Here is a 54,414-nt window from a genome sequence, read left to right on the forward strand (position 1 = left end):
AAAATAGAACATAAATTTATTATTATTTGATTCTATTAAAATTTATTAAAACAAGGCCGTCTGAAAAATGTTTTTCAGACGGCCTTTCTTTTCAAACAACAAAATCCGACGGCTTAAAACAGCCCGTGAATCACGCCGTTTTCATCCACGTCGATTTTCTCCGCTGCGGGCACTTTGGGCAGGCCGGGCATTTTCATCATGTTGCCGCACAGGGCAACGATAAAGCCGGCGCCGGCGGATACGGTGATGCCGCGCACATGGATGGTGAAGCCTTCGGGTTTGCCCAAAAGTTTGGCATCGTCGCTGAGCGAATATTGGGTTTTCGCCATGCACACGGGCAGGTTGTTGAAGCCGAGTTTTTCGAGCGAGGCAATTTCGGCGGCGGCTTCGGCGCTGAATTCGACATCGGCGGCACCGTAGATTTTCTGTGCAACGGTGCGGATTTTCTCTTTAACCGGCAGTTCGGCATCGTAGGCAAACTGAAACCGGTTGGGCTGGGTTTCAACGGCGCTTACCACTTTGTGCGCCAAGTCTTCTCCGCCTGCGCCGCCTTTGCCCCACACTTCGGTGAGCGACACTTCCACGCCTTCTTTCGCGCAGGCCGTCTGAATCATTTGCAGCTCGGCATCGGTGTCGGACACGAAGCGGTTGAGCGCCACCACCACCGGCAGGCCGAACACATTTTTCAGATTGGCTATGTGTTTGAGCAGGTTGGGCAAGCCTTTTTCCAGCGCACTCAGGTTTTCTTCGCCCAGCTTGGCGCGTTCGGCGCCGCCGTTGTATTTGAGCGCGCGCACGGTGGCGACGACCACGGCAGCATCAGGTTTCAGGCCGGCAAGGCGGCATTTGATATCGCAGAATTTTTCTGCGCCCAAGTCGGCGCCGAAACCGGCTTCGGTTACGGTGTAGTCGCCGAGATGGCGGGCGGCGCGGGTGGCAATCACCGAATTGCAGCCGTGGGCGATGTTGGCGAAGGGGCCGCCGTGCACCAGCGCGGGCGTGCCTTCGATGGTTTGCACGAGGTTGGGTTTGACCGCGTCTTTCAGCAAAGCGGCCATCGCGCCGTGGGCTTTGATGTCGCGGGCGTAAACGGGGCTGCCGTCTTTGGCGTAGGCAATCAGGATGTTGCCCAAGCGTTGTTTGAGGTCGGCCAAATCTTTGGCGAGGCAGAACACGGCCATCACTTCGGAAGCAACGGTAATGTCGAAACCGTCGGGGCGCATCACGCCGTCAACCGGCTTGCCCATGCCGCCGATGATGTTGCGCAACTGGCGGTCGTTCATATCGACCGCGCGCCGCCACAGCACGCGCTTGGGGTCGATGTTCAGTTCGTTGCCCTGATAAATGTGGTTGTCGAGCATGGCGGCCAACAGGTTATTGGCCGCACCGATGGCGTGGAAGTCGCCGGTGAAGTGCAGGTTGATGTCTTCCATCGGCAGCACTTGCGCGTAGCCGCCGCCCGCCGCGCCGCCTTTCACGCCGAACACGGGGCCGAGCGAAGGCTCGCGCAGGGCGATAACGGTTTGTTTGCCGATGCGGTTGAGCGCGTCGGCCAAGCCTATGGTTACGGTGGTTTTGCCCTCGCCGGCCGGCGTGGGGTTGATGGCGGTAACCAACACCAGCCTGCCCTGTTTGGGCGGTAGGGCGGCGATGTCGGCGGGGTTGACTTTGGCTTTGTAATGGCCGTACGGCTCGATTTGCCCGGGCTTCAGGCCGATTTTGGCGGCGATTTCGGTTATCGGGCGCATGGTGGCGGATTGGGCGATTTCGGCATCGGTTTTGTAGCTCATGGCGCTTTCCTGCAAACAATGAAAATAGGCGGTATTATAGGCGCAACGGGAAAATAATGCCCGGGTGCAGGTCAAATTTTCAGACGGCCTGAAGCCTTTGTAAAATACCTTAATGCCGTCTGAAAACGTTTTCCAATTTTTTCGTAAAGGGTGTGCAATGGCTTATCCGTGGTTTTACTGGGCGCTGGCGTCGGCTTTTTTCGCCGCACTCACGGCAATTTTCGCCAAAGCGGGCTTGCAGGGCATCGATTCGGATTTCGCCACGTTTATCCGCACGCTGGTTATCATCGCCGCGCTGGCGGCTTTTTTGAGCTACACGGGCAAATGGCAGGGCGTGGCGGGCTTTACGGGCAGAAACTGGCTGTTTCTGATTCTCTCCGGCTTGGCCACCGGCGCATCGTGGCTGGCTTATTTCAAGGCTTTGCAGTTGGGCAACGCTTCGCAGGTGGCGCCGGTGGACAAATTCAGCCTAGTGCTGGTGGCGCTGATGGCGGTGGTGTTTCTCGACGAGCGCCCTTCCGCACAGGAATGGCTGGGCTTGGGGCTGGTAACGGCGGGCGTGCTGGTGCTGGCGCTGAAACGCTGAAACGGTCTGAGACCTTTGCAAAACCTCCAGATGTGGATGCAGTTCAAGGCGTAGCAGCGCAACGAGCGTAGACATAACATGAAGTTAGGCAAGCGAGTGAGCAGCACACAACGCAGAAATGTGCCGCAGATGGGGGTTTTGCAAAGGTCTCGGTCTGCCGAAACCGCGCTACCCGCAGCCTTTTCCCGTATAATCGGGGCCGTCTGAAAACCGATTGCTCCGCCGTGTCTGCAACTTTCGATCTGAATATTTTTCTGAAAAACCTGCCCAACCTGCCGGGCGTGTACCGCATGCTCGATAAAAACGGGCAGGTGCTGTATGTGGGCAAAGCCGTCAACCTGAAGCGGCGCGTGTCGAGCTATTTCCAAAAAAACGACCACTCGCCGCGCATCACGCTGATGGTGAAGCAGGTGCATACCGTCGAAACCACCGTTACCCGCTCCGAAGCCGAAGCGCTGATTCTCGAAAACAACCTGATCAAAGCCTTATCGCCCAAATACAATATCCTCTTCCGCGACGACAAATCCTACCCCTACCTCATGCTCAGCGGCCACGCCTTCCCGCAAATGGCCTATTACCGCGGCACGCTCAAAAAGCCCAACCAATATTTCGGCCCCTACCCCAACGGCTACGCCGTGCGCGACAGCATACAGGTGTTGCAGAAAGTGTTCCGCCTGCGCACCTGCGAAGACAGCGTGTTCGAACACCGCGACCGCGCCTGCCTGCTCTACCAAATCCGCCGCTGCTCCGGCCCCTGCGCCGGTCACATCAGCCAAGAAGACTACCAAGCCAGCGTGCGCGAAGCCGTAACCTTTCTCAACGGCAAAACCGGCGAACTCACCCAAGTGCTGCACCACAAAATGCAGCAGGCCGCCGAGCGGCTCGACTTTGAAGAAGCCGCCCGCTACCGCGACCAAATTCAGGCACTCGGCCTCGTGCAGAGCCAACAGTTTATCGACAGCAAAAACCCCAACAACCCCAACGACATCGACCTGTTGGCGCTGGCCGTGGACGGCGGCAGCGTGTGCGTTCATTGGGTGAGCATACGCGGCGGGCGGCATGTGGGCGACAAAAGCTTCTTCCCCGACGTGCGCCACGACCCCGAGCCAAACGGCCAAGATTATGCCGAAGCCTTTGTCGCACAACACTATTTAGGCAAAAGCAAGCCCGACATCATCATCAGCAACTTCCCCCTGTCAGAAGTGCTTCAGACGGCCTTAAACCAAGAACACGGCAAACAGATCCAATTCGTTACCAAAACCATAGGCGAGCGCAAAGTGTGGATGAAAATGGCCGAACAAAATGCCCGCCTCGCCATCGCCCAACACCGCCTGCAACACAGCAGCCAGCAACACCGCATCGAAGAGTTGGCGCGCGTGCTGGACATGGAAGCCGGCGGCCTGCAACGCCTCGAATGCTTCGACATCAGCCACACCCAAGGCGAAGCCACCGTCGCCTCCTGCGTGGTGTACGACGAACAAAACATCCAACCCTCGCAATACCGCCGCTACAACATCACCGGCGCCAAAGCAGGCGACGACTACGCCGCCATGCGCGAAGTGCTCACCCGCCGCTACGGCAAAATGGCCGAAGCCCAAGCCAACGGCGAAACCGTCCGCTGGCCCGACGCCGTGCTCATCGACGGCGGCAAAGGCCAAATCGGCGTGGCCGTAGAAGTATGGGAAGAGCTGGGCCTGACCATTCCGCTGGTGGGCATCGCCAAAGGCCCCGAGCGCAAAGCCGGCATGGAAGAACTCATCCTGCCCTTTTCCAACCGCACCTTCCGCCTGCCGCCCCACAGCCCCGCCCTGCACCTGCTGCAAACCGTGCGCGACGAATCACACCGCTTCGCCATCACCGGCCACCGCAAAAAACGCGACAAAGCCCGCATCACCTCGTCGCTCAGCGATATCCCCGGCATCGGCAGTAAACGCCGCCAAGCCCTGCTCACCCACTTCGGCGGCCTGCGCGGTGTAACCGCCGCCAGCGTGGAAGACTTGGCGCAGGTAGAAGGCATCAGCCGCGCACTGGCCGAAAAGATTTACGACAGCCTGCATTAGGGTCTGTCGTCAGAAGGCTGCCGAAGATTCGTTTGCCTACCCGTTTTCAGGCGGCCTCTAAAGATTTGAGCGAGGGTTTTAAGGCCGTCTGAAATGCTTGAATCTCGTCATTTCCGCGCAGCAGACTTATATAGCTGATAACGATAATTGGATGTTTCAGACGGCCTCAACGAATTTTGCAAAAGCCTTCACCCATGAAATTTACCAAACTACAACACTTTGTTAAAAATAATTAACAAAACTGCCACGCCATACACACTTCCCCACTAAACCGTCCGCAAATTCGTTATAATCCGCCGCTTAAGCCAACCATAAACCACTCTGCCACATACATCTTTTTTCAGACGGCCTGTCTCAAGCCCAAGGCCGTCTGAAAACCAAAAGAAAGCCCCTGCTATGCCGTGGAACCTTCCCATCTTCCTCACATGGATGCGCGTATTGCTGATACCGGTGTTCACCGTCCTGTTCTACCTGCCCGGCGGCTGGATAGACCCGCAAACCGTCAACTGGACGGCCGCCGTGATTTTCGCCGCCGCCGCCGTAACCGACTGGTTCGACGGCTTTCTCGCCCGCCTGTGGAAGCAAACCTCGGATTTCGGCGCCTTTCTCGACCCCGTGGCCGATAAACTCATGGTTGCCGTCGCCCTTTTGCTGCTGGTCAGCCTCAACCGCACCTACGTTATTTTCGCCATGATCATCATCGGCCGGGAAATCACCATATCCGCCCTGCGCGAATGGATGGCCCAAATGGGCAAACGCGGCAGCGTGGCCGTGGCCACCATCGGCAAGCTCAAAACCACCGCCCAAATGGCCGCCATCCTGCTGCTTTTGGTCGGCCTCAAAGACTTTCACGGCTTCGATTTGATATTAATCGGCAACATTCTGATGTTTATCGCCTCCGTGCTCACCATCTGGTCGATGTTCTACTACCTCAAAATGGCGTGGAAAGAATTTCAAAACCCCGCGCAGCAATAAATTTTAAAAAACTATTGACACTGTTTTCACACACACTATAATAGCGTTCTCTTCGCCGCAGCACACAGCAGCGGCAACACCCAAGCGGGAATAGCTCAGTTGGTAGAGCGCAACCTTGCCAAGGTTGAGGTCGCGAGTTCGAGACTCGTTTCCCGCTCCACAGTTTCATTGCAAATGTAATCCGATGCGGGAATAGCTCAGTTGGTAGAGCGCAACCTTGCCAAGGTTGAGGTCGCGAGTTCGAGACTCGTTTCCCGCTCCAACCGCTTACATTTGAACCGCGCGGGAATAGCTCAGTTGGTAGAGCGCAACCTTGCCAAGGTTGAGGTCGCGAGTTCGAGACTCGTTTCCCGCTCCAAAATACCAAGCCGTTTACACCACTTAAACGGCTTGTAAAGTTTCAGGCGGAATGGCAGAGTGGTTATGCAGCGGCCTGCAAAGCCGTGTACGCCGGTTCGATTCCGACTTCCGCCTCCAACATCAAACCCTCCACGGCGGGGTGGCAGAGTGTTTATGCGATAAGGGGTGCAACCCTTATACAGGCCGGTTAAAATCCGCGCCCCCGCCTCCAAGTTCCATGTCTTCGGGTTTAAGTGCAACTGCGATTCGAGGATACCGCCCGGGTGGTGAAATAGGTAGACACAACGGACTTAAAATCCGTCGACCCTAAACAGGTCGTGCCGGTTCGATTCCGGCTCCGGGCACCACAATCCGCATTTTTGCGGATATTTTTTTGCCTCCTGCCCCTACCCTATCACGATATTCTTGATAAATATTTTCCAAAACTTTTGTCGAGCCTACAAAAGCCCAGATCCCGCATTTCCCATATTCAAATTTGGTGTATGATTAAGTGTCTTTCAGACGGCTCCATTCAGGCCGTCTGAAAAGCAAAATCCCGACACAGGCATTAATCAGCAATTAATCAAATCAAGAAAAACACAGGAGAAAAAAGATGGCCAACCACGTTGCCCAAATCAAAATCCCCGCTGTTTACTACCGCGGCGGCACATCCAAAGGTATTTTTTTCAAACGCAGCGACCTGCCCGAGGCCGCACAGGAACCCGGCGCAGCACGCGATAAAATCCTGCTGCGCGTTATCGGCAGCCCCGACCCCTACGGCAAGCAGATCGACGGCCTCGGCAACGCCTCCTCCTCCACCAGCAAAGCGGTAATCATCGACAAAAGCAGCCGCGAAGGCCACGATGTTGATTATTTGTTCGGCCAAGTTGCCATCGACAAACCGTTTGTTGATTGGAGCGGCAACTGCGGCAACCTCACCGCCGCCGTCGGCGCGTTTGCCGTCAGCCAAGGTTTGATCGATCCTGCCAAAATACCGCAAAACGGCATCTGCACCGTGCATATTTGGCAGAAAAACATCGGCAAAACCATCGTTGCCCACATTCCGATCACCAACGGCGAAGTACAGGAAACCGGCGATTTCGAGCTGGACGGCGTAACCTTTCCCGCCGCCGAGGTGCAAATCGAATTTCTCGATCCCGCCGACGGCGAAGGCGATATGTTCCCCACCGGCAATCTGGTGGACGAACTGGACGTGCCCGGTATAGGCCGTCTGAAAGCCACGCTGATCAATTCAGGCATCCCCACCATTTTCGTGAACGCCGCTGATATCGGCTACACCGGCACCGAGCTGCAAGACGATGTGAACAACGATGCCGCCGCGCTGGAAAAACTGGAAACCCTGCGCGCATACGGCGCCTTGAAAATGGGTTTGATTAAAGACCTTTCCGAAGCCGCCACCCGCCAGCACACCCCGAAAATCGCTTGGGTGGCCGCGCCGAAAGATTATGTTTCATCCAGCGGCAAAACAGTTAAGGCCGCCGATATCGATGTTTTGGTGCGCGCCATGAGCATGGGCAAACTGCACCACGCCATGATGGGCACCGCCTCGGTAGCCATCGCTACCGCCGCCGCCATTCCCGGCACCTTGGTGAATCTGGCCGCCGGCGGCGGCGAGCGCAACCAAGTGGTATTCGGCCACCCTTCCGGCACCCTGCGCGTGGGCGCAGCCGCCGAAATGCAAAATGGTAAATGGACAGCCACCAAAGCCTCAATGGGTCGCAGCGCACGCATCATTATGGAAGGCTTTGTGCGCGTGCCGGGTGATTGCTTCTAAACCCGATTTACGTCAAAATCCAACTGTTTAACATTAACACGCTTTCACCCTACCCCACTTTAAGCCATATCCGGTATTTTTGAGCAGAGACAGTTTCCAGTTGATTTCGTCTCACAAAGATTCCAGGCCGTCTGAAAAACTCTTTCAGACGGCCTGAAATCTTTATATAACTACTGTTAGCGGATTAACTTACACTGTATAGCCAATCAACTTAAGAAAAGTACACGCATCATACTCGGGCTTAACCCGAGTATGACGAAATTATTGCTAAGTTAAGTGGTTAAACTATATAGATCAAGCCAAAAGCTGCACGGCCCAGAAACTTAAAAATCCGGCGAAAAACACCAACACCGAATAATTTTTCTCCTGCACCTCGTGCGCTTCGATCAGCAATTCTTCTGTTACCAAATACAGCAAAGCCGCCGCGCTGGCTGCTAATACGGCACCCATCACGTCATGCGATGCGCCGCTTAACAACCAATTGCCCAGCGCGGCAAACACAAACACCACCACGCCCAACAGTGTGGTTAAAATAACCATATGCCAGCATGCGACCTTTGCAAAACTCCGCATCAAACTAACAACCGAAACTACAAAGTATAGTTTCAGTTGTTTTCGTCGTCGGCTTTTACCCGCAATCCCCTTTTTCGCCTCGGATGGCCTAATGATTAAGCAATCCGCTGCCTTTGGTGCACTAAGCCTGTTGGCGGCCTTAAACAGGTTCAAATGCATCGCTTTCAGATGACTTTGCGCTGCCACTTTCACAAACTGAAATAGCTTGCCCGAGCATAACGGAACTTGCAGTGTAAGATGCCAAAGCTTTGTTCCGCCACATAACGGGGTTTTCGACAGCTGTTTGTTGCGCAGTTTCTCTTCCGCGCTTAAGGATTTGCCCTAATGTGTGCCTTACGCACGATACCCTAAAAAATCAACCAAAATGCCTATTAAGTCTATACTTTCAAGCTCAAGGTATTTATACACGACTGCGGTTTGCCTCAGCCAATAACGCCAGCAATTCTTCGGTCTTGTCCCAACCGATGCAGGCGTCGGTAATGCTTTGGCCGTAAGTTTCGGGCTTATCCTGACGGCCTTCCACCAAATGGCTTTCCACCATCACACCCATAATATTGTTTTCGCCGTTGCGGATTTGCTGCGCCACGTCTTCAGCCACCTCCATTTGGCGTTTGTAGTCTTTACGGCTGTTGGCATGGCTGAAGTCTACCATCAGTTTGGGCGACACGCCGGCTTTTTCGAGCTGGGCGGCGGCGTCTTTCACATGCTCGGTGCTGTAATTCGGCTCTTTGCCGCCGCGTAGAATCACATGGCAATCCGGATTACCGCTGGTATGCACGATAGCGGAATGGCCGGTTTTAGTAACCGACAAAAAGTGGTGCGGATGCGAAGCCGCGCCGATGGCATCGATGGCGATTTTCAGGTTGCCGTCGGTGCCGTTCTTAAAGCCGACGGGGCACGACAAACCGCTGGCCAGCTCACGGTGCACCTGGCTTTCGGTGGTGCGCGCGCCGATGGCACCCCATGAAATCAAATCAGCATAGTATTGCGGCGTAATCATGTCGAGAAACTCGGTAGAGGCAGGCATGCCCATATCGTTCAGTGTAAGCAGCAGCTTGCGGGCTTGACGCAGGCCGAAATTGATGTCGAACGTACCGTCTAAATGCGGATCGTTAATCAGCCCTTTCCAGCCCACGGTAGTGCGCGGTTTTTCAAAATACACGCGCATCACAATCAACAATTCTTTTTCGTATTTTTTGCGCAGCGGTAGCAAACGTTCGGCGTATTCGAGCGCGGCTTTGGGGTCGTGAATCGAACAGGGGCCGATAATCACCAGCAGGCGGTTGTCTTCACCGTGAACTAACTTGGCAACTTCTTGGCGGGTTTGGTAAACCAAATCGGCGGCAGCTTCACTAATAGGCAGCTCGTAAAGATGGGCAATCGGCGGCAGCAGTTCTTTAACTTCTTTGATTTTAACGTCGTCTGTTTGGTGGCGTGGCGGAGTCATGATTGTTCTTTTCTATATAAATGAATCAGGCTGCAAAGATTAGCGGCTCATACGGGCTATGGCAAGCATAAAAACCTTTTTTTAGCTATTTTATTGTGTAAATCTATGATTTTTGTTTTTATGAGAATTTAAATTTTTCAATTTAACAAATACTGGAATTTTATATCAATTAAATAAATATTAAAATTTCCCAGCCAACATATATCCGATGCATTCGGGTATCTGAACCAGGGCTTTCACCCGTCTGTCTTGGAACGAAGTCTTTGCCAAGTTTGCTTAGGCCGTTTGAAAATAATTAGCACGGCAGAATTGCGAAGCTAATGACGGGACTTAAGCATTTCAGACGGCCTTAAGGTATTTTGGCAAAGGTCTCATTTTGTCTGATGCCCTTTTGAATTTGCAAAGGTCTATAGCCAATCAACTACCAACTTAAGAAAAATTACACACGCAATACCCGGACCAAAAGCCCGAGCATGACAAACCGTTACCAAGCGATTGATTTAACTATAAAATATAGAAACTTAATCACAGAAGAAACACCCAAAAGAAAAACCTAAACAATTATATTGTTTAGGTTTAGGAAATTTGGCTCCCCGACCTGGGCTCGAACCAGGGACCTGCGGATTAACAGTCCGTCGCTCTACCGACTGAGCTATCGGGGAAAATTTAAAGAATTAAATTATACTTGCTTTAGTAAAACTCTGTCAAACATTTTCATTAAGCAAGCCTACCGCTGTGAACAATATTTTATCCGAAACCTTATTCAGACATGTTGGATTCACTTAACTTTCACTACGGAGTAGCCGAACCTTAGCTTGAAGAAAACGGTGTTACAAGCCGCTAAAGCGGTAACGGAATCACTTTCGTATGTATGCTGTCTCGTATCAAATGAGTGAATTCACTTCTTAAAACATAGATTCCAACGGTAAAAACCCAGCGCAACCAAACAACAGGCGGATTGCAACAAAGCCGGCGTTTTCTTACAAAATATCGGCAATGTGCTTAGCCGCGCGTTTGGCATCCAGCAGAATCAGGCCCAATTTCCCGCTTTCCCGAGCCATCAAAGCCAAAACCGCATTGCTGCCTGCTTGGCTCAGCAAAACATAACCGTTCGAACCTTTCACCATTACCTGATCAAGTTCGCCGCAAGCCAGTTCGTGCACGGCGCGGTTTCCCAAGGCAAGCAAAGTGGCAGACATAGCTCCCACACGATCTGCATTCAGGTTGCTGGGCAGCAAGGTAGCAATCGGCAAGCCGTCGGTTGAAATTACCGCAGAGGCGGTAATATCGGTAGATGTATTGTTCAAATCACTTAACACAGAAATCAATAATTGTTCACGCATTTTTTTATCCTATCTCACTAAAGTGGACAGGCCGTCTGAAAATCAGCCTGCCGGGTGAATGTTTACAGTATTGGTTTAATGCCGCCCGTAACGGTTATGCAATACTTTCACCAAAGTAACGAACTCTTCTTTATTCAAATCGGGCAGGCCGCCAATAACCAAAATCAGTTTGCTCATGCCGATATAGAGGGGGAAGAAAGTTAATTCGCTTTGGCCGGAAGGGTCGCAAATACCCCACGCGCTGTGGTGGATATGCAGGTTGTTCTTAATCAACAGCTGGTGTTTGTCAACAACGGCTGCAATTTCACCGGCCAGAATACCCACTTCTTCCGCCGCTTCGTGATGGAAGCCGGCATTGGCAAAATACAAACCGTTTTCATCTGCCAACAAGGCCTTACCTGAATTCGACAGCTTAGCCAACAACTCCGGCAACTCTTCATCTGTCAGGTTGGTATCTTCGCTGCCGACATTTTCGTCGCCGTATAAAAATTCCAAGCGTTGAAGGCGGTATAACAAGTTTAACGCACTATCGATATCGCTGGTGTCTGCCCAAGCCAAAAGTTTTTCGCTGCTGATGGTTTCGGCAGGATTCGCCCGCAATAAACCGTATAGCAGCGTCCGGCTGGCGCTGGGCGTATCTCCCGAAACCGCATAATATGCACCGGCCGGAGTGATTTTAGGGTACAAATTCGATTGTAAAGAAAGTGTGGATTCCATCTTATACCTCTAATCCCGGGTCAATTGAAAAGAGCATTGCACTAACCAATTGTTTGACATCGTCTTCTCGGCGTGCATCGATTTCAAATACCGGTACATTAAAATTATTCTGTGCCAAATATTTTTGATATACATCCACCCCCGGCAAGGAACGGATATCCATTTTGGTAACGCCTACAACCAGCGGAGCGGTTTTCAGCAATTCACGGAAAGCATCCAAGAAAAACTGCAAGTCTTTCAAAGGATTGGTTCGCGTGTTATCCAACAGCAAGATCAAGCCCATGCTCCCTTGGCTCAAAATCTCCCACATAAAGTTGAAGCGCTCTTGCCCCGGCGTGCCGTATAAGTGGACTTTGGTTTCTTCGTCCAAACGGATAACGCCGTAATCCATAGCAACCGTTGTATAGCCTTTGCGTACCAAGGTCATATCGGAAGCATCGGCATCGGTTTGTACCGGCGGTTCGTCGGACAATGCGGAGATAGCCGTTGTTTTACCCACACCTACGGGGCCGGTAAAAATAATTTTATTCTCTTTCATTTATAACCCCTTAAATTATTTCTTGCCGATAAGTTTGCGCATCAGGCGCTGCAACAGGCTGCGCGGCTGCTCGGCAGACGGGCTGACCGCTTTTTGGGCGTCTTTGCTCATTTGGTTGTCAGGAACTTCGCCGCCTACTTTCATGCTTTCTGCAGATACATTGGCCGGTTTGTCTTGATTGGTGAATTCGGCATCGGTAGCCAAAAAGCCGGTAACGTAGGTTGCAGCCAGATAGTTGAGAATATCCGGCATTTCCAAGGGCATAACTTTATAAAGAATGTTCAGGTTAACTGATGTTTTGGTCAAAAATGCCGATAGCCGCATAGACTCCGGCACCGGGGCCAAACGGGTCAAATTGGGCCAGCGTTTGAGTGTGAATACGGTTTGCGGCGTCATCGGATAAATCAGGCGGCCTTGTGCCGTCCAGATAGCCATTTGCCACAGGCACGACATAATCGTTACTTTGGCTTTTTCTTTCCACTGGGGATTATCAGGCACCGCTTTGCAAACTACCGCAAGATTGTCGTCTTTGCTCAGCTTTTCAAGTTCGGTTGCACTCACCGTCAGCAATACGCGCTGGATACTGGGAAACACAATCAATACAGGCTTGCCTTCATGCAAAACAGCGATATCCTGACTGCCTTGACTGGCAAATCTTAAAGCACCCAGCAAGCCTTTTTGCGGGTTGAAACGGTGGATGGTTGCCTTGCGTGCACCATCCGCTCCTACGCCGCCCGAATTTTCCTGCTGTTTCTGCTCGGAGAATTCAAAAATCCCACCGCCTTGCGACAAACTTCTCAAAATCGGGAACAAGGTATCGAATTTAATCGGTTTGGCCAGATAGGGCGTGGTCACGTTGGGTTCTTTCGCCGAAAACATGGCCACCGGAACATTGGGATAGGCTTCTTTTGCTTCTTTCCAACTGGCAATACCCTGCTCGGTATCGGTATCCACCAAAACCAAATCCGGCTGTTCTGCCGATTCGGCAGTAACGATTTCATAATTGGTGGTGTTGTGCATTTTAAATGCCATACGGAAAACGGCTTCTTGTTGCTCGCCCATCTCTTGCAGCATGATCCGTACGGTTTTTACTTTCGGTAACAGGTTGTCCATTATCGGCACTCTTTAAAAAAGTATTTACTATTTAGACTGTTGATTCACTCGGCGTAACAACCGGCTCATCGCCAAAACAACTTCCTCAGGCAGGCTTGCCACACGCTCGCGGAGCAGGCGCAAGAATTGTTCCAAACGGGACCAATCTTCTGCACGCTCGTAAAGGTCGAACAGCATGACATACAGCTGGGATTCTTGCGGATATTGCAATACTGCCTGCTCCAAAGTACCGATGGCCTGATCCAATTGGCCGTACATCAGCAAAGATTCCACTTCTTTGATTGCCTCTTCGGCCGGTGAGGAATTTGCGCTGATAAGCGAATCGTCTTTTTGCACCAAATCACGGTACTTGGATTTCAGTTGCAGGGAAGTTGGTTGTAAATAACCTCTTGCCAGTCCGATTTCACGAACTTTCTGTTCAGACGGCCCCTTTTCCAAATCGTCGAATACCTCGTGGTATCCCAAGCTGTAACCCCAGCCCAGCATACGCTCTTTTACCTGACGACCGTATTGCCCTAATGTGTAATACAATTTCCACAAGTGTTTTGCAAACTGATTGACTTCTTCGTTTTGATAATCGAGCTTCAACGCGTCGATAATCAGACTTGCGGGTTTAGCCGATTTTTGAATGGCTTTGTTATATTGGCGCAGAGCGGTTTCGTAATCCACTTTACCCCTTAGAATCTTGGCGCTCTTTTCCGGCTTCACAAAACCGATAACCGCGCCCATTTCTTCTTCCGTTACGCTGTCCAAATCGGTATTGCGGCCGATAACGATCGGTACGCGGGTGTCTGCGCCTGTTTCGCCGGCATGGCCTGCGTTAGCGGTATTGATGGTTAAAGTGGGTGCGGATACTGCGGATTGGATTTCGTCCAAGCCGGTTTTTTCACCGATTTGGCGCGATACTTCCTGCATGCTCCAACCCAAACGGCGTTCTGCCATAACGCGTAATTGCAGGTGCGTAGAATTGGCAACCAAGCCTGCTTTTACATATTCGGCCACGCTTTCTTCAGGCAGAACGTTACCGTGCCGCTCCAGCGTGTCGGCTAACAGATCAATGTCGCCGGTACGCAGGCTCAAGCCGACCAATTCGTGCACGAGTTTTTCGGGCGCACCGTCGGTCAGCCCGTTCAGATAACCGGCCAAAGAGGCTGCCGCTTTGCTTTCGTAGCCGAACTGTTTGTAAACCTGATATTCCGTCAGCGGATCGACTTCTTGGGCGGATACGGCTGCGGTTGATGCTTCGGTTTGGCCTGCGCTGTCCCACCCCCAATCGTTGCTTTCGGTTTCCGACACTGATTGGGAAACCTGGCTCATCCAATCTCCGCCGTCCGAAGCATGTTCCCCGCTTTCCGTGCGACGGCTGGATTCAGACGGCCTGCCTGGTTTTTGCTTTTTTGCGCCGCCCGTGCTTTGTTTGTAGCGAACAAACAATAAAACGAGCAAAGCCGAAAGCATTACTATGATTAAAAGTGAATAATCCAAGGATATCTCCCGATACGTGTTGCAGCCCGAACAAATTAATTCAAAACGGATTTCGGATTAAAAGCGGGCATACATAAAGTAATACTGTCCCCTCAAGTGCATTATGATAACATGATTTAACCGATTATTACATCAAAACGTATCGGCACGTCATTAATGTGGGTATTAATGCAACTCAAACCAAGCTATCGATTCCACATGCGCTGTTTGGGCGAACATATTCATCACGCCTGCCGCTTTGAAGCGGTAGCCCTTGCCGGTTAATACAGCGGCATCTCTGGCCAACGTAGACGGATTGCAAGATACATAAACTATCCTTTTCGGTAAATAGGGTGCGTGTAAAGCCTGTACAACGGCATAAGCGCCGCTGCGGGGCGGATCGAGCAGCATTTTATCGAAATGCCCCCATTGTGCTACTGTGGCGGGCGTGGTTTCAAACAGGTCTGCCTGCCGGAACACTGCATGGCGGCAACCGTTTGACGCTGCATTCTCACAGGCGCGGCTTACTAAATAATCCGCCCCTTCCAAGCCGACAACTGTCGCACCGCTTTTTGCAATGGGCAGGGTAAAATTGCCCAGCCCGCAAAACAAATCGGCCACGCGCTCGTTGGGCCGTACATCAAGCAGCCTTAAGGCGCGCCCCACCATCAGCGCGTTCATTTCGGCGTTGATTTGGGTGAAATCGCCGGGGCGGAAAGGCATTTCCACATCAAATTCGGGCAGGCGGTAAGCCAGCTCCGGCGCGCTTTCGGGGCAAAGCGGATAAGCGGCTTTATTGCCGTGCTGTATCCATATCTGCCATTTTCTACCGCTTTGGTTAAGGCCGTCTGAAAACCGTTCGAGCAGTTCGCAGGCGGCTTTGTTCGGCATTTCCTGCATACAGACATTCAAAACCGTCAGCTGTTCCCCGACGGCACATTCTATATAGTTAACCCGCCCGTTTATCTTAACAAAATCCTGCATCAGCCGGTTCAGGCCGGGCAGTATGCCGGAAACATGATCGGGCAGCACGGGACAGCATTCTACCGCCACCACATCATGGCTTTGCCTTGCCTGAAAACCCACGCCGATACGCCCTTGTTTATCGGCGGCCACGCTGAAGCGCACCCTGTGCCGGTATGCCCATGCGCTGCCGTAAACCGGCGGCAGGATTTGCTCGGGAAATATTTTGCCTATCCGTAACAGTTGCTCTTCTAATATTCTCTGTTTAAAGGCAATTTGCGCACCGTGCGAAGCGTGTTGCAATACGCAGCCGCCACATGTGTCGAAATAACAACACTTGGGTGCAACCCGTTCTTCAGACGGCCTGATAATGTTTGTTGCCACCGCTTCGTCAAACTGTTTTTTGCTGCGGGTAACTCGGAACGCCACCTGCTCGGTCGGCAGTGCACCTTTAATAAAAACCGTTTTGCCGTTTACGCGGGCAACGCCCCTGCCCTCGTAATCTAGCGAAAACACGTCGGCCGTATTATTTAATTCAATTATTTGTTTCATTTTTGAGCCGTAAAATGCGGGATAAAATACCGTTGCCCGGTATACCCTTACCCGAAAACAGTGTATTTTCTCACAAAAATCTGCGGATTACGGTATGATTCGTGCAAGTTTTACCCCTTGAATCATAACAACACAGCTACCTAACGATGAAAAAAATCAGTTTCGGCTTCATTGCCGCATCTTTCTGCGCTGCCGCTGCAGCCAACACACCGGTTCCCGACCACCAGCCTATGTCGGCAGGACAACACGTTGTCATCAACATTCCCCAGCAACGCTTGTTTCTTTATACCGACGGCAAACTGACCAAAGTTTACCCCGTAGCCGTAGGCAAAGCGGCTACGCAAACGAATTTGGGCGAGCACAAAATCGGTGCGAAAGCTTTCAACCCCACCTGGCATATTCCCAAAAGCATCCAAAAAGAGCGTAACGACGGCGTGAAAACCGTTCCGCCCGGCCCGAGCAATCCGCTGGGGCCGGTATTTGTGCGCATGGGCGACCCCAAGCTCGGCTTGGGCATTCACGGCACCAACGCCCCTGCCAGCGTGCCCGGGGTGCGCAGTCACGGCTGCGTGCGCATGAAATCGCCCGATGCGCTGGAATTCGCCAAAACCATTACCAGCGGCTCGCCCGCTTCGGTTATCTATCAGATGGCCGCGTTGAACACTGATGCCAACAACAATCTTTGGCTGGCCGCCTACCGCGACCCCTATAACCAAAAAAACCTCAACACCGAAGCCTTGCGCAAAAGCATCAATGCTTGGGCGAAAGCACACGGCAAAACCGTCAATCCCAAGCGGGTCGACGCGATTTTGAAAAACCGCACCGGCCAGATTAATTGTTTAACCTGTGCCAAAGGCGTGAAAGTGAAAGGCCCGCTGCAATCGCTGGCTTGGAACAGCGGCTCGGCAGCCCACACCAAACCGAAAGTGGCGCCGCCGCCCGCACCGGTTAAAGACGAAGTATTGCCGGCCGGAACCGAAATCGAAGTGGATGCCGGAACCGACAAACCCGTTGCTCCGGCCGCTCCCGCAGCACCCGCCTCCGCACCGGCAACAGCACCGCAGCCACCGAAAGCGCCCGAAGCCCCCTACCAACCCGTGCGCCCTGCCCCCGAGCAGTATCAGCAATATAAAGAACTGACGGATACGCTGTTTTAACTTCAAACTGCGGCACGATCCGTTACCGGAAGGCCGTCTGAAACGTTTTCAGACGGCCTTTGTTTATTCATAGTTTCCAGTTAAAGCTTTTTGTGTTTTATCTGTTTTTGTTAGAATGCAGGCGGTTGCAGCCGCATCTTGAACTTTTCACCGTTTCAGACGGCCTCGTGTGCGCCATCGGGCCGGGGCCGTCTGAAATTGTTTGCCATGTATAAAATCATTCCCATTGTCCACATTCTATCCAAGCTCGGCGTATTGTTTTCGATATTGCTCTTGGTGCCCACGTTCGTATCGTATCTGTTTCTCGACGATGCCCTGCACGCGTTCGGCTCGACTGCACTGGTTACCATTATCGCTTCGTGCGCCGTCTGGCTGTTAACGCTGCAATACCACCGCGAATTGCGCGTGCGCGACGGTTTTACGCTGGTGTGTATGCTGTGGGTGGGCTTCGCACTGGTGGCGGCCATGCCGTTTTATCTGTATTTTCCGCACATGAGCTATACCGATGCGCTGTTTGAGGCCATGTCGGGCTTAACCACCACCGGCTCCACCGTTATCACCAGCTTGGACACGCTCGCCCCTTCCATCAATTTCTGGCGGCATATGCTCAACTGGCTGGGCGGCATGGGGATTATCGTGCTGGCCGTAGCCATTCTGCCCATGCTCGGCGTGGGCGGCACTCAGCTTTTCAAGGCCGAAATCCCGGGCATCGACAAAGACAGCAAAATGGCGCCGCGCATTTCCCAAGTGGCGAAAAAACTCTGGCTCACCTATGCCTGCGGCACCTGCGTGGTGCTTTTGGCGCTGCATTTTGCCGGCATGAACTGGTTCGATGCGTTCTGCCACGCCATGTCCACCATTTCGCTGGGCGGATTTTCCACCCACGACGACAGCATTGCGTATTTCAATTCGCAAACCATCGAGCTGATCGTGATGGCGGGCACTCTGTTCGGCGCCGTGAATTTTGTTACCCATTTCTCGGCTTTCGGCGCCCGCTCACCCCGCCGTTATTGGCAGGACGAAGAATTCCGCATCATCGTTTGCGTGCTTTTTGCCAGCATTGCCGCTGTGAGCCTTTATTTGTGGCACAAACAATATTACCCCTCTTTGGAAGAGGCGCTGCGCTACACAGCCTTCAATTTTATTTCGGTGAGCCTTTCCAGCGGCTTCACCAATACCGACTTCGGCACTTGGCCGTTGATTACCACGTTGTGGATGTTTTTTCTCGCCAATATCCTGCCCAGCTCCGGCTCGATGGGCGGCGGCATTAAAAACGTACGCGCTATTATTCTGGCCAAATTCAGCCTGCGCGAAATGCTGTTGCTGCTGCACCCCAACGCCGTGCGCAACGTTAAGGTAAACGGCCGCACCATCCCCGAACGCACCGCGCTCACGGTGATGGCTTTTATTTTCGTGTATTTTATGACGGTGGTGCTGTTTACCTTTTTCATGATGATTGCAGGCATGGACTTCATCTCGGCCTTCGGCGCCGTTATCGCCTGCATCACCAACTCCGGCCCGGGTTTGGGTTCGGTCGGCCCTGCATATAACTATGCGGCCTTAACCGACATTCAAAAATGGCTGTGCACCGCCGTGATGCTGCTTGGGCGTTTGGAAATTTTCACCGTTTTGATTCTGTTTACCCCGCCTTATTGGAAAAAATAAAACCGGAAAGATTTCCGGTTTTATTTTTTCAGACGGCCACAAGAAATGTTACAAAGGTTTCAGGCCGTCTGAAATACCTGATTGCCTTCATACTCGGGCCTGACCCGAATATCTGCTATTTTTTGCATCATTTCTTTCAAAACAAAAAGATACTCGGATCAGGCCCGCGCATGACGCTAAGCTTTTAAAATACCGATGGTTTTTGCAAAACCCCGGCCTGAGCGAATGATATAAAAGTACCCGCCAATCCACGCTATGCCTTGCGGCATCTGAAAATACTGTGCCCCAGCCCCAAGCCGTCGAAGGTTTCGGCAACGGTGAGGCCGGCAGAGGCCACACAGCGGGCCATGTCTTCGGAATGGTAGATTTTACTGTTGCCGTTGGCCATAGCCGTGAAATAGAGGCTGGTTTGGGTGAGGCAGTAGGCGGCGGTTTCGTATTGTTGTCTGTCCCAAAACGGTTCCATGATATAGAGATCGGTATCGGCGCCCATAGAAGCGGCCGCGCGCCTGAGAATGCCGGTCACCTCGGCTTCGGAGAAGCAGTCGAGAAACTGGCTCATCCAAATCGCATCGAAACCTTGCGGAAACGGCACGTTATCGTCGAGCAGGTTGGCCGGGTGGCCGTGAATGCGCTCTGCGCCCGGGCGCCCTTTCACGGCTTCGCGCATCAGGCCGAGCTGTTGCGGCAAATCCATAATGGTTACTTCAACGCCCGGATTGTGGGCAAGACACTGCAAGGCCCAGCGGCCGGTGTTGCCGCCCACATCGAGCAGTTTTTTCACGGGGCGGGAGAAAACAACGTTTAATGCCTGGGGGAAGGAGCTGTCGGAATAATAATGGTCGAAAGCCAGCCATTTTTCGCGTGCGCTTTCGGGAAGCTGCGAAAGGCCTTCGTAAATCGTGGGCCAGTTGCCGAACACTTTCAGGCCTTCCGGCTTGCCGCTTAACAGGGTGGCTTCTAAATCGAACAAGCCCTGATAGCAAATTTCCTGCACGAAATCCATGTTAACGCGCGCCATTTTGTCTTTCAGCAGAAACCAGCCGGCCTTGCTGATGGTGTAGCGGCCGTTTTGAAACAGCACGGTGCCGATGGAAAGCGAAGATTCGAGCAATACTTGGGCGGCATAACTGCTCAGGCCGGCGGCTTCGGCTGCTTCGTCTAAGGTGGCGCCTTCGGGGGTGTTGTTGAGGTGCTCGAGGATGCCGGTTTTCACCATCAGCCGCGATACTTGGAAAACGACGGGGCCGAAAGCGATCTCCTGCGCCAGCCGCTGGGCTGCGCCCGCTGTTAATTGTTCTTGGGTATAACGTTGTGCCAAATCGGGAAATAGGTTCATGGTGTTTCGGAATTGACGTTTGAAATAGGGGTGGATGTTAAACGATGTACCGCCCATCGTCATCATTTATCCGGTATGCGGGCGGCACGCTATGGATGTTTGCAGGCCGAGACCTTTGCAAAACCCTCAGATGTGGATGCAGTTCAAGACGTAGCAGCGCAGCGAGCGCAGACATATCAAGCAGATAGGCAAGCGAGCGAGCAGCGCACAACGCAGAAATGCACCGCAGATGGGGTTTTGCAAAGGTCTCAGGCCGTCTGAAACAATAAACCTTATCGTGCCTGCGTTCAGACGGCCAAACAGGGCGGCAGCATCCGCCCTGTTGGCACTTCCTGATTAATAGCGACCCGGCACCACGCCCATGCGCTGTTTCAGCGAGGTTTGCGGTTCGTTGAACAGGCTGGCGTAGAAAGTGGCGTTGGTCATCACTTTTTTCACGTAGTCGCGGGTTTCGGTGAAGGGGATGGTTTCGGCATAAATCGCGCCTTCCAGCGGTGCGGATGCCTGCCAGTTGCGGGCGCGGTTGGGGCCGGCGTTGTAACCGGCGGTAGCCATCACTTCGTTGTTTTGCAGGCGGCGTTTGGCATCGGCCATATACCAAGTGCCCATGCGGATGTTGCCGTCCATGGTGTAAAGCTCGCTGCTGCTCATGCCGATTTTGGCGGCGATTTCGCGGGCGGTGGCGGGCATCACCTGCATCAGCCCTTGCGCGCCCACACTGGATTGCGCGCCCAGCATAAAGCGGCTTTCCTGGCGGATAAGGCCGTACACCCATGCGGGGTCGATGCCCGCCTGATTGGCGTAGCGCACGGTGGTGTCTTTAAACGGCGAAATATAGCGCAGGTTGTAGTTGAGCTTGGTGTTGGTGCGCTCGGCGCTGTTGATGGCCATTTCGTAAAACTGGTTGTCGTATGCCAGTTGTGCGGCGGTCAGCAGCAAGTCTTCGTCGGCACCGCGGGTGGCGTAACGCCATTCTGCCTGCGACTGGCGGCGCATTTTCCAATCGCCGCTGCTTTGGCTGGCTTTAAACAGGGTGAGGGCGCGGTCGATGGCGCCGTCTTTCGCCAAATGTTTGACGTCGCTTTTCGAGGCTTCGCCCACGTTGTTGCGGGTGCTGACGCGGCGGCCCAGTTCTTCGCCCGCCATCACGGCGTAGAAGTTGCGGCCGCTGGCGGCGGCTTTTTCATACAAAGGCTCTGCCTGGCCGCGGTTGCCTTGTGCGGCGTAGCTGCGGGCGAGCCAGTATTGCCAAGCCGGGTCGTTTTGCAGTTTGGCGGGCATGGCGGTGATGATGTCGGCCAAATCGTTCCAGCGTTGCAGGCGCAGAGCGGCGCGGGCGTACCATTCGAACTGTTCGTTGCTCAACTGGCTGCGGTCGGCACGGCTGAAATAGCTCAACGCGGTGGCCATGTTTTGGCTTTGCGCCTGCATATGGCCGAGCACACCCCAGGCAAAGCCGATTTGTTCGCGGCTCAGGCTGCCCTGCATGCTTTCGAGTGTGTAGGCGGATGCGGTGCTTTTTTTGGCGGTGTTGCCGATTACGCTGATCAGGCTGTATTCCTGCGCGCCTTGGCCGCCGCCTTCAAACGGGCTGCCGAGTGCGGCGGCCAGGTTGCGGGCGTCGGTTAACTGGTTGTTGCTGATCAAACCGCGCACGCGCCGCCATGCGTCTTTCTGGTTCAGACGGCCCGAAGCGGCGGCGGCTTCAATCAGACGGTTGCAGCCTTGCGGCAGGCGGTTGATTTCTTTAACCAATTCGGCAGCCAACGCGGTGTGGTTGCCGCTGTTCAATTCTGCATAGCATTGCACTTCTTGTGCGCGGCCGGCTTGGGCAAGTTTGGCGTATTGCTGGTTGAACTGCGCCCATTGGCTGCGCTTGCCCAAGCTTTTGAGCCATTCGTTGCGCACGTCTTCGGCCATGGCGCTTTCGCCGGCCTGATTGAGGAATTGGGCGGGCAGGATGTCGTCGTCTTGTTTGGCGGCGGTCAGCGCACTTTGGTAAAGGCTGTAATCGGCCAGCACTTTGGCGGGCGGCTCGGCGGCGCGGACGGAGGGGCGCGGCGCATCGCTGCGTTTGACCGGCTCGACCGGTTGTTCGTGTGATGAGCAGGCGGCCAGTATGGCGGCGGCAAGGGCGCTAAGTGCGAATGTGAGCGTGCGTTGCAAGGTCATGGTTCGGCCTTTCGTCGGTATTCTTTTAGAAAATAGAGAGGGTTGATTTTAAATGATTCGGGCGCGGGTTTGAAATCCGGCGGCGATATTTACATTTCATGCGGTTTCAGCGGAAAGGTTCGTTAGCCGGCACAAAAGGCTTTCAGACGGCCTGAATCGTGCACAGGCCGTCTGAAAAAGGAGCGGTGCAAAGCACATTTCGCCATTTTGCCTGCCGCACAAACCGGTTGCCGACAAATGTTCGATAAATGTTGATGGATACGGGCTGCCGGTTATTTGAACCTGGGTTTGAGTTTGTCGCTGGCGGCCAGTGCGTTCGACACGGCTTCGCGGCTTTGCTGTTCGCGCTGCCGTATCAGGCAGTTTTGCACATAATCCAAATGGCGGTAGGCGGCCTGTGCGGCGGCGGCGGCATCCTGCTGTGCGATGGCGGTAAAAATGGCTTCGTGCTGCGCCATCAGTTGCGCATACACATCGGGCACGCCGAACATATTGCCCAGATTGCGTTTGGTTTGGCCGGTGAGCAGGCGCAACAGGCCGTCTGAAAGGCGGGTGAACAGAATATTGTGTGCGGCTTCGGCCACGGCTTGGTGAAAAGCCACATCGGCGGCGGATTGCTGGTCGAGGTTGTTTTGGCTGTAGGCTTCGCGCAGCTTGGCCAGCCAGTTTTCCATACGCGCCAAGTCGGCCTCGGTGCGGCGCTGGGCGGCCAGCGCGGCCAGCATGCCTTCGATGCCGCGGCGGAAATCCAGCACTTCGCTTTCCATGCCTTCGTGCGCGTCGATTAAATCTTCCCAGCCGTAATGGAACGTTTCTTCAACATTGCCCGAAACATAATGCCCGTCGCCCTGCCGCGCGTGCAGCAGGCCGCGGGTGGCCAATATGTGCAGCGCGGCGCGCAGCGATTGGCGCGACACGCCGAACTCTTCGGCCAAGCGGCGCTCGGGCGGCAGTTTGCAGCCAATCGGATACACGTTTTGTAAAATCCGCTCTTCCAACACAGAAGCAATCTGCATACCGATGGCGGGCGATTTGATGGCGGCGGCAGTTTTGTTCGGCATAATTCATACCTTAATTAATTTTTCTTCACCCCGCGCCTGCAACGGCGGCCAGCCAAAGGCCTTCGGGGTTCGTCAAACTATTTATTTATTATTGAATATTCAGGTGCGCGGAAAGAGTTGCCGGTGCGCGTGGTGATTGTACCGTAAACTTTTCGGCGTTCGCCTAAAAAATTATCAACCGAGCGCCCGATTTATTTTTTATCCGGCACTTGACCGGTTACACGGCATTACGTAAAGTAAGGCCAGTTTAACAAAATTGGTCAGACCAATAAACCAATAATGAACCAAACCAACCATACCCCCGTTTACGGCAGCAAGCCTGCCGATGTTTATTTTTTCGGCACCTGCCTGTTGGATATTTTCATGCCCGAAGCCGGCATGGATGCGATAACGCTGCTCGAGCAGCAAGGCGTGCGCGTGCATTTTCCGATGGCACAGAGCTGCTGCGGCCAGCCGGCGTTTTCGTCCGGCCACCCGAAAGAGTCGTTTGAAGTGGCCAAGGCGCAGCTGGATTTGTTCCCCAACCCGTGGCCGGTGGTGGTGCCGTCCGGCTCGTGCGGCGGCATGATGAAACACCAATGGCCGCTGATGTTTAAAGGCAGCGTTTACGAACGCCTGGCCAACGACGTGGCCGGCCGCGTGGTGGAGTTCACCCATTTTCTGCTGGCCATCGGCTACGAGCCGCAAGACAAGGGCGAAGCCGTCAAAGTGGCGGTGCACACTTCTTGCGCCGCCCGCCGCGAAATGGGCGTGCATCTTTCGGGCTGGGCGCTGGTGGACAAACTGGCCAATGTGGAGCGCGTGGTGCATGACCACGAAAGCGAATGCTGCGGTTTCGGCGGCACGTTTTCGGTGAAACACCCCGATATTTCCGGCGCGATGGTCAGCGACAAAGTGGCCGCCCTCAAAGACACGCAGGCCGTGGAAATCATCAGCGCCGATGCGGGCTGCATGCTCAACATCGGCGGCAAAATCGCCAAAGACGAACCCAATATGCCCAAACCCAAACACATCGCCACGTTCTTGTTGGAGCGCACGGGAGGCAAAGCATGAGCGCACGCGAAAACATTCTGGCCAAACTGCGCCGTGCGGCCGCCGCGCCGATGAAAGAGCCTGAAACTGCGGCTTATTATCAGGAAATGACGCCGCAGTGGGAAAGCGAGGCAGGCCGTCTGAAACATTGGGCGAAAGCCATGCGGGCGGTGAAAACCGAAATCCATTGGGTGCGCGCCGACAACTGGGCGCAGATGCTGGTGAAGGTGGCGCAGGAAAAAGGCTTGCGCAACATTCTGCTGCCCCTGCAAACCGAACACGGCCGCTTGGCCGCCACTGCCGCAGAAGCGGCCGGCATCGAAGTAAAAGCCTTCGAGCGGCCGATCGAAGACTGGAAAGACGAATTTTTCGCCGACATCGATGCCGGTTTCACCGATGTGCATTGCGGCATCGCCCACACCGGCACGCTGGTGCTGTGGCCGTCTGAAAGCCAGCCGCGCAGCCAGAGTTTGGTGCCGCCCGTGCATATCTGCCTGTTTGATGCGGCCAAAATGTATAACGATTTTTACAGCGCCATGCAGGGCGAAAACATGGCCGCCGGCATGCCCACCAATGTGGTGCTGGTGTCCGGCCCGTCGAAAACCGCCGATATCCAGCTCACGCTGGCCTACGGCGCGCACGGCCCGCGCGATATGGTGGTGCTGGCCGTGCTGCCCGACCATATAGCCGAAGCGGATTTGGCCGACTGAAACGGCCTTCCCCACAAACCACACGATATTTTTCAGACGGCCTCAATTGCAAAACAGGCCGTCTGAAACAAACAAAAGAACGCATATGAACACGCAAACGATTCATTTCCACCCCAAGCCGGAAACCTTCAAGCAAAACGCCGTCGGCGCGCTGGCCGACGCCCCGCTGCGCAAAAGCCTGCGCACCGCGATGGATATGCTGATGACCCGCCGCAAAGGCGTGTTGTCCGACGAGCACGAATTGCAGGCGCTGCGCACCCTGTGCGAACACATCCGCCAACGCTCGCTCGCCCGCCTGCCCGAACTCTTGGAAGAATTGGAAACCAACCTGACCCGCCTGGGCGTGAAAGTGCATTGGGCGGAAACCCCCGACGAAGCCTGCCGCATCATCCACGGCATCATGGCCGAAAAAAACGGCCGCCTGATGGTTAAGGGCAAGTCGATGGTGAGCGAAGAAATCGAGCTGAACCACTACCTCGAAGACAAAGGCATCAGCGCAATCGAAAGCGATTTGGGCGAATACATCGTGCAGATGGCCGGCGAAAAGCCCACCCACATCGTGATGCCCGCCATCCACAAAACCAAAGAGCAGGTGAGCGAGCTTTTTCACAACCACCTCAACACCGCCCCCACCGACGACGTAGACGAACTCACCGGCATCGCCCGCCGCGCCCTGCGCGATATTTACCGCACGGCCGACGTCGGCCTCTCCGGCGTGAATTTCGCCGTGGCCGAAACCGGCACGCTGTGCTTGGTGGAAAACGAAGGCAACGGCCGTTTGACCACCACCGTGCCGCCCGTGCACATCGCCATCACCGGCATCGAAAAAGTGGTGGCGAAACTGTCGGACATTCCGCCGCTCTACAGCCTGCTGCCGCGCAGCGCCATCGGCCAGCCGATTACCACCTATTTCAACATGATCACCGGCCCGCGCAGAAGCGCCGAACTCGACGGCCCGCAGGAAATGCACCTGGTGCTGCTCGACAACGGCCGCAGCCAAGCCTATGCCGATGCACAAATGCGCCAAACCCTGCAATGTATCCGCTGCGGCGCGTGCATGAACCACTGCCCGGTTTACACCCGCATCGGCGGCGCGGCCTACGGCACCACTTATCCCGGCCCCATCGGCGAAATCATCTCGCCGCACCTGATGGGTTTGGAGTCCACCAAAGACCTGCCCACCGCTTCTTCGTTGTGCGGCGCGTGCGCCGAAGTCTGCCCCGTGCGGATTCCGATTCCCGACCTCTTAATCCGCCTGCGCGAAGAGGCGCAGCGTTCGCCCGACGAAAAAGTGGCGCACCCGATCCGCGGGCAAGGCGCATCGCACAATCTGAGCGAACAGTTGGCTTGGCGCACCTTCAACGGCATTTTCAGCGGCAACAAAGCCTACCGCGCTTTCGGCTGGGCGGCAACGAAATTCCGCTCGCTCGCTCCGGCCAAACAATTGGGCTGGACGCAGAACCGCGTGCCCTTGAAACCCGCCGCCAAAACACTGCACCAATTAGTTGCCGAGAAACTCGGCAGATAAATTTTCAGACGGCCTTATACCGCTAACAGGCAGGCCGTCTGAAAAAATATCCCGCAAAGCCGAAGGCTTTTCGGGCAGCACACCGCACAACTGTCTTCCATCCATTCAGGCAGTATGAGGTATAACAACATCTGTGATTTCGGAGATTGATAAATGGATACTTGGGTTCAAAATTATACGGCGGTAGGAGGCAGCCTCTATCTGACCGCCGCGATGGCCTTGCTGCCTATCGTTTTCTTTTTTGCCGCGCTGACGGTATTGAAAATGAAGGGTTATGTTGCAGGTTTCTTTACGCTGCTGATTTCCATACTGGTGGCGATTTTTGCCTTCGGTATGCCTGCCGGCATGGCTTTATCGTCTGCCGTTTACGGTTTTGCCTACGGCTTGTGGCCGATTGCATGGATTATCGTTACCGCCGTGTTCCTGTATAAAATCACCGTAAAAACCGGCCAGTTCGACATCATCCGTGCCTCGGTGATTTCGATTACCGAAGACCAACGTTTGCAAATGATTCTGGTGGGTTTCTCTTTCGGTGCTTTCTTGGAAGGTGCGGCGGGCTTCGGCGCACCGGTGGCGATTACCGCCGCCCTGCTGGTCGGCTTGGGCTTTAATCCGCTCTATGCCGCCGGTTTGTGCCTGATTGCCAACACCGCCCCGGTTGCTTTCGGCGCGATGGGTATTCCGATTATCGTTGCCGGCCAAGTATCCGGTTTGGATGCCTTCCACATCGGCCAAGTGGCCGGCCGCCAACTGCCGATTCTGTCGATTATCGTGCCGTTCTGGCTGATTGCCATGATGGACGGTATGCGCGGTATCAAGCAAACCTGGCCTGCCGTATTGGTTGCCGGCGTGTCGTTTGCCGTTACCCAATTCCTGACCGCCAACTTTATCGGCCCGGAACTGCCCGACGTAACTTCGGCACTGGTGAGCCTGATTTGCTTGTCGCTGTTCCTGAAAAAATGGCAGCCGTCTGAAATCTTCACTTTCCAAGGCATGAAAAAACCGGAAGCGCGCAAAGCATCCGAATATACCACCGGCCAAATCGTTAAAGCTTGGTCTCCTTTTGCGATTCTCACCGTGTTTGTCAGCCTGTGGACCATGAAATCCCTGAAAACCTTCTTGGATAGTTTCAGCCTGATTGAAATCAAATGGCCCGGCCTGCACAATTTGGTCATGAAAGCCGCACCGGTGGTGGCAGAGCCTGCGCCCTATGCTGCGGTATACAAACTCAATCTGTTGAGCGCAGTAGGCACTTCGATTCTGCTGGCAGCGATTGTTACCATCATTCTGCTGAGAATGAAACCGGCAGAAGCGGTAAAAACCTTCTTCGAAACCCTGCACGAACTGCGTTTCTCGATTTTGTCTATCGGTTTGGTATTGGGCTTTGCCTTCGTGGCCAACTACTCAGGTTTGTCTTCTACCTTGGCTTTGGTATTAGCCGGCACCGGCGTGGCCTTCCCGTTCTTCTCGCCGTTCCTCGGCTGGCTGGGCGTGTTCTTAACCGGTTCCGATACTTCCGCCAACGCCTTGTTCGGTTCGCTGCAAGCCAGCACCGCGCATCAGGTAGGTATTTCGCCTGAACTGGCAGTTGCCGCCAACACCACCGGCGGTGTAACCGGCAAGATGATTTCTCCGCAATCCATCGCCATCGCCTGCGCCGCAGTAGGCTTGGCCGGCAAAGAATCCGACCTGTTCCGTTTCACTGTGAAACACAGCTTGATTTTCTGTACCTTCGTCGGCATTCTGACTGTATTGCAAGCCTATGTGTTGCCGTGGACGCTGATTTTCTTCAATAAATAATCTTCGGATTCGGGATTAAAACAAATGCCGCCAAATCGAAATTTGGCGGCATTTTTGCATGGTATGGCAAAACCACTTACTTAAAACAGTTTCGTCATACTCGGGCTTGACCCGAGTATCTGTTATTTCTTTTGAAACAAAAAGATGCTCGGGTCAAGCCCGAGCATGACGCAAGTGTTTTAAAGGTACCTAAACAAATTTTGCAAAAGTCTCAATATGAGATACCCGGGTCAAGCCCGGGTATGACAGAACGGTTACTGAGTAGTTTGACCGCACTCTTCACAACACCGCCATCGGATAAGCACCGATCACTTTCACAAACGAAGCGCGTTCCTCCAGCGCGGCAAGCGCGGCCTGTACTTTGGCGTCGTCTTTATGGCCTTCGATATCGATGAAAAACAGGTAGTCCCATAAACCCGAACGGCTGGGGCGGCTTTCGAACTTGGTCATGGAAATGCCCAATTCGGTAAACGGTTTGAGCAGGGCGCTGACGGCGCCGGCTTTATTGGGCGTGGAAACCACCAGCGAGGTTTTGTCCCGCCCTGTGGGCGTGGTGGCTTGGTGGCCCAACACCAAAAAACGGGTGGTGTTGTTGGGTTCGTCTTCGATGCTGTCGGCCACTTTGGTTAAGCGGTAGAGTTCGGCGGCGGTTTGGCCGGCGATGGCGGCCACCGATTCGTCGCCGGATTCGGCCGCCAAACGGGCGGCTTCGGCGTTGCTCGACACGGAAATACGCACGGCTTCGGGCAGGTTGCGCCCCAGCCATTCGTGGCATTGGGCAAGCGCTTGGGCGTGGGCGTAAACTTTGGTGATGCCCTGCGTGTTGCTGCTGTTTTTGCGCAGCAGGTGGTGGTGTATGCGCAATACCACCTCGCCGCAGGCTTGCAGCGGAGTAACGGAGAGCAGGTCGAGCGCGCGGCCGACGCTGCCTTCGGTGGAGTTTTCCACCGGCGTAACCACATAATCGGCTTGGCGGGCTTCCACCAAACGGAAACTTTCGTCTATGGTGGTGCAGGCCTGTGTGCGGGCGGCATGGCCGAAATGTTTAACAGCGGCCTGTTGGGTAAACGTGCCGGCGGGGCCGAGATAGGTGATGGTGAGCGGGCGTTCCACCGCCAGGCATTCGCTCATGATTTCGCGGAACAGCCGCGCCACGGCTTCGTCGGGCAGCGGGCCGGCGTTTAAATCCTGTATGCGGCGCAACACGGCGGCTTCGCGTTCGGGGCGGTAAACCGTGCCGGTGCCTTTCAGTTCGCCGATGGCGCGGGCGTGCCCGGCACGCTCGTTCAAGAGGCGCAGAATGGTGGCGTCGATTTCGTCGATGGCATTGCGGTGCGGCAAGAGTTGGTCGTCGGCAGACATAATGATTCCGTTGCGGCTGAATAATGTAAAGGAAACCGATTTTAACATTAATCTGCAAATAAAAAGCTCTAGGCGTGTAGTCAGAAGGCCGTCTGAAAATATTTTTTCAGACGGCCTCATGTTTTATTTCATTTCGCTGCCTTTGTTTTGCGCCCAAGCTTCACGCGAACACAGCCACAGCAGGGCAATGCCGACTGCCGTCGACAACAGCATCATGCCCGACATCACCGCCGCCGTGCCGTTGTGCAGCCAGGTGGTGAGCATACCCATCAGCGCACCGATAACCGACTGGCACACGCCCAACACGGCGTTGGCACTGCCGCCTTCCTCGCGGAAATATGCCATAAAGCAGGCTTGCGTGTTGGCGGTAATCAAACCCTGCGTGCCCACCGACAGCATCACGCAGCCCACCAGCCACCACATCGGCGGCAGGCCGAGCAACAGCACCGAGGCAAACATCAGCGCGTTGGCCGCAAGCTGGATGGCAATCCCCCATTGGAGGATATCCTGCGCATGAGTGCATCTTTTCAAACGCCATGCGGTGATACGGTTGAAAGTGGCCATGGTGATGATGTTCATGCCGAACACCCACGCATAGGCATGGGCGGAAATGCCGTAGAGCTTCATATACACAAACGACGATTCGGTTAGAAACGCGAACATCGACGAAAAACTGAACGCCTGAAAAAACAGATACCCCAGCGCGGGCTTGGTGGCGAGCACCCGTTTGTAACGGCCGGCCACCACGCTGAAAATGCGGCTGTCTATCGGCTCGGTGCGTGCGGGTTTGGCCAAAAACAGAAAGAGCAAACCCCAAACCACGGCGGCATACGTGCCCAAAAACACAAAAATCGCGCGCCATCCGCCTATGCTTTCCAACACCGCGCCCAACATCGGCGCCACCAGCGGCGCGGCCATCATGATAATGCCGATTAAGGCGAACATTTGCGCGGCTTTGCGGCCTTCGTAGTTATCACGCACGATGGCGCCCACCACCACAACCGTCATCCCCGCACCAAACGCCTGTATCAGCCGCAACAGCAATAACTGCTCGGCCGTCTGAATCACCGTCAGCCCGGCCACACTGGCGATATACACCAGCAACCCCACCAAAGCGATGATGCGGCGGCCTTTGATGTCGGAAAGCGAGCCGCCCACAATCTGCCCCGCCGCCACGCCGAACAGAAACGTACCCAAGCTCTGCTCAATGCGGTGGATATCCGCCCCCAGGCTTTGCGCCATCGAAGGTATCGCGGGCAGATAAGCGTCTATCGAAAACGGCATCAGCGCCACCAGCAAGGCCAGTAAAACGGCCATCTGCCGGTCGCCGAGCGTGGTCGGGGTGCGGGGCATAATCTTCTCTCTTTTATCGGGTTGGCGGCCTGCCAAGCAAACAAACCGCCCAAAGGCGGTTTGGCAGGTGTTCGGCCTTATTATAGCCGAAATGCCTTATTTTGTTGTATTCCTACACCAAACCCCCGCCGTCTGTTCAAAATCTTTTATAGTTATGAAAAGAAATGCAAGCGCCGGCGCGGCAAGACAGTTGTGCTGTGTATGATGTTGGCGGAATGGCGTTTTTCAGACGGCATATTTGCCGCCGTACCGAAAATGCCTTTCCGAGTTCAACCGGATAATACGAAAGGAATGTTATGGGCTGGTTAGTAACCATTATTGTGGGCTTTGTTGTGGGCGTGCTGGCGAAAGTGCTGCACCCGGGCAAAGATAACTTGGGCTTTATCATGACCACGCTGCTGGGCATCGGCGGCTCGCTGCTGGCGGGCTGGGTCGGACAGGCCGCAGGTTGGTATGAAGTGGGCCAGCCTGCCGGTTGGATTGCCTCCACCATCGCCGCAGTGGTGATTCTGGCGGTTTACACCCGTGTGATTAAAAAATAATCCGCACCATATAAAAAAGCAGGCTGTCGATACGGCCTGCTTTTTTGTTTTCAGACGGCCTGAAATGCCGGTTTGCAGGCCACCATATAGTTGACATCGGTGTTGCCGTTCAGGCTGTAAACTTTGGTGAGCAGGTTGTAGCCCATGCCTTTGGTGTCCACGACATCCAAGCCCGCGTGGCGGCACATGCGCGCCAGCTCGGCGGGGGTGATGAATTTCTGCCAATCGTGCGTGCCGCGCGGCACCAGGCCCAAAATATATTCCGCGCCGAGAATGGCGTGCACATACGATTTTGGGTTGCGGTTGATGGTGGAAAAAAACACCGTGCCTTCGGGTTTCACCAGTTTGGCACAGGCGGCAACGATGGCGGCAGGGTCGGGAACGTGTTCCATCATTTCCATGCAGGTTACCACATCGAAACTGTGCGGCCGCTCTTCGGCCAAATCCTCCACGCGCACGCAGCGGTAGCCGATATTGCCCACCCCCTGCTCCCGCGCATGGGCTTCCGCCGCCTGCAACGATTTTTCGGCCATATCGATGCCGAGCACGCTGTCTGCGCCGAGCTTGGCCATGCTTTCCGACAAAATGCCGCCGCCACAGCCCACATCGAGCACGGTTTTGCCCGCCAGTTGGCCGATGGCGTCGATATAGCCCAAACGCAGGGGGTTGATGTCGTGCAGGGGTTTGAATTCGCCCGTTTTGTCCCACCATTTGTGGGCGAGCAGGCTGAATTTTTCGATTTCGCCGCTATCGACGTTGTGCTGTGCGTTCGCGCTCATCTGATGATTCCTTATTGATAACGGTTTGATTATAACTCAGGCCGTCTGAAAATCCGGCAGCAACGCCCACAATTCGCGTTTGCGCCCTGCGGCGAGTTTTTTCACCCGCACTTCAAGCTGCGCGGCTTCGCCATGTGCCACACCGGCGCACACCAGCCGCATCGCCACAGGCTTGTGGATGCGCATATATTTTGCGCCCCTGCCCGATGCGTGCGCCGCAAACCGCGCCTGCGGGCGGTTGCTGATGCCGCAATACAACGAACCGTTGCGGCACAACACCAGATACACGCTCCAGCCGCCCGCCTCTTCAATGGCGGGCAGCGCAAAGCGGGCCAGCAGTTGGTTGTGGTTTGCAGCGTTCACGATGGTTTTCAGACGGCCTGCAACGGCCGCTCAAAGATGTTTAAAGGTGTTATTGTATAGCGGAAAAACTTATTTTTGCCATCAGGCGGCACAGCAGGCTTAGCAACGCCGTGGCAGAAATAAAGTTTTTCCGCCATATGGCAAAACCACTTGCTTAAGAACTGTTCCGTCATACTCGGGCTTGACCCGAGTATGACGCGTGTACTTTTTATTAAGTTGATCCGCTATGGTATTTTTCATATACAAAGCCGTCTGAACACAGCCGCCGCCCGTTTGCACCGCCATATGAATTATTTTAATATACGCCGGTCCGTTACCGCACAGGCCGTCTGAAACATTATGGAATCCATTATCGAACTGCGCCACCTCAAAACCCTGCTGGCACTTGAAGAAACCGGCAGCGTTTCGTTGGCCGCCAAGCGCGTGTTCCTCACGCAGTCCGCCCTGTCGCACCAAATCCGCGCATTGGAAAACTACTATGAAACGCCGCTGTTCGAGCGCAAATCCACACCGCTGCGCTTCACGCCGGCGGGCGAGCGGCTGCTGCAACTGGCGCGCGACCTGCTGCCGCAGGTGGCCGCCGCCGAACGCGATATGGCGCAGATTATCGAAGGCGAAGCGGGCGAATTGCGGCTGGCGGTGGAATGCCACACCTGCTTCGACTGGCTGATGCCCGCCATGGGCGAGTTCCGCCCACTGTGGCCGCAAGTGGAACTAGACATCGTTTCCGGCTTTCAGGCCGACCCGGTGGGGCTGCTGCTGCAACACCGCGCCGATTTGGCCATCGTTTCCGAAGCCGCCCCGCAGGCCGGCATTGCCTACCAGCCCCTGTTTGCCTACGGCATGGTCGGCATCTGCGCCAAAGACCACCCGCTGGCCGCCAAAGCCGTGTGGGAAGCCGAAGACTTCGCCGGCGAAACGCTGATCACCTATCCTGTGCCCGACGATATGCTCGACCTGTTGCGCAAAGTGCTGCTGCCCAAAGGCATCAACCCGCCGCGCCGCCACAGCGAACTAACCATCGCCATCATCCAGCTTGTGGCCAGCCGCCGCGGCATCGCCGCCCTGCCCTATTGGACGGTGATGCCCTATCTCGAAAAAGGCTATGTGATTTCGCGCCAGATTACCTCAAACGGCCTGCAAAGCGAGCTTTACGCCGCCATGCGCGCGGAAGACGCAGGCAAAACCTATCTGGAAAACTTCTGCCAGATTGTGCGCGAACGCAGCTTTGCCGATTTGCCCGGGTTGAGTGTTTTGGAACTGTGAATCCAATCTTATTAAAGATGCCGAGACCTTTGCAAAATTAAAAAAACATCACAAAAAATTTATTTCCCGTCATTCCCGCGCAGGCGGGAATCCAGGCGTTTTTTCATAAGTTATTGAAATAAAATACTTGATAGTTTTAAAGCTGGATTCCCGCCTGCGCGGGAATGACGGAATCTAAGCATTTCAGGCGGCCTTAAGGTATTTTTGCAAAGACCTCATGCCGTCTAAAAAAGCAGGCCGCCCACATATTTAGAACCCCGCCGCATTCCTGCTTTATAATCCACCCTTTTCCACCTGCCACCCCAGCCCGCTATGAAATGGCTTAAACGCACCAAAACCATCACCCAAACCGTTTACCGCTACGGCCTCACCGATCTGGTTGCCGGCCGGGTGCGCCAAAGCTGGCTGCGCTCGCTGTTGCAGAAGCTGCCGCAATCACCCGACGCGCAAAACCAACCCATGCCGGTGCGCCTGCGCGAGGCTTTGGAGCATTTGGGGCCGATATTCGTGAAGTTCGGACAGGTGCTTTCCACCCGCCCCGACCTGATTCCACACGATTACGCGCAGGAGTTGGCCAAGCTGCAAGACCGCGTGCCGCCGTTTGATGCCGAATTGTCGCGCCGCCAGATTGAAGCCTCGCTGGGGCAGCCGATTGAGGCGCTGTATGCTGAATTTGAGACCGTACCGGTGGCCAGCGCCTCGATTGCGCAGGTGCACAAAGCCCGTTTGCACAGCGGCGAAGAGGTGGCGGTGAAAGTGTTGCGCCCCAATTTGGTGCCGGTAATCGAGCAGGATTTGGCGCTGCTGCGCTTCGGCGCGGGCTGGGTGGAGCGGCTGTTTGCCGACGGCAAGCGCTTAAAGCCGCGCGAAGTGGTGGCCGAATTCGACAAATACCTGCACGACGAACTCGATTTGATGCGCGAAGCGGCCAACGCCAGCCAACTCGGCCGCAATTTCAAAGACAGCACCATGCTGATCGTGCCCAAAGTGTATTACGACTATTGCAGCCGCGACGTGCTCACCATCGAATGGATGGACGGCACGCCGGTGGCCGATATTGCCGCTTTGAAAGCCAAAGGCATCGACTTGCGGCAACTCGCCCGTTATGGTGTGGAAATCTTCTTTACCCAAGTGTTCCGCAACGGCTTTTTCCATGCCGATATGCACCCCGGCAATATTTTGGTGGCCGACGACGGCCGCTACATCGCACTCGATTTCGGCATCGTCGGCAGCCTCACCGATTACGACAAACGCTATCTGGCAATCAACTTTCTTGCCTTTTTTAACCGCGACTACCACCGCGTGGCCACCGCCCACATCGAATCGGGCTGGGTGCCGCCCGACACCCGCGCCGAAGAGCTGGAAGCCGCCGTGCGCTCGGTGTGCGAACCGATTTTCAACAAGCCGCTATCGCAAATATCATTCGGCCTGGTGCTGATGCGCCTGTTTGAAGTGAGCCGTCGCTTTAATGTCGAAATCCAGCCGCAGCTCGTGTTGTTGCAGAAAACCCTGCTCAATATCGAAGGTTTGGGCCGCCAGCTCGACCCCGATTTGGATTTGTGGGATACCGCCAAGCCGTTTTTAACCAAATGGATGAGCGAGCAGGTCGGCCCCAAAGCATTTATCCAACAACTGAAAAACGAAGCGCCCGACTGGGCGCAAATCCTGCCCGCACTGCCGCGCAAAATCAATGCGCTGGTCGATGAAACCCGCCAGCAGGAAATGCGCAACGCCTATCTGCATCTGGTGAAAATCCAGCAACGGCAAAGCCTGTGGCTGGCCGTGATTGCCGTGGCGCTGGTGTTGATCGTGTTGTTTAAATAAACGCGACTTATGGTGTTCAAGGCCGTCTGAAAAACGCTTTCAGACGGCCTCGGTTGCTAAAAACACCCGTGTTGAGACCTTTGCAAGCCGTTTAGGCCGTCTGAAATATCCGATTACCGTCATACTCGGGCTTGACCCGAGTATCTTTTTATCCCAACGGAAATGACAGACACCTGAGTCAAACCGTCGTATAACGGCAACCAACTTTCTTCGGATTCCGCCGGCCTTTTCAGACGGCCTTTGTACCGACAAAGGCCGTCTGAAATATGCTACAATCGCGCGTTAAATTTCACCTATTTTCAGGAATACCCATGAGCTTAAAATGCGGCATCGTCGGCCTGCCCAACGTCGGCAAATCCACCCTGTTCAACGCGCTGACCCAATCGGGCATCGAAGCGGCCAACTACCCCTTCTGCACCATCGAACCCAACGTCGGCATCGTCGAAGTGCCCGACCCGCGCATGGACGCGCTGGCGAAAATCGTCAACCCGCAGAAAATGCAGCCCGCCATTGTCGAATTCGTCGACATCGCAGGCTTGGTGGCCGGAGCCAGCAAAGGCGAAGGCTTGGGTAACCAGTTTCTCGCCAATATCCGCGAAACCGATGCCATCGTGAACGTGGTGCGCTGTTTCGACGACGACAATATCGTGCACGTTTCCGGCAAAGTCGATCCCATTGCCGACATCGAAACCATCGGAACCGAGCTGGCGCTGGCGGATTTGGCCAGCGTGGAAAAAGCCATCGTACGCGAAGGCAAACGTGCCAAATCAGGCGACAAAGACGCGCAAAAACTGGTTGCCCTGTGCGAAAAACTGCTGCCGCACCTCAACGAAGGCAAACCCGTGCGCTCGTTCGGCCTCGATGCCGAAGAGCTGGCCATGTTGCGCCCGCTGTTTCTGCTCACCGCCAAACCCGCCATGTATGTCGGCAACGTCGCCGAAGACGGCTTTGAAAATAACCCCCACCTCGAGCGCTTAAAAGAGCTGGCCGCCAAAGAAAACGCCCCCGTGGTGGCCGTGTGCGCCGCGCTGGAGAGCGAAATCGCCGAACTCGAAGACGAAGAAAAAGCTGAATTCCTCGCCGAAATGGGCTTGGAAGAGCCGGGCTTGAACCGCTTAATCCGCGCCGGCTACGATCTGCTCGGCCTGCAAACCTATTTTACCGCCGGCGTAAAAGAAGTGCGCGCGTGGACGATTCACAAAGGCGACACCGCCCCGCAAGCCGCCGGCGTGATCCACACCGATTTCGAACGCGGCTTTATCCGCGCCCAAGTGATTGCCTACGACGATTTCGTTACCCTCGGCGGCGAGGCCAAAGCCAAAGAAGCCGGCAAAATGCGCGCCGAAGGCAAAGAATATGTGGTGCAAGACGGCGATGTGATTCATTTCTTGTTTAATGTGTAAGATATTTTCAGACGGCCTTAGGAAACCGAAGGCCGTCTGAATCACAGAAACACCGTAGGCTGGGCTTTAGCCCAGCACAGTTTCCTTACATCCAACAGTCATTGCCGGGGCAAAGCCCGGCCCACACAACACTACGGAAACCACATGACCTCAGTTATCCAAGACCTCCAAGCGCGCGGCTTGATTGCGCAGACCACCGATGCCGAAGCGTTAGACGCTTTGTTAAACGAACAGAAAATCGCGCTGTATTGCGGTTTCGACCCCACCGCCGACAGCCTGCACATCGGCCATCTGCTGCCGGTATTGGCTTTGCGCCGTTTCCAACTGGCCGGCCACACGCCGGTTGCACTGGTGGGCGGGGCAACGGGCATGATCGGCGACCCGAGCTTCAAAGCCGCCGAGCGCAGCCTGAACACGGCGGAAACAGTAGCGGGCTGGGTGGAAAAAATCCGCGGCCAGTTGCAGCCGTTTTTAAGTTTCGAAGGCGAGAACCCTGCCGTTATGGCCAATAACTACGATTGGTTCGGCGGCATGAACTGCCTGGATTTTCTGCGTGACATCGGCAAGCATTTTTCGGTGAACGCGATGCTGAACAAAGAATCGGTGAAGCAGCGCATCGAGCGCGACGATGCGGGCATTTCGTTTACCGAGTTCGCCTACGCGCTGTTGCAGGGCTATGATTTTGCCGAGCTGAACAAACGCCACGGTGTGCGGCTGCAAATCGGCGGCTCCGACCAATGGGGCAACATCACCGGCGGCATCGACCTTGCCCGCCGCCTGAACAAAGCCACGGTGTACGGCCTGACCCTGCCGCTGGTTACCAAATCCGACGGCACCAAATTCGGCAAAACCGAAGGCGGCGCGGTGTGGTTGAGCGCAGAAAAAACCTCGCCTTATCAGTTTTACCAATTCTGGCTGAAAGTGGCCGATGCCGATGTGTATAAATTTTTGAAATATTTCACTTTCTTATCGGTTGAAGAGATTGATGTCATTGAAGCGAAAGATAAAGAGAGCGGCACCAAACCCGAAGCGCAGCGTATTTTGGCCGAAGAAATGACCCGCCTAATTCACGGTGAAGCGGCTTTGCAGGCGGCGCAGCGTATTTCGGAAAGCCTGTTTGCCGAAGATCAAAGCAACCTTACCGAATCCGATTTCGAGCAGCTCGCGCTCGACGGCCTGCCTGCGTTTCAAGTATCAGGCCGTCTGAATGTGGTAGAGGCTCTGGTATTGTCGGGCTTGGCGCAGTCGAACAAAGAAGCGCGCGGCTTTGTGAGCAGCAAGGCCGTGTTGCTCAACGGCCAAGCGGCCGAAGCCAACAACCCCGATTATGCGCCTGAAAAACCCGATGATGCCTATCTGTTAACCGATGCGCACAAACGCTTCGGCAAATACACCATCCTGCGCCGCGGCAAACGCAACCATGCGCTCTTGGTGTGGAAGTAATCTCAGATCGAAGCCTTTGCAAAAATACGTTTTAATCCCGAATTTATTTATGTTTCGTCATACTCGGGCTTGACCCGGGTATCTGCTATTTTCTCTAAAAACAATAAGATGCTCGGGGTAAGCCCGAGCATGACGCAGATTTTTAAGATGCCGAAATAACCCGCAAAGGCATCAGGCCATCTGAAAGCGACCACACCGCCGGATAACCGAATCACACAAATATCCACCCGACACGAAAGCGCTTTATGCCCGAACTGCCCGAAGTCGAAACCACCCTGCGCGGCATCGCGCCCCATATAAACGGCCAAACCGTTGCATCGGTGGCGGTGCGCCAGCCCAAGCTGCGTTTTCCCGTTACGCCCGGTTTGGCGGAAATTCTGAGCGGGCAAACGGTGCAAAGCTGCACGCGCCGGGCCAAATATCTGCTGATTCATTTTCCTGCCGGCCTGCTGCTGGTGCATCTGGGCATGTCGGGCAGCCTGCGGATTTTTACGGCAAACGGCTCGCAGGCCGCCGAAGCGGGTAAGCACGACCATGTGGACATCGTTTTTGCCAACGGCACGGTGCTGCGCTACCATGACCCGCGCCGCTTCGGCATGGTGCTATGGTTTGCGGGCGCTGCCGAACACCACCCGCTGTTGACCGCGCTCGGCCCCGAACCGTTGGACGACGCATTCGACGCCGCCTATCTGTACGGCAAACTGCGCACGCAGAAACGCGCCGTGAAGCTCTCGCTGATGGATAATGCGGTGGTGGTAGGCGTGGGCAATATCTACGCCAACGAAAGCCTGTTTAAAGCGGGCATTTCGCCCAAGCGCCCCGCCTGCAAAGTCAGCAAAAAAGAATGCACGAAGCTGGTGGAAACCATACGCGCGGTGCTGCAACGCGCGATTGCCACGGGCGGCAGCACCCTGCGCGACTTTGTCGACAGCGACGGCAAAAGCGGTTATTTCCAACAGGAATACACGGTTTACGGCCGGCACAACCAGCCCTGCCTGCAATGCGGCCGTTTGATTTTGAAAGAAACGCTGGGGCAACGCGGCACGTTTTACTGCGGCCACTGCCAAAAATAGCGTTCGTTTCAGACGGCCTGAAACCTTGCAAAAATGCCTTAAGGCCGTCTGAAAACACCATAGCGGATTTAATTACTTCGACACAAGGCAGCAAGCCGCAGACAGTACAAGTAATGCGGCAAGGCACAGCAACGCCGTAGCGAAAGTTAAGTTAATCCGCTATATCAGCCGCCATCGGTTCCGCCGCCCAACTTTACACAGCTTTCCTCGCGCCTTAACCCGCCCCGCGTTCCGCTAACCCCCGCCGCTTGTTATAATCCCCGCCCACACCTTTCACAAACGCCGCACCATGTCCCGACAAAAAGCCCCGATTTCCCTGCGCCTCGCGCGCTTGGCCAAGCTGGCCGTTTGGCTGTTTAAAACCGGCCGCAACTTGAGCAATCTCGACGGCAGCGACCCGCAGGCACGCGACAAAGCACTGATTACGCTGGGTTCCACCGCTTTGCAGGCCGTGGGCGCGAAACTCAACGTTACCACGCCGCCCGAGCACTTTCATGTGAGCGGCACGCTGGTGGTGGCCAACCATGTTTCGTGGCTGGACATTTTTGCCATGAGCGCGCTGTTTCCCAGCAGCTTTATCGCCAAGCAGGAAATCAGCACCTGGCCCGTGCTCGGCAAAATGGGCCGCAACGCCGGCACGGTGTTTATCAACCGCAATTCGCGCAAAGATGTGGAACCGATCAACCAAGCCATCGCCGCCGCCCTGAAAGCCGGGCAGAACGTCAGCTTTTTCCCCGAGGCCAAAACTTCGTCGGGGCTGGACGTGCTGCCGTTCAAAGCCGCGCTGTTCCAGTCGGCGATGGATGCCGATGCGCCGATTCAAACCATGGTTTTGCGCTACTACGACCACAACGGCCGCCGCACCGATACCCCCTCTTATGCCGATGTGAGCCTGGCCAAATCGCTGTGGCGCATCGTTTCCATGCCCGAGCTGCATATCCGCGTGGATTTCGCCAAACCGATACACCCCGCCGCCCTCCCCGGCCAAGACCGCTTTGCGCTGAAAGACACCGCCGAAGCCTATGTGCGCGAGAAAGTGTTGGAAGACGCTACCGTTTAACGGCAAACAAACCAACAAAAAAGCAGGCCGTCTGAAAAATATTTTTTCAGACGGCCTGCTTTATGAATTAACGATACGCTTGCCAACCTCTCCGATTTACCCACGCCAACCGCCGAAAATATTGTGCGTATTCTGTGGATAACATTAAACCGCTGTTGAAATATAACGGAAAATTTACTATGCTTAAAATTTAAGCACCAAAGTGAGAAATACCGTGAAACTGTTTATCTGCGTGTGCATGGCTTGTGGATAAAACACTTAAACCCATTATTTTCCAAATAAAAATTAAATTGCCTAAAAATTAAGCATTTCCACAAGCGTTTTATCCGCTGCGGCCGAAACGGTATAATCAAAACCATCATATTCAGGAGGCCGCCATGCACACCTTGTCTGCCGAAGCCCGCACCAACAGGGCGAGGGCGCGTTTGAAAAAAAGCCGCCGCTGGGCCACGGGGCTGCTGCTGCTGGCCTGTGTGCTCTTTGCCGTATCGGCCGCGTATGTCAAACACTATCCCGCGCTCGGTTATGTGAAAGCCTTTGCCGAAGCGGCGATGGTGGGCGCGCTGGCCGATTGGTTCGCCGTTACCGCGCTGTTCCGCCACCCGCTGGGGCTGCCGATTCCGCACACCGCGATTCTGCCGCGCAACCAGCACCGCATTGCCGACGAGCTGGGGCGGTTTATCGAAAACAATTTTCTGCAAGGCAGGCCGATTGCATTGCGCGTGTATCAGGCCGCGCCGAGCGAAAAACTGCTGGCGTGGCTGGCCCGGCCGCAAACCCGCGGCCAATGGCTGCCGTGGCTGGCCGCCCAACTGCCCGCGCTCTTCAAAGTGGCCAAACCCGAGCAAACCGCACGTTTTCTGGGCATGCTGCTGGCCGAACAATACAGCGGCGAAAGAATCGGCAAAACGCTTTCAGACGGCCTCAAAGCCCTGAAGGCGCAAGGTTTGCACGAAACGCTGTTTAACGCCGTGCTGAAACAGACCCGCCGCTGGCTGCAAGACCCTGAAACTCGTTTGCTGCTCGAACAAAACCTGCGCGAGTGGGCGGCCAAAATCGAAAGCGACGCACCGAGCACTTGGGAAAAACTGAAAGCCTCGCTCAAAGGCACGCTGGTAGATAAAGTGGACGGCTGGGTGTCGGAAAAAGCCCTCGATTGGGCCGACGGCTATCTGGCTGCCGCGCTGGCCGACCCGAACCACCGCATCCACCGCAGCTTCAACGAACAATACGACCGCATGGCCGACGCCCTGAGCCGTTCCCGCCTGTGGCACAAACGGCTGGAACAAGGAAAAATGCAGCTCGCCCAATCCCCCGCCGTGCGCGAAATGCTCGAAAAAAGCTGGCAGAGCCTGCAAACCTGGACGCAAAACGACGTGCAGCAAGCCGATTCGGTGTGGCTGGCGCAACTGAACAAACTGCTCGACCATATGCTTGCGCAGGCGCAGCGTTACCCGCAGTTTATGCGCCGCACCGATGTGCGCATTTCGCTGATGGTGCGCGATTTCGTGATGCGCTATAAAGACAAAGCGGCTCTGTTTGTGGCCGACAAGGTAAAAGGCTGGGACAGCTCGCAGATGGTGGAAAAACTGGAGTTGAGCGTCGGCCGCGATTTGCAGTTTATCCGCATCAACGGCACATTGGTCGGCGGCTTGGTGGGGTTGGCGATTTACTGCGTGTCGCAATGGCTGTTTTAGCCGCTGTTTGAGATACCGACAAAAGGCCGTCTGAAAGCAGCCATGCGCAATCTTTCAGACGGCCTTCATGTTTCGTCATCAAGTTTTCACACAAGCCCGGTAAGCTCTCCTGCGGAACCCGAACAACCGCAACGGAGCGTTTACCGATGAGCAAGCCCTACCTGATTAAAAGCCGCCACGCCGACGACATCAGCAACACCAGCAGCAACCCGGCGTTTTTCCAAGTGTTACAAGCCAAACTCTCGCGCCGCAGCCTGCTGCAAGGCAGCGCGGCCGCCGGCGCAGCCGCCGTTTTGCCCCTGGGTTTGCTGCAAAGCGGCGGCGCACAGGCAAAAACCGCCGCCGCATCTTCCGCCCGCGCCCGCCGCTTGGGCTTCAAAAGCGTGCCGTTTTCCACGCAAGACACAGTAGTCGTGCCCGAAGGCTACACCGCCCGCGCCTTCTACAAATGGGGCGACCCCGTAGGCATTGCCGGCAAAATGCCCGCCTTCAAACCCGATGCCTCCAACAGCACACAGGAGCAAGCCTATCAAGCCGGTATGCACCACGACGGCATGGCGTTCTTTCCGCTGCCTTTGGGCAGCAACCGCGCCGACCACGGCCTCTTGGCCATGAACCACGAATATATCGACAACGGCCTGCTGTTTCCCGACGGCACCGCCAACTGGGATTTGAATAAAGCCCGCAAAGGCCAAAACGCCATGGGCGTGTCGGTGGTCGAAGTGCGCCGCAGCGGCAACGGCTGGGAAATTGTTCGCCCGTCTGCCTACGCGCGCCGCATCACCGTCAACACCCCGATGAGCATCAGCGGCCCGGCACGCGGCCATTCCCTGATGAAAACCGCAGCCGATTCGCGCGGCGCCACCGTATTGGGCACCATGCAAAACTGCGCCAACGGCAAAACCCCGTGGGGCACTTATCTGACCTGCGAAGAAAACTGGAGCGACATTTTCACCAAACCCTCCGGCAATATGACCGCACTGGAAAAGCGTTACGGCATCGGCCGCGAAGAAAAAGAATACCTGTGGAGCGGCGTTGACAACCGCTTCAACAGCGATAAAAACCCTAACGAAGCCAACCGCTTCGGCTGGGTGGTCGAAATCGATCCTTTCAACCCGCAATCCACCCCGCGCAAACACACTGCCCTGGGGCGCATCAAACACGAAGGCGCCGAAGTCACCGTCACACCGGGCGGCCGTGTGGCCGTGTATATGGGCGACGACCAGCGCTTCGAATACATCTACAAATTCGTTTCGAAAAACGCCTACCGCCCCGGCAACGGCAACCGCGCCCACAATATGAGCCTGTTGGAAGAAGGCACGCTGTACGTTGCCCGTTTCAATGCCGACGGCAGCGGCGACTGGCTGCCGCTGGTACACGGCCAAAACGGCCTCACCGCCGAAAACGGCTTTGCCGACCAAGGCGAAGTATTGGTGAAAACCCGCATGGCCGCCGACCTGCTCGGCGCCACCAAAATGGACCGCCCCGAATGGATCAGCGCCGACCCGTTCGCTTCCGGCAGCCTCTACTGTACGCTCACCAACAATAACGAGCGCGGCAAAGAAGGCAAACCCGGCGCCGACGCCGCCAACCCGCGCAACGACAACCGCTTCGGCCACATCATCCACTGGCAGGAAAAAGGCGGCGACGGCACGCAAACCGCATTCGACTGGAACATTCTGGTGCTGGCCGGCAACAAACAAGCCGCCAAAGCCGAGCATAAAGGCAACATCAAAGGCGACGATTTCGGCAGCCCCGACGGCTTATCGTTCGACCACCGCGGCGTGCTGTGGATTCAAACCGACGTTTCCTCATCGACCATCAACCAAAAAGAATACGCAGGCATGGGCAACAACCAAATGGTCGCCACCATCGTCGGCAGCGGCGAATACCGCCGCTTCCTCACCGCCCCCAGGGGCGCGGAAGTTACCGGCATCGCCTTTACGCCCGACAACAAAACCCTGTTTATCAACATCCAGCACCCCGGCGAACCCAGCGAAGGCTTGAGCGACCCGAGCAACCCCAAAGCCGTTTCCTCCTGGCCCGACGGCCCCTCGGGCGGCAGACCGCGCACCGCCACCGTGGTAATCACCAAAAACGACGGCGGGGTTATCGGCAGCTGATACCGGCGCAACCCGTTGAACACGCGTCACAATAACAGGCCGGAATGTTTGCATTTAAAACCTCCCCGTCATTCCCACGCAGGCGGGAATGACGGGGTTTAAGCATTTCAGACGGCCTTCAGGTGTTTTGCGAAGCATCAGGCCGTCTGAAAATATGTAACGCCGTTATTAAATTCGCGCGTCCGCCCGCAATATGGTGCGGAAGGTCAGATTGACACGCGGTTCATGTATTTTCGCGCTCTTCATCACCGCGTGCAGCCAATGGCTTTGCGTTTCGCCGCGCATCACGAGCAGCTGCCCGTGCGCCAGCATCAGTTCGCGCTTTTCGCCCGTGCGCTTGTGTTTGAACGCAAATTTGCGTGTGGCACCGAAACTCACCGAGGCGATCACGGTGTTGCGCCCCAACTCTTTTTCATCGTCGCTGTGCCAGGCCATGCCTTCGAGGCCGTCTGAATAAAGGTTGAGCAGGCAGGAATTGAGCACGGTAGGGCTGACGGCGGCCAGCCGTGCTTCTACCGTGCGTTTGATTTCAGGCAGCACGCCGCTCCACGGCAGGGAGGTGCGGGTGATGCCCGAATAGGTGTAGGAAAACGCGCCGTCGCCATACCACGCTACTTTGCGCGCGGTGGTGATGCGGCGGCCGTAAATCACGGCTTCGTCGTGCCGCCACGGAATATCGCGCAACAGCGCATCCAGCAAGGCATCGGCTCGGTGTGCAGCGAAAATCACGCCGTAATCATTCACAATGCCGTCGTAAGGCAGCAGGTTGGCCTCGGGCTGCGGCGGCGTGTCGAATAAATCCAAGTTCATACGGTGCGTTCCAATTCTTTGGCCAACAAGGCCATTTTGCGCCCGCGCTGCCAGCGGTAGCCGCCGATGATGCCGCTTTCACGAATCACGCGGTGGCAGGGAATCAGCACGGCCACGGGGTTGCTGCCGATTGCGCTGCCCACGGCGCGGGCGGCGTTCGCTTGACCGATGTCGGCGGCCAAACCGCCGTAGCTTTTCAGACGGCCTGCGGGAATCTGCAACAGTGCCTGCCACACTTTGAGCTGAAACGGCGTGCCTTTCAAATGCAGCGGTATGGTTTGTGCAGTCTGCCCGCCCAAGGCGGCCAAGGCTTTTTCGTGCAGCGGATGGGCGGCTTCGGTAAGCCGTGCCTGCGGGTATTCGGCGGCCAAATCCTGCAAAGCCTGTTGGTGCTGATCGGCAAAGGCGAGCCAGCAGATGCCTTTCGGAGTGGCGGCCACCAACACGTCGCCGAACGAGCCGGGCGCGAAAGCGTAGCAAATCTCAAGCCCTGCGCCGCCATTTTTGTATTCGCCCGGCGTCATGCCTTCGATGGAAACAAACAAGTCGTGCAAACGCGAGCTGCCGCTCAAGCCGCTCTCGAACGCGGCCGTCTGAACGCTGCCCTGCCGTTGCAACACGCGCTTGGCATTTTCGATGCTGATGTATTGCAGCATTTTTTTAGGGCTTACGCCCGCCCAATTTTGAAACTGACGCTGCAAATGCGCCGGGCTGACATGAACGTGCGCGGCCACCTCTTCCAATGCGGGCTGTTCGCGGAAATGGTCGTAAAGATATTCGATGGCGGCGGCGATGCGGGCAAATTGCAGGGTGCTGGCGTTTTTCATGATGTTATCCTCCGGTGCGTGTGCAGCTACGGTTGTTATTGTAGCGGCTGCGGCGCAAACGGCAGCCCGATTCTTGCGCAGTTGCGGTGTGGTTTTCAGACGGCCTCTGCGCCCCGCGCAAACGGGCGCAAACTTGTAAAAGCGTGCAAAGCCCCATATAATTCACAGCTTCGCGAAATTCGATTTTCAGGTATGTAGCTCAGTTGGTTAGAGCACCACCTTGACATGGTGGGGGTCGTTGGTTCGAATCCAATCATACCTACCAAAATTGCCGACAACAAAAGCACGCCCCGGGCCGCTTTTGTTGTTTCTTTACATCTGTTTTCTACGCGGCAGGCCGTCTGAAAAGGCTTGCCGGTTTTGGAGTGTTTTTGATGATTAATATTACCTTGCCCGACGGCTCCGTCCGTCAATACGAAGCCCCCGTTACCGTGGCGCAGATTGCCGCGTCCATCGGTTCGGGCTTGGCCAAGGCCACCGTGGCCGGCAAGGTAAACGGCGTGTTGCGCGACGCCAGCGATCCGATTAACGAAGATGCCGCCGTGCAAATCATCACCCCCAAAGACCCCGAAGGCGTGGAAATCATCCGCCACTCGTGCGCCCACTTGGTCGGCCATGCGGTAAAACAGCTTTACCCCGACGCAAAAATGGTGATCGGCCCCGTGATTGAAGACGGCTTTTATTACGACATCGCCACCGAAAAACCGTTCACGCCCGAAGATATGGCCGCCATCGAGGCGCGCATGAAAGAGCTGATTAACCAAGATTACGACGTTATCAAAGTGATGACCCCGCGCGCCGAAACCATCAAAACCTTCGCCGAGCGCGGCGAAGAATACAAACTGCGCCTGATTGAAGACATGCCCGAAGTCGAAGCCATGGGCCTCTACCACCATCAGGAATATGTGGATATGTGCCGCGGCCCGCACGTGCCCAACACCCGCTTCCTCAAAAACTTCAAACTCACCAAACTGGCCGGCGCCTACTGGCGCGGCGACAGCAACAACGAAATGCTGCAACGCATCTACGGCACCGCATGGGCGAGCAAAGAAGATTTGAAAGCCTACATCACCCGCATGGAAGAGGCCGAAAAACGCGACCACCGCAAACTGGGCAAACAGCTCGATCTGTTCCACCTGCAAGACGAAGCCCCCGGCATGGTGTTCTGGCACCCGCGCGGCTGGACCTTATGGCAGGTAATCGAACAACACATGCGCCGCGAACTCGAAGCCGCAGGCTATCAGGAAATCAAAACCCCCCTGATGATGGACAAAGCCTTCTGGGAAAAATCCGGCCACTGGGAAAACTATCAGGAAAACATGTTCGTTACCGAATCGGAAAAACGCACCTACGCCGTCAAACCGATGAACTGCCCCGGCCACGTTCAGATTTTCAACCACACCCTGCGCTCCTACCGCGACCTGCCCATGCGCCTGGCCGAATTCGGTTCCTGCCACCGCAACGAACCCTCCGGCGCCCTGCACGGCCTGATGCGCGTGCGCGGTTTCGTTCAGGACGACGCCCACATCTTCTGCACCGAAGAGCAGATTACCCAAGAAGCCAAAGCCTTTAACGAACTGGTGATGAAAGTGTACAAACAGTTCGGCTTTGAAAACGTATCGGTCAAACTTTCCCTGCGCCCCGAAAAACGCGCCGGTGACGACGAAATCTGGGACAAAGCCGAACAAGGCCTGCGCGACGCCCTCACCGCCTGCGGCATCGAATGGCAAGAGCTGCCCGGCGAGGGCGCGTTTTACGGCCCCAAAGTCGAATACCATATCAAAGACGCCATCGGCCGCTCGTGGCAGTGCGGCACCATCCAGCTCGATTTCGTGCTGCCCGAACGCCTCGGCGCCGAATACGTTACCGAAGACAACGGCCGCGCACGCCCCGTGATGCTGCACCGCGCCATTTTAGGCTCGATGGAACGCTTTATCGGCATCCTCATCGAAAACCACGCCGGCTCCTTCCCTTTGTGGCTCGCCCCCGTGCAAATGGTGGTGATGAACATCACCGAAAAACAGGCCGACTACTGCCGCGAAGTGGTGGAAAAACTGAAAGCCGCCGGTTTCCGCACCGAGCTTGATCTGCGCAATGAAAAAATCGGCTATAAAATCCGCGACAACAGCCAATACCGCTACCCCTACCAAATCGTAGTGGGCGAAAACGAGAAAGAAAACGGCCAAGTGGCCGTGCGCCGCAAAGCCGAAGACTTGGGCAGCATGAAAGTGGAAGAATTCATCCAACGCCTGCAAGAAGAACTGAAAGCAGAGTTTTAAAACAGATACGGATTCTTCAGACGGCCTTTGAAACGTTTTTCAATAATCTATAGCGGCTTAAATTTAAAATGGGACAAGGCGACGAAGCCGCAGACAGTACAAGTAGTACGGCAAGGCGAGGCAACGCCGTACTATTTAAATTTAAGCCGCTATAAATCAAACAAGCCGTCTGAAAACCGTTTACAATACTGAAATATCGCGATGCGCCCGTTTGCAACCTAACAGTGCATCACCGCAAAACCCTTATAGGAGACATCATCATCGCACAAGAACGCGAAGCACGAATCAACGGCGAAATCACCGCCAAAGAAGTGCGCCTACTCAGTGGAACCGGCGAACAGCTCGGTGTGGTATCACTCAAAGAAGCTCTGGCCATGGCAGAAGAGCAAGAGGTGGATTTGGTGGAAATCTCCCCCACCGCCAAACCGCCTGTGTGCAAGCTGATGGACTACGGTAAATACAAATACCAACAAGCCAAAAAGCGCGACGAAGCCAAGAAAAACCAGAAACAGGTGCAGATTAAGGAAATCAAATTCCGCCCCGGCACCGACGAAGGCGATTACCAAATCAAAATGCGCAACATCAACCGCTTTCTGGCCGACGGCGACAAAGTGAAAGTAACCCTGCGTTTCCGCGGCCGCGAAATGGCGCACCAACAGCTGGGCGCGCAGCTTTTGGAGCGCGTGAAAGAAGAATTGGCCGAAGTGGGCACCGTCGAGCAGTTCCCGAAAATGGAAGGCCGCCAGATGGTAATGATGATTGCACCCAAAAAGAAATAAAGCTATAATTTCAGGCTTGCTTCGAGCTGCCGTGCGAAGCAGGTTCACACTCAGCGGCAAAAACCGTGGCATCAGGGTTTCAAGTGTTTAAAACCGCGTTTTAAAGCCCCTTATGCCTTATCTAATAAATGATATGGAGTATCCCATGCCTAAAATGAAAACCAAGTCGGGCGCCAAAAAACGCTTTAAAGTACTGGGTAACGGCGGCGTGAAACGCGCCCATGCGTTCAAACGCCACATTCTGACCAAGAAAACCACCAAAAACAAACGCCAACTGCGCGGCACCTCTATGGTGAACGATCGCGACTTGGCTTCTGTTGCCAAAATGTTACCCTACGCTTAAGGAGTATAGAATATGCCACGCGTAAAACGCGGTGTAACCGCACGTGCCCGTCACAAAAAAGTATTAGCGTTAGCCAAAGGCTACCGTGGTCGTCGTAAAAACGTCTACCGCGTTGCCAAACAGGCGGTAATGAAAGCCGGCCAATACGCCTACCGCGACCGCCGCCAGCGCAAACGCCAGTTCCGCCAACTGTGGATTGTGCGTATCAACGCAGGTGCCCGTGAAAACGGTCTGTCTTACAGCAAATTCATGAACGGCCTCAAACGCGCCGCCATCGAAATCGACCGCAAAGTTTTGGCCGATTTGGCTGTGTTCGATAAAGCCGCCTTCGCTCAATTGGTAGAAAAAGCCAAAGCCGCTTTGGCCTAAGCGCCCGATATTTGCATAAAAAAAGGAAACTTCGGTTTCCTTTTTTTATGGCCTTTTAATTGTAAAGGCCGTCTGAAAATAAACATTCGTTTTCAGACGGCACTATTTCAAACAAGATAAATTTTCGATCTGAAGCAGACAGTTTGCCGCAGACAGTACAAGTAATACGAAACCGATTCTGTTGCCGCTTTAGCGGCTTACAAAACCGTTCTCTTTGAGCTAAGGCGCAATAACGCCGTAGCGAAAGTTAAGTCAATCTGCTACAGAAGCCGTTTCCTACAGGTTTACGCCCTTGCACCATAAACCGGTTTCCCGCTAGATCAGCGTGAATATTGACCACAACATCAAGCCAAAGGCTATCAACAGCACCAGCCAAAATCAAAATGTAGTACACCTGCTTTTAGCCTAGCTTAAAAACTCCAACACAACCATCAAACCGTCCAACAAGCAATCCACAACATCACAAACCCAAATCGCGCCACATGGCATCAACCTTGGCCACCGTGGCGGCATCGCGCTCAATTACCCTGCCCCATTCGCGGTCGGTTTCGCCCGGCCACTTGTTGGTGGCGTCCAAACCCATTTTACCGCCGAGGCCGGAAACGGGGCTGGCGAAGTCGAGATAATCAATCGGCGTGTTTTCGATTAGCACTGTATCGCGCACCGGATCCATGCGTGTGGTAATCGCCCAAATCACTTCTTTCCAGTCGCGGCAGTTTACATCGTCGTCCACCACCACAATGAATTTGGTGTACATAAACTGGCGCAGAAAGCTCCAGCAACCCATCATCACGCGCTTGGCGTGTCCGGCATACTGTTTCTTGATGCTCAACACCGCCATGCGGTAGGAACAGCCTTCGGGCGGCAGGTAAAAATCAACGATTTCGGGAAACTGCTTCTGCAACAGCGGCACAAACACCTCGTTTAAGGCCACGCCGAGCACGGCCGGTTCGTCGGGCGGTTTGCCGGTGTAGGTACTGTGGTAAATCGGGTTTTCACGCATGGTGATGCGCTCGACGGTAAACACGGGGAAATAATCCTGCTCGTTGTAATAACCGGTATGGTCGCCGTAAGGGCCTTCCAACGCGGTTTCGTCGGGATAAATCACCCCTTCCAGCACAATTTCGGCCCGCGCCGGCACCTGCAAGTCGCTGCCGATACATTTCACCAATTCGGTGCGCGAACCGCGCAGCAAACCGGCAAACTGATATTCGCTCAAAGTATCCGGCACTGGCGTAACCGCTCCCAAAATAGTGGCCGGATCGCATCCCAACACCACGGCAACGGGATACGGCATGCCCGGATACGCTTTTTTATGCGCCTGAAAATCCAACGCACCGCCGCGATGCGCCAACCAACGCATAATCAGCTTGTTTTTGCCGATTAACTGCTGGCGGTAAATACCGAGGTTTTGGCGTTTTTTATGCGGGCCGCGCGTAACGGTCAACCCCCAAGTTACCAAAGGCGCGACATCTTCGGGCCAGCAATGCTGAATCGGCAGTTTGTTTAAATCGACTTCTCCGCCTTCCCAAACAATCTCTTGGCACGGCGCTTTTTTCACCACATTCGGCGCCATACTCCAAATGTCTTTCAGCAAAGGCAGTTTGGCAAACGCATCTTTCAAACCTTTAGGCGGTTCGGGTTCTTTCAGATAAGCCAGCGTTTGGCCGATTTCTCGCAATTTGGCCACGCTCTCCGCCCCCATGCCCATCGCCACCCGTTCGGGCGTGCCGAACAAATTGGCCAACACCGGAAAATCATAACGGCTGCCGTCGGCGCGCACGGCGTTTTCAAACAACAAGGCCGGCCCTTCGGCGCGCAACACGCGGTCGGCGATTTCGGTCATTTCCAGATGCGGCGAAACCGGTATGCCGATGCGTTTGAGTTTGCTTTCTTGTTCAAGCTTTTGAATAAAGTCGCGTAAGTCGTTATATTTCATTGAAGTTCTTTCGAGGCCGTCTGAAAAATTGCAAAGCGTTCAGACGGCCTGCCGGATGCGTGCTGAAATGATGGCGATTATAGCAAAACTTTCCGCCCTTATTTGCCCGCCGCGCTTTCAAGCGGCCTTGTGCCGACGGCGGAATATGTTTACAATACCGCTCTCTGCGCAACCCGGGTCTGTAGCTCAGGGGTTAGAGCAGGGGACTCATAATCCCTTGGTCGTGGGTTCGAAACCCACCGGACCCACCAAAATAAACCGTCAAGATAGGCCGCAATTATTTGCGGCCTATCTTGTTTATGGCTTAGGAAGCAAAATTCATTTTAAAGGGTCTTCCCACAACATTTTCAATAGTACTTTATACAGATCATCATGTCGGTGGTTGAAGCAAAACTCGGTTTCTTTTAAACGCAGGCAAAAGGTATGCTTCGGCACACCGTTAAACTGCACCAAGCGATGCTTCGCGTAGCTCCAAAAGGATTCGATACCGTTGATATGCCGGGTACCGCGAACAAATTCATTGTCGCCGTGATGCACTCTGAAATGTTTCGCAAAACCCATGTCAACCAATCCATGATGGCCCCGCCTGCCATCGGTATTGCTCACACTCTCGACCGTGATGCGGCCTCTGATAACCTTTTGCAGCGTTGCTTTGGAAGCATCGGGAACGATTTCGGTATAAACCTTGCCGCCTCGTTTGAGGATGCCGAAAACGATGGTTTTACCGCCCGCTCCGCGCCCGCGTTTACCTCGGATACGCTTTGCGCCGAAATAGAATTCGTCTGATTCTATGATGCCGTAGAAAGGCGTGTGCTGTTTGCATTCTTCAGCTAAGCACCAGCGCAACTTCAGGTACAGGCCGAGACCTTTACAAAATACCGCCCCCCATCCGGGCGGTTACCTGAACAATCAAGTAACCGTATATAGCCTTCCGAATCGGTGCGAGTGTGTTATTTGTAGCCCAAGGTGAATTTGCCGTCTTTCTTCACCCAGCGCGTATCCTTGTCTTTGTTAGGTAAGGTTTCGGCGGTGACACCGTTTTCATCGGTTTCGACGGCCTGACGCTGTTTGCCGCCGGCGGTTTGAATGATGGCATCAATCACTGCCGCCGGGGCTTTCTCTATTTTTAAACTTTTTTCGGTCAGCTGGCGGTTAATCGACTCGAGAAGCCCGGCCAAGGTATCATCCTGTGCCAGCCAATTGCGGAAACGGCAGAGGGTGCTGTGGTCGGGTAAAGTGATGTCATCAAAACCGAAGAAGAAGTAGAAATCCAAACGGGTAGCCAGACAGTGTTCCAATTCCGGATCGAAGAGGCTGTGCCATTGGCCAAGCAATACGGCATAAGATTCTCCATAATGCGCAGCCCGGACGGCTGCAATAAAGGTTAGGCTCTAGACTAGCAGAATAGCTCTGTTAGACTAGAAAAATGGGCGTAAGGGACAAAATGGGTGCTAAAATCCTTGAAAGCCTTATCCTGAAAGGCTTTCAAGGATTTTAGCACCCATTTTGTCCCTTATGCCGAAAACGATGCCTTTAGTGAATAACAGCAATTGCCCTAAAACCGAAGGGGCTTAGGAAGCAAAATTACCGAGCCAAAATTCCGGCAAATCCTACGGCTTTTCTCCTTGGATCTGACAGCTTCCGACACCGCCAAACTGACAGGGATTAGCGTCAGAAGCATCAACAGCCTGTACCTGAAACTACGGCGGCGATTGGCTGGCGAATGTGAGCGGCAGACACCTTTCTGCGGCATAGTGGAGTTGGACGAATCCTATTTCGGTGCAAAACGTATCCGAGGCAAACGCGGGCGCGGTGCAGACGGTAAAACGATTGTTTTCGGCATACTTAAACGAGGAGACAGGGTTTATACCGAAATCGTTTCCGATGCTTCAAAAGCAGCGTTACAAAAGGTTATCAGAGGACATATCTCTGTTGAGGGCGTCATTAATACTGATGGATGGCGCGGTTATCAGGGGTTGGTCGATATGGGCTTCGCGAAGCATTTCAGAGTGCGTCATGGTGATAATGAATTTGTTCGCGGTACCCGGCATATCAACGGTA

The 54,414-nt window shown here is 54.9% G+C and carries 44 protein-coding genes, 8 tRNA genes and 4 pseudogenes; 31 read left to right on the plus strand and 25 right to left on the minus strand.

Annotation, left to right across the window (positions count from 1 at the left end):
* Nucleotides 1-113: 113 nt before the first annotated feature.
* The gene (locus NQ012_RS06450) at nt 114-1,790 is read right to left on the minus strand and encodes a formate--tetrahydrofolate ligase (protein ID WP_257066792.1); all 1,677 of its coding nucleotides are present in this window, start codon (nt 1,788-1,790) and stop codon (nt 114-116) included.
* A gap of 157 nt (nt 1,791-1,947) precedes the next feature.
* On the opposite strand from NQ012_RS06450, the gene NQ012_RS06455 reads away from it, so the two are divergent.
* The gene (locus NQ012_RS06455; RefSeq protein WP_257066793.1) at nt 1,948-2,376 is read left to right on the plus strand and encodes an EamA family transporter; all 429 of its coding nucleotides are present in this window, start codon (nt 1,948-1,950) and stop codon (nt 2,374-2,376) included.
* 6 nt (nt 2,377-2,382) lie between these two features.
* On the opposite strand, the pseudogene NQ012_RS06460 reads toward NQ012_RS06455, so the two are convergent.
* Nucleotides 2,383-2,520: pseudogene (locus NQ012_RS06460) on the minus strand (lipoprotein signal peptidase); the annotation flags it as partial.
* Between the two features lie 80 nt (nt 2,521-2,600).
* Here NQ012_RS06460 and uvrC point away from each other — a divergent pair.
* From uvrC to prpF, 8 genes are all read left to right on the plus strand, one after another.
* Nucleotides 2,601-4,436, plus strand: a complete 1,836-nt coding sequence (uvrC, locus tag NQ012_RS06465) for an excinuclease ABC subunit UvrC (protein ID WP_257066794.1) — start codon at nt 2,601-2,603, stop codon at nt 4,434-4,436.
* Between the two features lie 396 nt (nt 4,437-4,832).
* A complete protein-coding gene (pgsA, locus tag NQ012_RS06470; protein ID WP_257066795.1) occupies nt 4,833-5,411 on the plus strand; it encodes a CDP-diacylglycerol--glycerol-3-phosphate 3-phosphatidyltransferase in 579 nt (192 codons plus the stop codon).
* A gap of 84 nt (nt 5,412-5,495) precedes the next feature.
* Nucleotides 5,496-5,571, plus strand: a tRNA-Gly gene (locus NQ012_RS06475).
* Nucleotides 5,572-5,597: 26 nt separating this feature from the next.
* Nucleotides 5,598-5,673, plus strand: a tRNA-Gly gene (locus NQ012_RS06480).
* A gap of 20 nt (nt 5,674-5,693) precedes the next feature.
* Nucleotides 5,694-5,769 (plus strand) — tRNA-Gly (locus tag NQ012_RS06485).
* A 45-nt stretch (nt 5,770-5,814) separates the two neighbouring features.
* A tRNA-Cys gene (locus NQ012_RS06490) sits at nt 5,815-5,888 on the plus strand.
* Nucleotides 5,889-6,028: 140 nt separating this feature from the next.
* A tRNA-Leu gene (locus tag NQ012_RS06495) sits at nt 6,029-6,118 on the plus strand.
* A 245-nt stretch (nt 6,119-6,363) separates the two neighbouring features.
* Nucleotides 6,364-7,545, plus strand: a complete 1,182-nt coding sequence (gene prpF, locus NQ012_RS06500) for a 2-methylaconitate cis-trans isomerase PrpF (RefSeq protein ID WP_257066796.1) — start codon at nt 6,364-6,366, stop codon at nt 7,543-7,545.
* A 294-nt stretch (nt 7,546-7,839) separates the two neighbouring features.
* Here prpF and NQ012_RS06505 read toward each other — a convergent pair whose 3' ends face one another.
* The 10 genes and pseudogenes from NQ012_RS06505 to rlmD form a co-directional block, all read right to left on the minus strand.
* The gene (locus NQ012_RS06505; protein ID WP_257066797.1) at nt 7,840-8,085 is read right to left on the minus strand and encodes a hypothetical protein; all 246 of its coding nucleotides are present in this window, start codon (nt 8,083-8,085) and stop codon (nt 7,840-7,842) included.
* A gap of 138 nt (nt 8,086-8,223) precedes the next feature.
* A pseudogene (locus NQ012_RS06510) lies at nt 8,224-8,409 on the minus strand (IS5/IS1182 family transposase); the annotation flags it as partial.
* 109 nt (nt 8,410-8,518) lie between these two features.
* On the minus strand, nt 8,519-9,565 hold the full coding sequence (aroG, locus tag NQ012_RS06515; protein ID WP_257066798.1) for a 3-deoxy-7-phosphoheptulonate synthase AroG: 1,047 nt from the start codon (nt 9,563-9,565) through the stop codon (nt 8,519-8,521).
* A gap of 586 nt (nt 9,566-10,151) precedes the next feature.
* Nucleotides 10,152-10,227: transfer RNA gene (locus tag NQ012_RS06520), tRNA-Asn, on the minus strand.
* 318 nt (nt 10,228-10,545) lie between these two features.
* Nucleotides 10,546-10,908, minus strand: coding sequence for a roadblock/LC7 domain-containing protein (locus tag NQ012_RS06525; RefSeq protein ID WP_085366060.1), 363 nt, complete (start codon nt 10,906-10,908; stop codon nt 10,546-10,548).
* A 75-nt stretch (nt 10,909-10,983) separates the two neighbouring features.
* Nucleotides 10,984-11,625, minus strand: coding sequence for a peptidase M23 (locus NQ012_RS06530; RefSeq protein ID WP_085366061.1), 642 nt, complete (start codon nt 11,623-11,625; stop codon nt 10,984-10,986).
* A gap of 1 nt (nt 11,626) precedes the next feature.
* On the minus strand, nt 11,627-12,163 hold the full coding sequence (locus tag NQ012_RS06535) for a GTP-binding protein (RefSeq protein WP_054617398.1): 537 nt from the start codon (nt 12,161-12,163) through the stop codon (nt 11,627-11,629).
* A gap of 15 nt (nt 12,164-12,178) precedes the next feature.
* Complete coding sequence (locus NQ012_RS06540) at nt 12,179-13,276, minus strand: response regulator (RefSeq protein ID WP_257066799.1); 1,098 nt, start codon at nt 13,274-13,276, stop codon at nt 12,179-12,181.
* Between the two features lie 27 nt (nt 13,277-13,303).
* Nucleotides 13,304-14,734, minus strand: coding sequence for a tetratricopeptide repeat protein (locus tag NQ012_RS06545; protein WP_257066830.1), 1,431 nt, complete (start codon nt 14,732-14,734; stop codon nt 13,304-13,306).
* Between the two features lie 192 nt (nt 14,735-14,926).
* On the minus strand, nt 14,927-16,255 hold the full coding sequence (gene rlmD / locus NQ012_RS06550; protein WP_257066800.1) for a 23S rRNA (uracil(1939)-C(5))-methyltransferase RlmD: 1,329 nt from the start codon (nt 16,253-16,255) through the stop codon (nt 14,927-14,929).
* A 146-nt stretch (nt 16,256-16,401) separates the two neighbouring features.
* Here rlmD and NQ012_RS06555 point away from each other — a divergent pair, with 146 nt between their 5' ends.
* Nucleotides 16,402-17,412, plus strand: a complete 1,011-nt coding sequence (locus tag NQ012_RS06555) for a L,D-transpeptidase (protein WP_257066801.1) — start codon at nt 16,402-16,404, stop codon at nt 17,410-17,412.
* A gap of 207 nt (nt 17,413-17,619) precedes the next feature.
* On the plus strand, nt 17,620-19,077 hold the full coding sequence (locus tag NQ012_RS06560) for a TrkH family potassium uptake protein (RefSeq protein ID WP_257066802.1): 1,458 nt from the start codon (nt 17,620-17,622) through the stop codon (nt 19,075-19,077).
* Nucleotides 19,078-19,330: 253 nt separating this feature from the next.
* On the opposite strand, the gene NQ012_RS06565 is transcribed toward NQ012_RS06560, so the two are convergent.
* The 4 genes from NQ012_RS06565 to NQ012_RS06580 form a co-directional block, all read right to left on the minus strand.
* Nucleotides 19,331-20,416, minus strand: coding sequence for a class I SAM-dependent methyltransferase (locus tag NQ012_RS06565; RefSeq protein ID WP_257066803.1), 1,086 nt, complete (start codon nt 20,414-20,416; stop codon nt 19,331-19,333).
* Nucleotides 20,417-20,453: 37 nt separating this feature from the next.
* Nucleotides 20,454-20,645: a lipoprotein signal peptidase gene (locus NQ012_RS06570; RefSeq protein WP_257066831.1), complete on the minus strand. Its 192-nt coding sequence runs from the start codon at nt 20,643-20,645 to the stop codon at nt 20,454-20,456.
* Between the two features lie 107 nt (nt 20,646-20,752).
* Entirely contained in the window at nt 20,753-22,588 is a 1,836-nt protein-coding gene (locus NQ012_RS06575) for a lytic transglycosylase domain-containing protein (protein ID WP_257066804.1), read from the minus strand.
* Between the two features lie 272 nt (nt 22,589-22,860).
* The gene (locus NQ012_RS06580) at nt 22,861-23,649 is read right to left on the minus strand and encodes a FadR/GntR family transcriptional regulator (RefSeq protein ID WP_257066805.1); all 789 of its coding nucleotides are present in this window, start codon (nt 23,647-23,649) and stop codon (nt 22,861-22,863) included.
* Between the two features lie 279 nt (nt 23,650-23,928).
* Between NQ012_RS06580 and NQ012_RS06585 the strand changes: the two genes are divergently transcribed.
* From NQ012_RS06585 to NQ012_RS06600, 4 genes are all read left to right on the plus strand, one after another.
* A complete protein-coding gene (locus tag NQ012_RS06585) occupies nt 23,929-24,702 on the plus strand; it encodes a (Fe-S)-binding protein (RefSeq protein WP_257066806.1) in 774 nt (257 codons plus the stop codon).
* The gene (locus NQ012_RS06590) at nt 24,699-25,391 is read left to right on the plus strand and encodes a LutC/YkgG family protein (RefSeq protein ID WP_257066807.1); all 693 of its coding nucleotides are present in this window, start codon (nt 24,699-24,701) and stop codon (nt 25,389-25,391) included. Before NQ012_RS06585 ends, NQ012_RS06590 begins: the two co-directional genes overlap by 4 nt.
* 85 nt (nt 25,392-25,476) lie before the next feature.
* A complete protein-coding gene (locus tag NQ012_RS06595) occupies nt 25,477-26,919 on the plus strand; it encodes a LutB/LldF family L-lactate oxidation iron-sulfur protein (protein WP_257066808.1) in 1,443 nt (480 codons plus the stop codon).
* A 153-nt stretch (nt 26,920-27,072) separates the two neighbouring features.
* Nucleotides 27,073-28,719: a lactate permease LctP family transporter gene (locus NQ012_RS06600; protein ID WP_257066809.1), complete on the plus strand. Its 1,647-nt coding sequence runs from the start codon at nt 27,073-27,075 to the stop codon at nt 28,717-28,719.
* 279 nt (nt 28,720-28,998) lie between these two features.
* On the opposite strand, the gene pheA is transcribed toward NQ012_RS06600, so the two are convergent.
* Both pheA and NQ012_RS06610 read right to left on the minus strand, forming a co-directional pair.
* Complete coding sequence (pheA, locus tag NQ012_RS06605; protein ID WP_257066810.1) at nt 28,999-30,081, minus strand: prephenate dehydratase; 1,083 nt, start codon at nt 30,079-30,081, stop codon at nt 28,999-29,001.
* Between the two features lie 123 nt (nt 30,082-30,204).
* The gene (locus tag NQ012_RS06610; RefSeq protein WP_257066811.1) at nt 30,205-31,434 is read right to left on the minus strand and encodes a multidrug effflux MFS transporter; all 1,230 of its coding nucleotides are present in this window, start codon (nt 31,432-31,434) and stop codon (nt 30,205-30,207) included.
* A 296-nt stretch (nt 31,435-31,730) separates the two neighbouring features.
* On the opposite strand from NQ012_RS06610, the gene NQ012_RS06615 reads away from it, so the two are divergent.
* Nucleotides 31,731-31,976 carry a GlsB/YeaQ/YmgE family stress response membrane protein gene (locus NQ012_RS06615; RefSeq protein ID WP_085366149.1) on the plus strand — a complete coding sequence of 82 codons (246 nt, stop codon included), beginning with the start codon at nt 31,731-31,733 and terminating at the stop codon, nt 31,974-31,976.
* Nucleotides 31,977-32,026: 50 nt separating this feature from the next.
* Here NQ012_RS06615 and ubiG read toward each other — a convergent pair whose 3' ends face one another.
* Both ubiG and NQ012_RS06625 read right to left on the minus strand, forming a co-directional pair.
* A complete protein-coding gene (ubiG, locus tag NQ012_RS06620) occupies nt 32,027-32,755 on the minus strand; it encodes a bifunctional 2-polyprenyl-6-hydroxyphenol methylase/3-demethylubiquinol 3-O-methyltransferase UbiG (RefSeq protein WP_257066812.1) in 729 nt (242 codons plus the stop codon).
* A gap of 36 nt (nt 32,756-32,791) precedes the next feature.
* Entirely contained in the window at nt 32,792-33,118 is a 327-nt protein-coding gene (locus NQ012_RS06625; RefSeq protein ID WP_372338536.1) for a GIY-YIG nuclease family protein, read from the minus strand.
* Between the two features lie 339 nt (nt 33,119-33,457).
* Here NQ012_RS06625 and NQ012_RS06630 point away from each other — a divergent pair, with 339 nt between their 5' ends.
* The 8 genes from NQ012_RS06630 (at nt 33,458) to NQ012_RS06665 (ending at nt 45,007) form a co-directional block, all read left to right on the plus strand.
* Entirely contained in the window at nt 33,458-34,384 is a 927-nt protein-coding gene (locus NQ012_RS06630; RefSeq protein WP_257066813.1) for a LysR family transcriptional regulator, read from the plus strand.
* 312 nt (nt 34,385-34,696) lie between these two features.
* Entirely contained in the window at nt 34,697-36,208 is a 1,512-nt protein-coding gene (ubiB, locus tag NQ012_RS06635; protein WP_257066814.1) for a ubiquinone biosynthesis regulatory protein kinase UbiB, read from the plus strand.
* Between the two features lie 311 nt (nt 36,209-36,519).
* Nucleotides 36,520-37,611 carry a redox-regulated ATPase YchF gene (ychF, locus tag NQ012_RS06640; RefSeq protein WP_257066816.1) on the plus strand — a complete coding sequence of 364 codons (1,092 nt, stop codon included), beginning with the start codon at nt 36,520-36,522 and terminating at the stop codon, nt 37,609-37,611.
* A 144-nt stretch (nt 37,612-37,755) separates the two neighbouring features.
* Nucleotides 37,756-39,054 (plus strand): tyrosine--tRNA ligase, encoded by a 1,299-nt coding sequence (gene tyrS, locus NQ012_RS06645; protein WP_257066817.1) that lies wholly within the window; start codon nt 37,756-37,758, stop codon nt 39,052-39,054.
* A 245-nt stretch (nt 39,055-39,299) separates the two neighbouring features.
* Entirely contained in the window at nt 39,300-40,127 is an 828-nt protein-coding gene (gene mutM / locus NQ012_RS06650; protein ID WP_257066819.1) for a bifunctional DNA-formamidopyrimidine glycosylase/DNA-(apurinic or apyrimidinic site) lyase, read from the plus strand.
* A 289-nt stretch (nt 40,128-40,416) separates the two neighbouring features.
* Nucleotides 40,417-41,187, plus strand: coding sequence for a 1-acylglycerol-3-phosphate O-acyltransferase (locus NQ012_RS06655; protein WP_257066820.1), 771 nt, complete (start codon nt 40,417-40,419; stop codon nt 41,185-41,187).
* A 377-nt stretch (nt 41,188-41,564) separates the two neighbouring features.
* Nucleotides 41,565-42,884, plus strand: a complete 1,320-nt coding sequence (locus NQ012_RS06660; protein ID WP_257066821.1) for a DUF445 domain-containing protein — start codon at nt 41,565-41,567, stop codon at nt 42,882-42,884.
* 146 nt (nt 42,885-43,030) lie between these two features.
* Nucleotides 43,031-45,007, plus strand: coding sequence for a PhoX family protein (locus tag NQ012_RS06665; protein ID WP_257066822.1), 1,977 nt, complete (start codon nt 43,031-43,033; stop codon nt 45,005-45,007).
* 168 nt (nt 45,008-45,175) lie between these two features.
* Here NQ012_RS06665 and NQ012_RS06670 read toward each other — a convergent pair whose 3' ends face one another.
* Both NQ012_RS06670 and NQ012_RS06675 read right to left on the minus strand, forming a co-directional pair.
* Nucleotides 45,176-45,817, minus strand: a complete 642-nt coding sequence (locus NQ012_RS06670) for an alpha-ketoglutarate-dependent dioxygenase AlkB family protein (RefSeq protein WP_257066823.1) — start codon at nt 45,815-45,817, stop codon at nt 45,176-45,178.
* Nucleotides 45,814-46,644, minus strand: a complete 831-nt coding sequence (locus tag NQ012_RS06675) for a bifunctional transcriptional activator/DNA repair enzyme AdaA (RefSeq protein ID WP_257066824.1) — start codon at nt 46,642-46,644, stop codon at nt 45,814-45,816. The genes NQ012_RS06670 and NQ012_RS06675 overlap by 4 nt, the downstream gene beginning before the upstream one ends.
* 188 nt (nt 46,645-46,832) lie before the next feature.
* Between NQ012_RS06675 and NQ012_RS06680 the strand changes: the two genes are divergently transcribed.
* The 5 genes from NQ012_RS06680 (at nt 46,833) to rplT (ending at nt 50,414) form a co-directional block, all read left to right on the plus strand.
* A tRNA-Val gene (locus tag NQ012_RS06680) sits at nt 46,833-46,909 on the plus strand.
* A gap of 109 nt (nt 46,910-47,018) precedes the next feature.
* Nucleotides 47,019-48,923, plus strand: a complete 1,905-nt coding sequence (thrS, locus tag NQ012_RS06685; RefSeq protein WP_257066825.1) for a threonine--tRNA ligase — start codon at nt 47,019-47,021, stop codon at nt 48,921-48,923.
* A gap of 257 nt (nt 48,924-49,180) precedes the next feature.
* The gene (gene infC / locus NQ012_RS06695) at nt 49,181-49,702 is read left to right on the plus strand and encodes a translation initiation factor IF-3 (RefSeq protein WP_115336341.1); all 522 of its coding nucleotides are present in this window, start codon (nt 49,181-49,183) and stop codon (nt 49,700-49,702) included.
* A gap of 145 nt (nt 49,703-49,847) precedes the next feature.
* Nucleotides 49,848-50,045 (plus strand): 50S ribosomal protein L35, encoded by a 198-nt coding sequence (gene rpmI / locus NQ012_RS06700; protein ID WP_257066827.1) that lies wholly within the window; start codon nt 49,848-49,850, stop codon nt 50,043-50,045.
* A 12-nt stretch (nt 50,046-50,057) separates the two neighbouring features.
* Complete coding sequence (gene rplT / locus NQ012_RS06705; RefSeq protein WP_085366087.1) at nt 50,058-50,414, plus strand: 50S ribosomal protein L20; 357 nt, start codon at nt 50,058-50,060, stop codon at nt 50,412-50,414.
* Nucleotides 50,415-50,874: 460 nt separating this feature from the next.
* Here the strand turns inward: rplT and ubiD are convergent, their stop codons facing one another.
* Nucleotides 50,875-52,353 carry a 4-hydroxy-3-polyprenylbenzoate decarboxylase gene (gene ubiD, locus NQ012_RS06710; RefSeq protein ID WP_257066828.1) on the minus strand — a complete coding sequence of 493 codons (1,479 nt, stop codon included), beginning with the start codon at nt 52,351-52,353 and terminating at the stop codon, nt 50,875-50,877.
* 175 nt (nt 52,354-52,528) lie between these two features.
* Here ubiD and NQ012_RS06715 point away from each other — a divergent pair.
* Nucleotides 52,529-52,604, plus strand: a tRNA-Ile gene (locus tag NQ012_RS06715).
* A 67-nt stretch (nt 52,605-52,671) separates the two neighbouring features.
* Here NQ012_RS06715 and NQ012_RS06720 read toward each other — a convergent pair.
* Nucleotides 52,672-53,211: pseudogene (locus NQ012_RS06720) on the minus strand (IS1595 family transposase); the annotation flags it as partial.
* A 95-nt stretch (nt 53,212-53,306) separates the two neighbouring features.
* Nucleotides 53,307-53,693 (minus strand): annotated as a pseudogene (locus NQ012_RS06725) (transposase); the annotation flags it as partial.
* 243 nt (nt 53,694-53,936) lie between these two features.
* Between NQ012_RS06725 and NQ012_RS06730 the strand changes: the two are divergent.
* On the plus strand, nt 53,937-54,414 hold a 478-nt coding region (locus NQ012_RS06730; RefSeq protein WP_257066832.1), incomplete at its 3' end, for an IS1595 family transposase.

This window comes from Neisseria dentiae, assembly GCF_024580525.1.
GTDB classification, from domain to species: Bacteria; Pseudomonadota; Gammaproteobacteria; order Burkholderiales; family Neisseriaceae; genus Neisseria; species Neisseria dentiae_A.

Coding starts and splice junctions, on each gene's coding strand:
- NQ012_RS06450 (WP_257066792.1), bottom strand. CDS start 1,790: ATGAGCTACAAAACCGATGCCGAAATCGCCCAATCCGCCACCATGCGC.
- ubiD (WP_257066828.1), bottom strand. CDS start 52,353: ATGAAATATAACGACTTACGCGACTTTATTCAAAAGCTTGAACAAGAA.
- NQ012_RS06660 (WP_257066821.1), top strand. CDS start 41,565: ATGCACACCTTGTCTGCCGAAGCCCGCACCAACAGGGCGAGGGCGCGT.
- tyrS (WP_257066817.1), top strand. CDS start 37,756: ATGACCTCAGTTATCCAAGACCTCCAAGCGCGCGGCTTGATTGCGCAG.
- mutM (WP_257066819.1), top strand. CDS start 39,300: ATGCCCGAACTGCCCGAAGTCGAAACCACCCTGCGCGGCATCGCGCCC.
- NQ012_RS06610 (WP_257066811.1), bottom strand. CDS start 31,434: ATGCCCCGCACCCCGACCACGCTCGGCGACCGGCAGATGGCCGTTTTA.
- NQ012_RS06580 (WP_257066805.1), bottom strand. CDS start 23,649: ATGCCGAACAAAACTGCCGCCGCCATCAAATCGCCCGCCATCGGTATG.
- aroG (WP_257066798.1), bottom strand. CDS start 9,565: ATGACTCCGCCACGCCACCAAACAGACGACGTTAAAATCAAAGAAGTT.
- NQ012_RS06630 (WP_257066813.1), top strand. CDS start 33,458: ATGGAATCCATTATCGAACTGCGCCACCTCAAAACCCTGCTGGCACTT.
- NQ012_RS06585 (WP_257066806.1), top strand. CDS start 23,929: ATGAACCAAACCAACCATACCCCCGTTTACGGCAGCAAGCCTGCCGAT.
- NQ012_RS06590 (WP_257066807.1), top strand. CDS start 24,699: ATGAGCGCACGCGAAAACATTCTGGCCAAACTGCGCCGTGCGGCCGCC.
- NQ012_RS06600 (WP_257066809.1), top strand. CDS start 27,073: ATGGATACTTGGGTTCAAAATTATACGGCGGTAGGAGGCAGCCTCTAT.
- rplT (WP_085366087.1), top strand. CDS start 50,058: ATGCCACGCGTAAAACGCGGTGTAACCGCACGTGCCCGTCACAAAAAA.
- NQ012_RS06545 (WP_257066830.1), bottom strand. CDS start 14,734: ATGCTTTCGGCTTTGCTCGTTTTATTGTTTGTTCGCTACAAACAAAGC.
- NQ012_RS06505 (WP_257066797.1), bottom strand. CDS start 8,085: ATGGTTATTTTAACCACACTGTTGGGCGTGGTGGTGTTTGTGTTTGCC.
- NQ012_RS06670 (WP_257066823.1), bottom strand. CDS start 45,817: ATGAACTTGGATTTATTCGACACGCCGCCGCAGCCCGAGGCCAACCTG.
- pheA (WP_257066810.1), bottom strand. CDS start 30,081: ATGTCTGCCGACGACCAACTCTTGCCGCACCGCAATGCCATCGACGAA.
- NQ012_RS06555 (WP_257066801.1), top strand. CDS start 16,402: ATGAAAAAAATCAGTTTCGGCTTCATTGCCGCATCTTTCTGCGCTGCC.
- ubiG (WP_257066812.1), bottom strand. CDS start 32,755: ATGAGCGCGAACGCACAGCACAACGTCGATAGCGGCGAAATCGAAAAA.
- rlmD (WP_257066800.1), bottom strand. CDS start 16,255: ATGAAACAAATAATTGAATTAAATAATACGGCCGACGTGTTTTCGCTA.
- pgsA (WP_257066795.1), top strand. CDS start 4,833: ATGCCGTGGAACCTTCCCATCTTCCTCACATGGATGCGCGTATTGCTG.
- NQ012_RS06615 (WP_085366149.1), top strand. CDS start 31,731: ATGGGCTGGTTAGTAACCATTATTGTGGGCTTTGTTGTGGGCGTGCTG.
- NQ012_RS06540 (WP_257066799.1), bottom strand. CDS start 13,276: ATGGACAACCTGTTACCGAAAGTAAAAACCGTACGGATCATGCTGCAA.
- NQ012_RS06530 (WP_085366061.1), bottom strand. CDS start 11,625: ATGGAATCCACACTTTCTTTACAATCGAATTTGTACCCTAAAATCACT.
- NQ012_RS06565 (WP_257066803.1), bottom strand. CDS start 20,416: ATGAACCTATTTCCCGATTTGGCACAACGTTATACCCAAGAACAATTA.
- NQ012_RS06675 (WP_257066824.1), bottom strand. CDS start 46,644: ATGAAAAACGCCAGCACCCTGCAATTTGCCCGCATCGCCGCCGCCATC.
- prpF (WP_257066796.1), top strand. CDS start 6,364: ATGGCCAACCACGTTGCCCAAATCAAAATCCCCGCTGTTTACTACCGC.
- NQ012_RS06655 (WP_257066820.1), top strand. CDS start 40,417: ATGTCCCGACAAAAAGCCCCGATTTCCCTGCGCCTCGCGCGCTTGGCC.
- NQ012_RS06535 (WP_054617398.1), bottom strand. CDS start 12,163: ATGAAAGAGAATAAAATTATTTTTACCGGCCCCGTAGGTGTGGGTAAA.
- NQ012_RS06560 (WP_257066802.1), top strand. CDS start 17,620: ATGTATAAAATCATTCCCATTGTCCACATTCTATCCAAGCTCGGCGTA.
- NQ012_RS06665 (WP_257066822.1), top strand. CDS start 43,031: ATGAGCAAGCCCTACCTGATTAAAAGCCGCCACGCCGACGACATCAGC.
- rpmI (WP_257066827.1), top strand. CDS start 49,848: ATGCCTAAAATGAAAACCAAGTCGGGCGCCAAAAAACGCTTTAAAGTA.
- NQ012_RS06575 (WP_257066804.1), bottom strand. CDS start 22,588: ATGACCTTGCAACGCACGCTCACATTCGCACTTAGCGCCCTTGCCGCC.
- ychF (WP_257066816.1), top strand. CDS start 36,520: ATGAGCTTAAAATGCGGCATCGTCGGCCTGCCCAACGTCGGCAAATCC.
- NQ012_RS06455 (WP_257066793.1), top strand. CDS start 1,948: ATGGCTTATCCGTGGTTTTACTGGGCGCTGGCGTCGGCTTTTTTCGCC.
- NQ012_RS06525 (WP_085366060.1), bottom strand. CDS start 10,908: ATGCGTGAACAATTATTGATTTCTGTGTTAAGTGATTTGAACAATACA.
- ubiB (WP_257066814.1), top strand. CDS start 34,697: ATGAAATGGCTTAAACGCACCAAAACCATCACCCAAACCGTTTACCGC.
- NQ012_RS06595 (WP_257066808.1), top strand. CDS start 25,477: ATGAACACGCAAACGATTCATTTCCACCCCAAGCCGGAAACCTTCAAG.
- thrS (WP_257066825.1), top strand. CDS start 47,019: ATGATTAATATTACCTTGCCCGACGGCTCCGTCCGTCAATACGAAGCC.